A 57,671-nucleotide genomic window follows, 5' to 3' on the forward strand; every position below is an offset into this window, starting at 1 on the left:
GCACAGTTCGGTTTCAATGGCGCTTCAGAGCGTCAGGGTGTTTATATTAACAGTTACGAAAATACCAATATCACCTGGGAAACTTCTCAGCAGACGAATATCGCCTTAGAAGCAACACTATTCAAAAATTTAAGTTTAATCGCCGAAGTGTATAATAACTATAGATATGATATTTATATGCCAAGGAGAAATGTTCCATCTACATTAGGTTTGGAAGCAATTGATCCTAATACCAATCTGCCGGATATAGGAGCCAACATTGGAATTGCCCGTTCCAGAGGTATGGATTTATCTTTGGATTATAAATTCAATGCCAACGATTTCTCTTTTGCCGTACGTGGAAACATGACTTTTGCGAAAAATAAATATGTCAACTTTGAAGAGCCGCAATGGGCTGAAGCCTATCGCTATACCACCGGGCAGGCGATTAGCAGAAACTATGGGTATATCGCTGAAAGATTATTCGTAGATGATAAGGAAGTAGCAAACTCTCCATCTCAAATTTTTTCAACAGGTGGCAAAGCGCCAAGAGGTGGAGATATTAAATATAAAGATCTGAATAATGATGGTAAAATTGATGATGCAGATAAGGCGTATATCGGTTTCCCTCAATCTCCGGAATTGGTTTATGGTTTCGGCTTCAGTTCTTCGTATAAAGGCTTCGATCTATCGGCATTTGTTACAGGTCAGGGCCGAATGACCTTCTTTATCAAACCGGAAAAAATTAGTCCTTTCGTTCCTATTGATGAGAAAAGAAAAGTTAATCCTTTTGACGGTGGTGATGGTGACTTTTTTGGGAACACACAGTTATTACAGGATTTTGCCAATAATCACTGGTCGCCAGAAAACCAGGACTTATACGCCTTATATCCACGCTTATCGGTAACCAAAGAAGATTTAGAAAATAACCGCCAAACCAGTACCTGGTGGATGAGAAATGGTAGCCTGGTTAGGTTGAAGTCGGTAGAAATTGGCTATACGCTACCTCAGCGAATCTCTACTAAAATTAAACTCAGCTCAGCACGCTTGTATTTTAACGGTTTAAATCTATTAACATGGTCTCCATTCAAAATGTGGGATCCTGAACAGGGTGGTAATGGTTTTGCCTACCCGATCCAAAAAGTATTCAATGTTGGTTTAAACATAACATTATAATGAAAACACTAAAAAAATATTCAGTATATATCTGTACGGTGGTACTCTTATGTTCATTTTATTCTTGTAAAAAGTACCTTGATATCACCCCTGAAAATCTGGGTACACTGGATTATGCATTCAGAAACAGAAATGAGGCAGAAAACTATCTTTATGGTTGTTATGCTTACCTGCAACGATCAACTGATGTAGCAAGCAATCCTGGTTTTACAACCTCCGGAGAATTGATTTATTCTAATACTTTGGATAATTACCTGGGATTTAACCGCACTGGTTTTAACTTATTGCGTGGTACACAGAACACCGCAAATCCAGGCTTGAATGCCTGGGATGGTAATGAAGGGAGTTATAGTTTCTTCCGTTCGATAAGGCTTTGCAATATCATGCTCGAAAATATAGATAAACCTATAGACTTATCTGCGAGCGATAAAAAAAGGTGGATTGCCGAAACTAAATTCCTGAAGGCATACTATCATTATGTGCTCTTTAAAATGTACGGACCTATTCCATTAATCAAAGATAATCTGTCCATTTCTGCCAGTACAGACGAGGTTCGTATAAAAAGGTCCACAGTTGATGAATCAGTTGATTATATTGTTTCACTTCTGGATGAAGCTATTCCCGATCTTCCTGCAACAATCTCCAATCAAACGCTTGAGCTTGGCCGTGTTACCAGTTTAATCGCGCTTGCAGTAAAAGCAGAGGTTTTAGCCACTTCAGCGAGTCCTTTATTCAATGGTAATCCAGATTATATTAATTTCAAAGATAAAGACGGTCAGAGTCTGTTTCCGCAGAGTGTTAACGCCCAAAAATGGGTAAAGGCGGCTGATGCGGCAAAGGCTGCAATCACAGCTGCTGAAAGCAATGGAATCAGGCTTTATACCTTCGCGCCTCCTGCAAACATTGGAGCACTTTCTGATTCACTTAAGAAACAGTTAGATGTGCATAACGCGGTAACCGAAAAGTGGGAACTGAATCCTGAAGTTATATGGGCTTCCAACCCTGCTTTTAGTTATCAGGGTTTTGCTACACCCCGGTTAACCCCTAATTCAGCGGTTAACGCATTTTCGAACCCATCTACTTTTTCGGCACCTATAGCAACTCAGGAACTTTTTTATACCGTAAATGGCGTACCGATTACTGAAGATAAAACCTGGGACTATGCCGGCAGAAATACCATCAAGGCAGGAGATAATGCCAGTAGGTATTATATTAAGGAAGGTTATGAAACCATTAAGGGACATTTCGCACGCGAAACCAGATTTTATGCTGATATGGCTTTTGATGGAGGCATCTGGTTTGGAAATGGAAGGGTGGATCAAAATAGTGCACAGTTCCCGTTGTATCATGTTGCTGCCAGAGGATCGGGACTTGCTGCACCAAGTGATAATATTCGTCTGAATATTACCGGTTACTGGCCCAAAAAACTGGTGAGTTATGTTTCCGTTTATGATGATGGATTTCAACCTTCAGCCTTTCGCTTACCGATTATCAGGCTAGCCGATTTATATTTATTGTATGCAGAGGCAGTTAATGAAGTTAGCGGACCAACAACTGAAGTATTTACCTATCTCGATAAAGTTAGGCAACGAGCTGGCTTACAGGGTGTGCAGGTATCATGGACAAACTTTTCCAGAAACCCAAATAAGTTCAACACCAAAGATGGCTTAAGACAGATTATTCATCAGGAAAGAAGAATAGAATTGTGTTTTGAAGGCCATAGTGGTTGGGATTTAAGAAGATGGAAAGAATTGCAGTCGGTGCTCACGGTACCGGTGCAAGGTTGGAGCATAAACAATGCCGAAGCGGTTAATTATTATCGCCCGTCTACCCAATTCATTCCTGTTTTTGGAATCAAGGATTATTTATGGCCAATTAAAAGTAATGATTTGGTGATCAATCCTAACCTTGTTCAGAATCCTTTCTGGTAGTTAAACATTATTCATAATAAGTTTAAAAAAATGAAAAATATAAATAAATGGATATTGCTACTGCTCTTTGTGTGTATAGCTTTATATTCCTGCAAAAAAGAAGAATCTTATAATGAGCCGGCTTCTACCGACATGACCAAGCCAGATGTGGTGGGTAATGTTAAAGTTCAGAATTTTAACGGAGGAGCCAATATTACGTATTCGCTTCCTAATTCTAAAAATATACTGTATGTTCTGGCCCGGTATAAAATAAATGGGGTTACCACTCGTGAAACTAAGTCAAGCTATTACTCAGATACCATTATGGTAGAGGGGTTTGCAAAAAAGCAAGCTTACGACGTTACGCTTTTTACAGTAAGCAGGGCGAATGTAAAGTCAGACCCCCTTGTGGTAAAAGTTAATCCCGATACGCCACCTTATTTGTTGGTTAAACCAACCATAAACGCACAGGCAGATTTCGGGGGAATAAAAATTACAGGTACGAATCCGAGTAGTTCGAATTTAGGGATAATACTTTTGGGCTTTGAAGGGAATGTATCTGATGTAATCGACCAGAATTTCTCCAAATTGGCCACTATTGACTATTCTGTTAGAGGGTACCAGCCTGTAGAAAAAAAGATAGGTTATTATGTAATCGACAATTTTGGCAATATTTCCGATACCACATATAAGAGCATCACACCGCTTTTCGAGACGATTTTAGACAGATCTAAGTTTAGCACTTATCGTTTACCGTCTGACGGCGTCATTGCTTACGGATGGGATTTGCCTTATTTGTGGGATGGACGAACTGATGGAAGTTCAAACGGATGGCATACGGCTCCAGGTGGTGCCATGCCTGCAATTGCCACTTTCGGTCTAGGTGTAAGTGCAAAACTAAGCCGTTTCATCCTTTGGGAACGGCCTGATGGTGGAGATAAATTCGCGTATGGGCATGGAAATCCCAAGGTGTTTTCACTTTGGGGCTCAAACGTAAGCTCCCCCCGTGATGCGAACCTGCCAATGAGTGCTCCCGAAGGTACAGTAATTGGAGATTGGACCAATTTGGGCAATTACAATTATCCTCCACCGCCTTCGGGTGCTACGCCTGTTGCGCATACTACCGCCGATAATGATTTTGTAAAAGCCGGCGTAAGTTTTAATGTTCCTTTGATAAGTCCCAAAGTACGTTTTGTTCGACTAAGTGTGTCCACAACATGGTCTAACGGCACCTTTGCCCATGCGATGGAAATGGCATTTTATGGAGATGCCAGATAATCATTATTGAACCTAAACTTTAAACAAAATGAAATATATATATAAATTACCAGCAGTTGCACTGTTACTTACGATAATAGTAGTCAGCTGTTCTAAGGATGATCTGGCATTTAAAGAATTCCTTAAAGATGGAGAAACAGTTTACCCGGGCAAGGTTTCGAAAATTGTTGCTAAAGCCGGTAATTTGCGCACAGGTTTGTGGTTTAATCCAAGTCCTGACCCAAGTGTTACCAAGTATGTAATAAAATGGAATAATAATGCTGATTCGATAGCTGTTAATTCCTCCTCGCATAACCCACTGGATACTATAAAAGTGATTATCCCCAATTTAAGCGAGTATACGTACACATTTACCGTGTTTTCTTATGATGCTCAGGGACGTAAATCCATTCCTATTGAAGCCCCGAATGTTAGGGTATACGGTCCACTGTATCAGGGTGCACTTTTAAATCGTCCATTTAACGCCACTGAGCCCTATGTAGTTAACTCTAATGGATCACTTCAATTAAATTTCAATACCCCCGACACCATAAATGTGGGTACTACCATCAGGTATACCAATGCCAGTAATGTTCAGGTCGATAAGGTTCTGCCTGCAAGTGACATGTCCATCACATTGAATGATTATAAATCAGGAACAGATGTACTATATAAGTCTTCTTATATCCCATCCAAAGGATCACTTGATGTTTTCAATGTGAGCGAATTTTCAACTTTCCCGAAAATTTTTACACTGGTACAGTGCGATAAATCTCTTTTTAAAGAGGTTCGCCTACCTAACGATGTGGATACTTATGAGTCAGGAACAAGCATCAGCAAATTGTGGGATGGAAGTAATGGTCCACAAAGTTATCCAAATATTTTTCATAGCGACGGCAGTTATATCGCACATGTACTCACATTTGATCTCGGTAAAACATACAACAATTTAGCGCAGATTGAAGAAGTTGGCCGTGATTGCTGTAATAATCCGGATCGTTTCGAGGTTTGGGGAATTAATGATTTAACCAATGCAACCACTACATTAAGAGCTGATAACTCTGGCTGGAAAACGGAAGCGATTGCTAAAGGTTGGGTGTTGTTGAAAGAGGTTACCCGTACGGATGATGGTAAAAATGCCATGAAATTCGATTTAATTGCTAATCCACTGCCTGTTCGCTATATACGCATCCGTGTACTTCATACCGTTACAGGCTCTGGCTACAGTAACATGAGCGAACTTACTTTTTGGAACAAGCAATAAATTATGATTAAAAGTATTGAGATAAGAGATGCGAGGTACAGTTTGGGGAAAGGTGTGGGAAGCGATGCCATACATCGGGACCCCATCTATTCTTATGCGGTTGTAAACTTAGAAGATGATAGTGGTTTGATAGGGAGTGGTTTTGCTTTTACTTTGGGTGAGGGTAATGATCTCGTTTGTAAGGCGGCGCACTTTTATGCAAACCAGCTGAAGGGAAGCGATATTGAGGAGGTAATGGCGAACTTTGGTGTTACTTACAAAAGTTTTGCTAACGAGCAGCAATTTAGGTGGTTGGGCCCGCAAAAAGGTATTGTTCATTTGGCACTTGCTGCAGTTACCAATGCCTGCTGGGATTTATGGGCAAAGAAAAGAGGTGTTCCACTTTGGAAACTGATGATCGATCTCTCCGCTGAAGAATTAGTAAATACTATTGATCTTTCTTATCTTGAAGATGAATTGACCCGGGAACAGGCAATTGACCTGATTCTCACAAATAAGCGTAATCAGTCATCACGCACTTCAATTCTCGATGTGGGCTATCCAGGTTATGATACGTCTATCGGTTGGTTTAATTACCCTGATCACCAGGTAAGAGATAATGTAAAACGTGCCGTAGAAAGTGGTTTTACTGCAATAAAGCTAAAAGTTGGATCGAAAAATCCGGAAACTGATATCCGTCGATCCAACATGGTGCGTGAAGTTGCCGGTGATGGTGTTAAAATTATGCTTGATGCCAACCAGCAGTGGAATTTGCCTGAGGCCATAACTATTTGTAGGGAACTAAGTAAAATAAATCCCTATTGGATTGAGGAACCTACGCATCCTGATGATATTTTAGCTCATAAAGTGCTGTGCGAAAGTATTGCTCCAATCAAGCTTGCTTTAGGAGAACATGTTCCCAATGCCATTATCTTTAAAAACTACCTTCAGGTGAAATGTGCCGGGTTTATGCAGGTAGACGCGGTGAGAGTTGGGGGTGTGAGCGAATTTTTGGCAGTAAGTCTGCTATGCCGTAAATTCAACGTGCCGGTAGTACCGCATGTGGGTGATATGGGGCAATTGCATCAGCATTTGGTATTATTCAATCACATAACGTTAGGACACGAAGCATTATTTTTAGAACATATTCCTCATTTGAAGCAAAATTTTGTAAATCCCGTACAACTACAAAACGGCTATTATTTAACGCCGCAAGATATAGGAAGCAGTTGCGATCTTAAAATGTAATTTTAAATCCTACAATCAATTTAAGATGATCCAAACCGTTGATATCATTATTAGTACAAGCTATATTTGTCTCATACTTCTGATAGGATTATGGGTCGGCATCAGGCACCGCAACCGAAGTAAAAAAAATGAAGCAAGTAGTTATTTCTTAGCAGGGAAATCGCTTAAATGGCCTGCTATAGGATTGGCACTTTTTGCTACCAATATCTCTACAGTTCATTTGGTCAGTCTGGCACAAAGTGGTTTTGATACCGGTTTGCTTAGTGGAAATTTTGAATGGATGGCTGCTTTTACACTCATCTTACTCGCCTTATTTTTTGTTCCTTTTTACATTAAATCTGGTGTTTCTACCTTACCTGATTTTTTAGAAAAACGTTATGATCGCTCCTGTAGGGATTGGTTAACATTCGTTTCTATCATTTCAGCAATCATCATTCATATCGCCTTTTCAATGCTTGCTGGCGGAATAGTGCTAAAAACATTATTTGGTGTAAATATTTATCTGAGCGTAATTGTAATTTGTGCAGTAACTGCACTATATACCATCATTGGTGGCTTGAAGGCGGTAGTAGTTACCGAATCTATACAAACTGTAGTGTTGCTCATTGGTGCGGTGGTCATCTGCATGGCCTGCTATCAAAAAATGTCGGGCTGGGGTGCGATGGTTGATGCATTGCATAGCGAACAACAAAGCATAAAATTGTCTATGCTACGTCCTTCAAACGATGCATCGGGGATGCCTTGGTATGCCGTTTTTCTGGGATATCCTGTTTTGGGTATCTGGTATTGGTGTGCCGATCAAACAATTGTACAACGGGTTTTGGGTGCTAAAGATGAAAATCATGCCCGCGTAGGTACTTTGTTTTGTGGTTTTATAAAAATCCTGCCTGTATTTATTTTTATTATGCCCGGGCTTTTTGCCTATGCATTGGCACAAACGGGCAGGCTCGATCTTACCTCCATAACAACTATTGGCGCACAGGGACAAAAAGTGGTAGATAGCAAGGGTATCTACACCTTACTGATTACCCAACTGCTGCCCAGCGGATTAATTGGCGTGCTGGTAGCCGCCTTACTTTCCGGCTTGATGAGCCAGGTTTCAGGTGCTTTGAATTCGATATCCACGATGGTAAGTTATGATATTTACGCCAGATATAAACCAAATCTTGATGATAAAAAATTAGTGAATGTGGGTAAAATTGCTGCAGGTATTGCTCTTGTTTTCTCACTTCTTTTGCTGCCGCTTTTAAATAAATACGAAAGTATTTTTAATGGATTAAATGACATCATCGCTCACATTGCACCTCCAATTACCTGCGTGTTTTTGCTTGGCATATTTTGGAAAAAGGCCTCGGCAAAATCAGCTAAGCTTACGCTTTGGATAGGTTCGGCTTTGGGAGCTATTGTGTTTACAACCAATAAAATTTGGGTTGATAACTGGTTTGCTGCCATTCCATTTATGATGATGGCATTCTATCTGTTTTGTGTTTGTGTTTTCTTACAAATTACATTTTCTATCATTTATCCTGTAGAACATACAGCAGAAAGCGATGTGCTTTACTGGAAATCATGGCGTGCACCGTTAGCGGCCAAAGGCTGGTCAGGCATAGGGAATTATAAAACATTATCAGCCGTGTTATTCATCACCATGGCTATTTTATTCTATTTATTCAGATAATTTACTTTATACATACGAGATGCAATTATTAAAAGATAGGGTCATATTCTTAACAGGCGGGTCAAAAGGTATTGGCCTGGAGTGCGCTATAAAATATGCAGAGGAGGGTGCAAGGATTGCCATCATTTCTAATGATCAGGCTTCGATAAATTATGCCATTTCTATTTTGGGAAAGGAGCATCTTGGTTTGCTGGCTGATGTATCGAATCCAAAAGATATACAACGAGCCATAACTGATACTCAGTTAAGGTTTGGTAAAATCGACGTCATACATAACAATGCCGGCATTGCCCACCCGTCAAAGAACATACACGAAACGGAGGATTGGGAGTGGGATAACCTTTTCAATATTAATGTGAAAGGGATCTATTTCACTACAAAATTTGGTTTAAATGCATTAATCGAGACGAAGGGTTGCATTATTAACACGAGTAGCCTGGTTGGAGATATTGGTCAGGAAGACCATGCAGCATATTCTGCTACAAAAGGAGCTGTCAATGCGCTTACTAAATCAATGGCTTTAGATTATGCGAAATATAAAATAAGAGTTAATGCAGTGGCTCCTGCTGGTGTGTGGACACAAATGCTCGAAGACTGGGGAAAGGAACAAAACGATGTAGAAGGAATTAAAAACTACCTTGACGGAATACATGCACTTGGTTATTGCCCAAATGGTGATGTCGTGGCCGATGCTTGTGTATTCCTGGCATCAGATAAAGCCCGTTTCATTACCGGAATAATTATGCCCGTAAGTGGCGGAGCCGAATTAGGCTATAAAAGAATAAATCATTTAGAAACCATTTAGATATGCGAAATCAGTTCTTATTACTCTTATCCTTTTTTTCGTTCTTTATAGAAAATGCATTTGCACAGCAAAATTTGAAATTATGGTATAATAAACCTGCCAAACGTTGGGAAGAAACCATCCCACTTGGAAATGGCCGCTTAGGGATGATGCCTGATGGTGGTATTATGAAAGAAAATATCGTGCTCAATGATATTACGTTATGGTCGGGTGCGCCACAGGATGCCAATAACTATGAAGCGCATAAAAGCCTGTCAGAAATCAGAAAACTCATTCTAGAAGGCAAAAATGATTTGGCACAAGACTTAGTTAATAAAAATTTTATATGCAAAGGCGAAGGTTCGGGTGGCACAAATTATGGTTGTTTCCAGGTTCTTGGCAATTTATCTTTCAACTTTAGTTATCCCAAACAAACAGATGCCGACACCAAGGCAACAGCATATCATCGGGAACTGTCGCTGAATAACGCGTTGGCTAAAACCACTTTCGTACTCAATGGAGTGAAATACACCCGGGAATATTTAACTAGTTTTGATGATGACGTGGACGTAATTAAACTAACGGCATCTAAACCAGGGCAGCTAAATTTTGATATCGAAATTTCTCGTCCCGAGCGGGCAGAAATAACAGCAGCCAATGGTGAGTTAGTGATGAGCGGACAACTGGATAATGGCATTGATGGAAAAGGAATGAAATATTTAACCCGGGTGAATGCGTTATTAACAGGTGGAACGCAGGAACTCAAAAATAATAAAATCATTGTCAAGGGTGCAACCAGTGTAATTGTTTATTTGGCTGCGGGTACGGATTTTATGAACCCGGGATTTAAAGAAAAAATAAGTAGAGACTTAAAATCTGCTAAGAGCAAAACTTACGATACTCAATTGCGTAATCATGTGCGCAACTATCAGAAAAAGTTTAACCGTCTAAATTTACAGATTGGTAATCGTAATCAGGATAATATTCCAACGGATGAACGCCTGGTTAATTATAATAAAAATCCAAAAGCTGATGTAGGTTTCCCGGTACTCTTTTACCAGTTTGGCCGATATTTAAGTATCAGCAGTACCCGGGTTGGCTTATTGCCGCCAAATTTGCAAGGTCTGTGGGCCAACCAAATCCATACTCCATGGAATGGAGATTACCATTTGGATGTGAATATTCAAATGAACCAATGGCCTGTGGAAGTTAGTAATTTGTCAGAATTAAACTTGCCGCTGGCCGATTTAGTTGGCCGAATGGTTAAAAACGGCGAAAGAACTGCAAAAGCTTATTACAATTCCAAAGGCTGGATCGCGCATGTGATTACCAACGTGTGGGGCTTTACTGAGCCCGGCGAGAGCGCATCCTGGGGCGCTTCCAATGCAGGTTCAGGCTGGTTATGTAATAACCTTTGGGATCATTATGCATTTAGCACCGATAAGGATTATTTAAAAAAGATATATCCAATATTAAAAGGTTCTGCAGCGTTTTATGCTGATGCATTAATTAAAGATCCGGAAACGGGTTGGCTGGTTACGGCACCATCTGTTTCTCCGGAAAACAGTTTTTATCTTCCTAATGGAAAAACGGCCAGTATTTCTATGGGTCCCACAATTGACAATCAAATTGTTAGAGAATTATTTACCAATGTGATTGAGGCAGCTAAAACTTTAGGTATTGATCAGGCATTTAGCAATTTTTTGGCTGAAAAGCTTAAATCAGTTCCACCTGCGGGAAATATTAGCGCAGATGGAAGAGTGATGGAGTGGATTAGAGATTATAAAGAAACTGAACCCCAACACCGGCACATTTCGCATTTATATGGGCTTTACCCAGCCTCATTAATTACGCCAATTAAAACACCAGAATTGGCTGAAGCAGCGAAGAAAACTTTGGAGATTCGTGGCGATGATGGTCCGAGTTGGTCTATCGCTTATAAATTATTATTTTGGGCCAGGTTACATGATGGCGAACGATCTGGGAAATTGCTTCACGAGTTGATGAAGCCAACTGTTAAAACGGATATTAATTATGGTGCAGGTGGTGGCATTTATCCAAACTTATTATCGGCAGGTCCGCCTTTCCAAATTGATGGTAATTTTGGTGGTGCAGCAGGTATCGCCGAAATGCTTATCCAAAGTCACGATGGATTTATCGATCTATTACCATCGACACCTCAGGAGTGGAAAGTATCGGGGAAAATAAATGGTGTTAGAGCCCGCGGGAACCTCACTGTGGATTTTGAATGGAACGATGGAAAAGTGATTGCGTATAAAATATATAGCCCTACATCAAAAAAAATAAAGTTACGCGTTAATGGAAAAATTATTGAAGTAAGTAGCCAAAAACCTAAAACTACATGAAGTTTGTAAACCATATCATATCGACATCCATTTTTGTCGGAATGTTTCTTATTCATTCATCAATTTTTGCTCAAAAAATCAATTTTGGGAAGAAATCTTATATCAATTATAACGGTGCTAAAGGTACTTTCGATGTTTGTATCAATGGAGAGCAGGTGCTGCAAAATGCCTACTCTGAAGTTTTAGTTAACGAACGATTAATACGCTCTAACGAATTTAAGAATCGCAAGGTTACAAGCACTCATTTCAAAAATAAAATTGGAAGCGGCGAACACTATGTTTTTACTACTAAAGGTAAGGAAGGAATCAGTTTGGTTCAGAATATTTATACCTACAGTGGCAAAAATTTTTTCACCATTAATGTATCGGTGTCGGGTGCCAATTTAAAAACAAACCAAATGGCTCCTTTAAAAGGAGAATTGGTTGGTCAAAGTGATTTTACATCTTTCAGAAATTTATTTGTCCCATTCGATAATGATGCTTTCATCAGTTATGAAGCAAACCTTGTAGCACCAAAAAAGGAAAATGTAAGTTCAGAAATAACTGCAGTTTATGACAACATAAGCCGGAATGGGTTTGTTATCGGCACATTAAATCATGATGAATGGAAAACAGGCATTGAAACGAAACTTATTGACCAAAAAACTTTGGGTTTAGCTACAAGTTGTGGCTTCACCAGTTATGACATCACCCGGGATCAAATAAAACATGGCTATCTTTCAGGCAAATCAATCACTTCATCAAACATTTTTTTTGGCTATTATAACGATTGGCGCAATGGAATGGAGGGTTACGCTAAATCTGTTAAGGCTTCCGAACCCCCGATGATTGCCAGCTGGCATGGACCCACGCCGGTGGGCTGGAATAGCTGGGGTGTAATGCAGGAAAAATTATCCTACGAAAAGGCCGTCGAAGTTGTAGATTTTTTTGCTGAAAACCTTAAAAGCTTCCGGATGGGTAATGTTGCCTATATCGACCTGGATTCGTACTGGGATAACATGCTCCAAGGAAATGATTATTCGGTACTAAAAAAGTTCGCTGATTATTGCAAAAGCAAAGGTTTAAAGCCAGGCATCTATTGGGCTCCTTTTACCGATTGGGGTTACAAGGGGGGCGCTAAAAGAAAAGCTCCAGGCAGCGATTTTACCTTTGGAGAAATGTGGACACATGTAAATAATGGTTTCCATGATTTTGATGGAGCGCGAGCACTTGATCCCACTCATCCAGGTACGCAAAAAAGAATTCAATTTGTAATCTCGAATCTAAAATCTTGTGGGTTTGAAATGATTAAAATCGATTTTCTCGGTCATGCTGCAGTAGAATCTTCAAAGTTTTATGATTCAAAAATCACTACCGGAATGCAGGCATACCGGATCGGCATGGAATATTTGTTAAAATGTCTGGATAATAAGATGCTGGTTTATGCAGCAATATCGCCAAGTTTAGCATCTGCAAGATACGTACAGGTGAGGCGCATAGCCTGCGATGCTTTTAAAACTATTAAGGATACCGAATACACTTTAAACAGTGTTACGAATGGCTGGTGGCAAACCTATCTGTATAACTATATTGATGCTGATCATGTTGTTTTCGGTAGTGAAAATGAGGCCGCAAATGTATCCCGGACTTTATCTGCAATCGTAACAGGCACACTAATAGTAGGCGATGATTTTTCAGTTGATGGACTCTGGAAAGCCAGGGCCGAAACTGTTTTCCAAAACCAGGATTTACTGAAAATAATCGCCGATGGAAAAGCCTTTAAACCCGTTGATGGAGATAAAGGAAAAGGTGCTTCGGGTCAATTCATAAAAGAACAGGGGAACATCAGGTATCTGGCACTTTTTAATTATAAAAATAAAGACACTTCGGCAATAATAGATTTTTCGAGGCTGGGTATAAATGTTAATTCTATTGCCATGATAGAGGATATAATTGACCATCAAGTCGTTTTACCAAAAGATTACCAATTAAAAGAACTTCGTCCGGAACAGGCAACCATGCTTAAAATAACCTTGAAATAATTAAATTGTACCAAATGAAATTCAAACAGATACATAAGGTCAAAAGTCAGCTCCTGTTAGCCGGTTTATTAGGCATTTCTCAACTCGTTAAAGCCCAGGAAATTATTGCGATAGAAACTGCTCATCATGCTATGGTGCTTCAAGCTGTAAAAGGCAAAGATGTAAATACAATTTACTTCGGTCAGAAATTGCATTCGGCTGCCGAATATGCGCAGGTTAATGCTACATACAAACAAACCAGTGAATATACCGGTCAGCTTAATTCCGCGTACACGCCATCAGGTTCCCGTAACCTGGTTGAACCTGCTATTAGTGTAACCCATGCAGACGGGAATAAAAGCCTGAATTTAAATTTTGTTCAGCAACAGGTAGAAAACATCACTACCAATGTGCGTTTAACAACGATAACCCTGAGCGATCCGGTTTACAATTTTACGGTTAAGTTATTTTATAAAAGTTTTTATAATGAAGATGTCATTGAGCAATGGACAGAAATCAGCCATAAAGAAAAGAGCGCTGTTACATTAGAAAAGTTTGCTTCTGCGAATTTAATTTTAAAAGGTAAAAACTTCTATTTAAGGCAATACCATGGTGATTGGGCAAAGGAGATGCAGCCCGAAGAAAGCAGGATTACACATGGAATCAAAACATTGGATAGCAAATTAGGTACACGGGCAAATTTGTTTCAGCCCTCTGTTTTTATGGTCTCGCTTAATGCGCCAGCAACTGAAACGTGGGGTGAGGTATTGTATGGAGCAATGGAGTGGAGTGGCAATTTTCGTGTTGATTTAGAATTGGATTATCAGGATAACCTGCGCATTATTGCCGGTATAAATAATTATGCATCAAACTTTAAGCTTAAACCCAACGAACGTTTTACCACGCCGAAATTTTTGTACACGTTTTCTAATCAGGGTAAGGGTGATGCCAGTCGCAAACTACAAAACTGGGCCCGGACCTATCAACTCCTTGATGGTAAAGGCGATCGTTTGACGCTGCTGAATAACTGGGAAGCCACTTATTTTGATTTCAATGAGCAAAAACTCGCAGGGTTGTTAAAAGATACAAAGAAGCTGGGCGTAGATATGTTTTTGCTGGATGATGGTTGGTTCGCCAATAAATACCCACGTAATGACGACCATGCAGGTTTAGGTGACTGGCAGGAAAATAAACAGAAATTACCAAATGGAATTAGTTCACTTGTAAAAGAAGCGGATATAAATAATGTAAAATTTGGCATCTGGATAGAACCGGAAATGGTGAATCCAAAAAGCGAGCTATATGAAAAACATCCCGATTGGGTGGTGAAGCAGCCCAAAAGAGATGAATATTATTTCCGTAATCAACTGGTGTTGGATTTATCCAATCCAAAAGTGCAGGATTTTGTATTTAGTGTGGTTGATGATCTTTTCACTAAAAATCCATCCCTGGCCTATATTAAATGGGATTGTAATGCGGTAATTTATAACGCTTATTCTTCACATCTAAAAGATCAGGCAGCTTTTTACATCGAATACGTTCAGGGTTTATACAAGGTTTTAGAAAAAATCAGGGCAAAATATCCAAAAGTGCCGATGATGCTTTGCTCAGGTGGAGGCGGCAGGGTAGATTACGCCGCCCTTAAATATTTTACTGAGTTCTGGCCCAGCGATAATACGGATCCCCTCGAGCGTATTTTCATCCAATGGGAATACTCCTATTTTTATCCAGCCATTGCCAGTTCAAACCATGTAACCGACTGGGGTAAGCAACCCATTAAGTTCCGTACAGATGTGGCTATGATGGGAAAATTGGGTTTTGATATTGTGGTTAGTAAACTACCAGAAAATGATTTGAAGTTTTGCCAGCTCGCAATTAAAAATTATAATGAATTGAAGCAGGTGATTTGGAAGGGATCGCAATATCGCCTCGCAAATCCTTCAGAGGGTAGCGTAGCCTCTATGTTGTACGTAAGCGAGGACCAGTCTGCTGCGGTCAGTTTCAATTATCTGGTCAACAGCCGATACGACGAGGGCAGCAAATTGCCCATCAGGATGCAGGGGCTTAGCAGTGATAAAAAGTACCGTCTAACGGAAATTAATTTATATCCGGGAACAACATCGTCCATAGATTCTGCCGCCACCTACAGTGGTGATTTCCTAATGAAAGTGGGTTTTAATCCAAATGTCAAATCAGATCGCAGCAGTGTGGTAATCAAAATTGAAGAATTAAAGTAATGAAAAACAAGAACTTTATTTTAGCATTTTTGCTCATTTTCTGCTTCACTTACGCAGATGCAAAAATTACCTTACCTGCCTTTTTTAGCTCTAATATGTTGCTACAGCAAAATGCAGAAGTGATCATGGAAGGTAAGGCCAAACCACGTAATCAAATTATATTAGCCTGCTCGTGGAATAAAAACAATAAATATGCGGTGTGGACAGATGATGCCGGAAAATTCAAGATTAGGATAAAAACGCCTAAATATGGCGGACCCTATGTGATGGTAATATCAGGAGAGGGTACGGCAATAAAATTTGATAACATAATGGTTGGTGATGTGTGGCTTTGCTCTGGTCAGTCAAACATGGAAATGCCGTTGGCAGGCTGGGGTAAAATTAATAATTTTAAAACTGAAATAGAAGAGGCAAATTACCCCAATATCAGGTTGTTACAAGTCAATCATGCCACGAGTAATTTACCATCAGATGCAGTGAGCGTTCAGAATGGGGGATGGAACGTTTGTTCTCCGGCCAATATTCCCGAGTTTTCAGCAACAGCTTACTTTTTTGCCAGAGAAGTTTACAAAAAGACAGGCATTCCGATAGGCTTGATTCATAGTTCATGGGGCGGTACTGTAGCTGAAGCGTGGACGAGTGCGGAAACAATCTCAAAAATTTCTGATTTCAAAACTGCACTTGAACTCGTTCAACAATCTAATGACAAAGAGGCGTACGCAAAACAACTGTCGGTTTGGAAAAATGAATTGAATTTACAGGATAAAGGTCTCAAGTCCGGGGTAGCAGTTTGGGCAAATAAAAATCTTAATGATGCGAACTGGAAAGAAATGGATTTGCCCGGTTTTTTTGACTTAACCGAAAAGCCTAATTTTGATGGTATAATTTGGTTTAGAAAAAAAATAACAATTCCACAAGGATGGAGAGACAGAGATTTAATCCTGAACTTAGGGGCAATTGATGATAATGATATCACCTATTTTGATGGACAAGAAATTGGAGCGACGGAAGGATATGATCGCCAGCGTAAATACGTAGTGCCTAAAAAATATGTTTTGCCCGGCGACCATTTCATTACTGTACGTGTCTTTGATGGCGGCGGGGGCGGGGGAATTTATGGAAATCCGGCAAACTTTTTTTTGCAGTCTGCGGATCAGAAACAAAATCTTGCCGGTAAGTGGAAGTATACTATTGGTGTTGATTTGAAAGACTTTAAACCTATGCCCCAGGATAACTCGGGTCCAAACAGGCTAACAGTGTTATACAATGCGATGATTCATCCTTTCATATCCCTTCCCATTAAAGGTGTCATCTGGTATCAGGGAGAGGCCAATGCTGGTAGGGCCGAGCAATATAGGACACTTTTTCCTGCATTGATTCAGGACTGGAGAACTAAATTTAATAATCCAAAACTACCATTTTATTATGTTCAGTTAGCAAATTATGCCAGGGGAGAGGGCGATGCATTCTCATGGCCCTTGTTGCGTGAAGCCCAGTTGAAAACGTTAAAGCTGCCGTATACAGCCATGGCCGTTACAATTGATATTGGAGACGAATTGGATATCCATCCTAAAAATAAACAGGACGTTGGAAAAAGATTGGCATTGATCGCTTTGGCAAAAAACTACAATGATTCAGGTGAATATTCCGGACCAGTTTACGAATCCTTTTCCACAAAAAATGACTTAATCGAGTTACATTTTAAATTCAACAAAGGAATGAAACCAAAGGCTGGTAACCTCTCAGGTTTTTCGGTTGCTGGAGAAGATCGGGTATTTTACCCGACTGTAGCATTTACGAAAAATGGTTCAGTTTTTTTGAAGAGTAATTCGGTTCTTAAACCAGTGGCAGCAAGATATAACTGGGCAAATGATCCTAAAGGAAACTTGACAAATACAACTGAACTCCCGGCAAGTCCTTTCAGAACAGATAGCTGGTAGCTACAAATAGCACAAGCTCAGCATTCAAGGGTAGAATTGTAAATAAGAGAAGTTGCCGAACTTAGCATGGTAATATGATAAGCTGATATTTAATTTAAACTCAAAGCTTCGCTGTGAAGAAAAATTATTCAAGACCTTGAATAATTTTTCCTTCTTAAAGATAGAGCCAATAAAGGTGTTTTTTGGGTTCGAGCCCTTTAAGGGCACCCTGATGGTGTTCGTATAGTAAACTGTCGATTGTCTTCTATTTTTGATGTTTAATTAGTTGTCAATCTGATATATAATTTAGGGGGCTGGATATCTTATCGGTTCGATGTTTACCTATATTGTTATAGTCATTTTGCTAAACTAATTCGATCTTTATTTTAAATCATATTTTTAGTTGTGGTAACTAATTTTTTAGCTGATATTTGAAATTAAATAAAATAGGCTATGGATATCAAAGATTTAACCAGAGTTGAAAGCCAATTAATGCAGGTGCTCTGGGCATTGGAAAAAGCATTCGTAAAGGAAATTATATGTGAACTCCCAGATCCAAAACCTGCATACAGCACTGTTTCAACCATTATCAGGATTTTAGAGAGCAAGGGCGTAATTGGTTATGAAGCTTTCGGTAAAACCCATCGCTACTTTCCCTTAGTTAGCAAAGAAGAATATATGCGTCATGAGGCAGATAAGTTTTTAGGCAGCTATTTTTCTAATTCTGTACAAGATATGTTCTCTTTTTTTGTTAAGGAAAAGAAAATCGATATGAAAGACGCCGAAAAGTTACTTAAAATGATAGATCAAATAAAAGGTTAATCATGGTACTTGAATATTACTTTCTCTGGTCTAGCATTTCGTTGGTTTTATTTTATCTCTTTTATATCCTATTGCTTAAGAGAGAAACTTTTTTTGCTTTTAACAGGGTTTACCTGCTTGTTGCGCTTTGCTTATCAATGCTAATGCCCTTCCTGGATCTGTCCTGGTTAATCGTGTTGCCAAAGGTCGAAATTGTAACCAACACACTTGCGGTTGTTGGGGTAGCGAAATTAGGAAATGACATCGGGAAAGAATTTAACTGGGTAACCTTTGTGTATTGGGGTGGAGTTGTGCTTGGTGCAACACGATTATTCATCAAAATAGCGGGTGTAAAAAAACAGATAACGCTGCCCAAGGATGGCGATGCATTTTCTTTTTGGAAAACAAAGGTGATAGACCGAAAGCTTTCTGACCTGGCCGTGATTAATGCACATGAAAATATACACGTTAAACAGTTGCATACATTTGATATTCTGCTGGTTGAAATATTAAGTGTATTTTTTTGGTTCAATCCCGTTGTGTATGCCTGTCGTAAAAGCCTGAAGTTGATTCACGAATATTTGGCAGATGAATATGCGTGTAACTTTACAGCAAGCAAAAAGCAATATGCGATGTTGCTGTTTCTACAGAACCTGAATGCGGGGCCTGTATTGGCAAATCGTTTCTATAATACCTCCTTGCTCGAATCGAGAATAAAGATGTTGCAACGGAAAAAATCTAGCCGCTACAGGTTATGGAAGTATATTTTATGCTTGCCTTTAATTACGCTTTTGTGCGCCTTTAATGGCTCTGGTTTTACTGGTAATAATCATAGAGTGGATCAGGCAGCAAGTTTCCCTGGTGGATTTGATGCTTTCAGTAAATATTTGATAGGTACCGCAAGAAAAGTTTCCAATAAAAGTGGAAAGGTGATTGTGAGTTTTGTTGTGGAAACCAACGGGGAAATTAGCAATGAAAAAGTTGAAAAAAGTTTAGATCAGGCAAGTGATCAAGAAGCGTTAAGGGTTATTAAATCTAGCCAAAAATGGAAACCTGCATTGGAAAATGGAGAAAAAGCACGTTCAGCTTATCAAATTTCGATAAATTTTTAAGCTGATAATCAGATAGATATATTATAATTTAATTGTTTAGTTGTTATAGCTAATGTATTAGTTGTATTACTAATTTATTAGTTATACGTTTGGATTATTCAAATTAATCCAAACGTTATGCTTTTTATTTTACTTAAATCCACCCGCTCTAATTATGTTTTAGTTTTCATTTTATTTTTCAGCACCATGGCTGTTAATGCGCAACAAAAGTTGGGTAGGGTTACTGGTAAAGTGGTGGATGAAAAGCTTGCTGAACTCCCATTTGTACAAATCCTTTTAAAAAGGAGCGCAGACTCTAGCACTGTTAAAGCTATAATTGCTGATGACAAGGGAAATTTCAGTTTCGAAATTCCTGATGGCAAATATTTGATCGAGCTGAGAATGATGGGATACACCGCAGGTTATTCGAAAGTTTTCGATATTGCTCATGCACAGTCTGAATCGCTTGGCACCATCCAGCTTAAACCAGCTGCGAAACAACTGGCTGCCATAAACATATCAGCACCGCTTCCATTTGTCGAACGGAGGGCTGATAAGTTAATAGTGAATCTCAATGGGCTGGGCTCAGGGGCGCCGATAATGGAGGTAATGAACCAATTACCCGGCGTGAGCATTACGCCAGATGACCGGATCACTCTGAACGGTAAATCGGTTCAGATCTACATTGATGGTAAGGCCACTACACTTTCATCAGAGGCATTGGCTGGTATGTTGAAAGGGATTTCTTCGTCTGCTATCCAAAAGGTTGAACTCATTGCCCAGCCATCTGCAAAATATGACGCTGCCGGGAACGGTGCGATTATCAACATTATTCATAAACGTAATTATAAAGCCGGGCTGAATGGAAATGTTTATTTAGGAGGAGGGAAAGGTACATTTGGAAAAGCGAATGGGGGCCTTAACCTTAACTATAAAGGGAAAGTATATAACCTGCTGCTTAATTTGGATTATAATTACAACAAATATTTCTACGATAGTTACATTGCTTCCACTTTTTTCGATTCCAATGGAATAGCCTTAAGTCAATCAACTACTGATATCAAAAGCACCAGAACCAATGCGAATTACACGCCAAATTTAGGAATGGATTTTTATCTTTCGAAGCGCACTACACTGTCTGCTTCGGTTAAACCTGGATTTCAGACCTTTGGTCGCAATAACACTGCTAACATCGATAATGGTATTGCACAATCGCAGTTTATTAATCTGGTTAATATTCGTGCAACCAATTTCTCATCCGGACTTCGTCTACAGCATCAAATAGATAGCTTGGGAAGAGATTTGACGATTGATTTAGATTATTACCGTTATGGAAATTATAATGATCAGGATAACCGAACCATCAATTTAAATTCCTTCTCAGATTTTCCCAGTTTAGTAGCTCAAGATCGTTTGTTCAATGTTTATGCTTTCAAAATGGATTATACACATCCTTTGGGTAAAGGCCATCAACTGGAAATGGGTATGAAAACGAGTTATGTTAATGCTATAAATTCTAACTTTTATCAGGATTCCAATGCTCAGCAAACCAATTTATTTGATTACAAAGAAAGTATTTCAGCACTTTATTTAACTTATGCTCGCACTGGTGAGAAATTTTCCTATCAGTTAGGTATAAGGGGCGAATACACTAATGGACAAGGTGAACAGGAGTTTGGAAAAGAACGATTTACCAGGAGCTATTTCCAGCCATTTCCGTCTGTACATCTTGACTATAAGTTTACCAAAAATCATAGCCTTAGCTTAGAGATGAACAAAAGGGTAGAACGCCCTGGCTACGAAAGCCTAAATCCGCTGGTACGAATTATTAGTAGCAACAACCTGCAGCAGGGAAACCCTGCACTGAAACCTTTGGTTGCCTATAATGCCGATTTGTGGTATGGTTATAAAAATGCATTTTTCTTTGGATTAACTTATAGTCACAGCATAGATGATTTTACCAGTATCTCCGTTCCTTTGGCAGATGGCATAATATCAACACTCCCTGGAAATGCAGATTATGGGGATTACTTTACCCTTCAGGCAATGTATGGCAAACAGGTATTGCCATGGTGGTATACCAGTTCGAATGCCATTTTATCCAAACGTTCATTTAAAGGCGAATTTAACCGGGTTTTGCTAGAGAGCGACGGAATAGCCAGTCTTTCTGCAACTTCCTATAACAGTTTCTCGCTGAGCAAGAATTTCTCTGTGATGTTTCTTTTCAATTATCGTGGCAAAAGTGTAGATCGAACAATCACTAACCGGGCTTTTACTTATGTTACGGCAGGTATTCGCCAGCAGCTGTTAAATAAAAGAGCATCTATTCAGCTAAATGCAATGGACATTTTTAAATCATACCGTAATGAGTATAACCAGAATAGTGGTACCCTGCAGCAGTTGTGGCGAAACCAGTTTGAAACCAGGATGGTGAAGCTGAATTTTAGTTACAGCTTTGGAGGTATGGTGAAAAATACCAAGAAGAGCAATGGTACAGAAGAGGAACGAAAACGAAGTGCTTTGAGTGAGAACTAAGGAATAATAATCTCTATCAATCCTTTAAAAGCTAATTAAGTCATCAATCCAATTTTTAGAAAGCGGACAAACGGGTTAAGGTTCATTTGGGATTGTTCGATTATTTTGAGTTCTTCAAAATTTTAGAAAAACCGCCTGTTTCAATCAATTAGCCCATAAAAATGGTTCGAATTACGCACCGCCACTGACCTCAGCGTTGTGAAAGCAATCTGAAAACACTGCTTTTTATTTAAGTGTTTGTTTTAGGTTATCAATAGGAGCTTCTGTTTAAGATGATAGTGCGATTATAAGCTATTACCCATTTAATGCAAGTTGATTGGGAGAAACTCCGTATTTCTTTTTAAAAATGAAAGAAAAATGGGAAAGATCTTCAAAACCTACTTCAAGGTAGATCTCGGTTGGTTTTTTCTTTTTTTCTGCCAGGTAATAATAAGCTAGTTCCAGCCTTTTGTCCGTCAGCCACTTTTGGGGAGTGGTTTGGAACAGTTTTTTGAAGTCCCTGTTGAAGGTAGACAAGCTTCGTCCGGTCAGGTAGCCCAATTTTTCCAGTGACATATTGAACATAAAATTACGCTGCATAAAATCAATCAGGTCGATCTTGCCTGGAACATCAAAGTTAGCAAGGACACTATCCACGCTGGGGTCGATCAGCCTTAGGATGTTGATCGCTTCTTCAATTTTTAGCGTGGCCAGGCTTTCCGGAAATTCACTTTCCACATCAAAATAGGGGATTAGTGATGCCAGGCAGCTTTCCAGTAGCGGGTGGTTACTGAAGTGGTAAATTTTCTGCCGGGGCTGTGTTTTCTTTTTATGTTCGGTTTTTTCATAGAACTTCTTCAGCCTTTCAGTAGACAAGTGCATCACCACGGTTTTATGTGGCAATCCGTTTTTCGGATAGTTGATGATGGTGGCCAGTTCGTTCCTTGGGATCAGAAAAATATCCCCTGTTTTGAAGCTGAAGGTAGATTCTGCCTGTATGATTTTTGTCTCTCCGGAAATGAACCATACCAGCATGTGGTCCTCAAACATTAGGTCGGATTTGAACAGCTTATCTTCGTAGCTGGAAAGTTTGATGTCCTTGGTCAGGTATTTGGATATATGTTCCATTGTGATAAAGTTATTGGTTTTTGATCAGATTTCTATTAGATGCATTGGCCGCTTCCACCGCATCTTTTCTTCTGCCCGTGATAATCACCTGTGCACCGTTTTCTTTCAGCTGTTTGGCAGCGGCATAGCCGATGCCACTGTTACCGCCCGTAATCAGGGCGGTTTTTCCTTTTAAATTTTTCATGGCCTAGTTTACGTTAAATTCAATGCCTGTCATTTCCTCGGTCAAGTCCCACAGTTTTTTAGCACTGCTTTTGTCTAACGAATAATCCATTACGCCGCTTTGGTGCAGTTTAGTGCTGGTTTGAATAGCGGGATCTTCCGATAGCAGTTCAGCGATATCAGCATCTTCGCAGTAAACCCCGCCGATGTTGTTGAGCAAGGGACTGGTAGCGGCCCAAACGGATGTTGCCGCACCCTGTGGAATGTTTTTCAGGCTGGCCAGTATTTCAGGACGGATGTTCCCGCTTTCATCAAAAAAGCCCATCTGTTTGAACAGCTCCATATTGGCATCCCTGGCCAGTTCTGTTCCTGCTATTGATCCAGGGTGCAGGGAGTAGGCTCTTACCTGATGTGCTTTTGCACGGTTATCCAGTTCTAATGCAAAAAGATTACTGGCTGTTTTAGACTGCCCATAACCTAGCAGTGTCTGGTATTCCCTGTGCTCGAAGTTTGGATCGTCGAAATTGAAAGGAGCCATGTGATGTCCCAGTGAAGAAACATTGACTACACGTGCGCCATTAGCATTTTTTAATGCTGGCCATAATCTTGCCACCAGCTGGAACTGTCCAAAGTAATTGGTGGATAGCTGTGATTCGAAACCGCGGCTGTCCCTTTGCAAAGGCACCCACATGATCCCTGCATTGTTAATGAGTAAGTGCAGCGGTCTGCCTGATGACAGGAATTTTTCGGCGAACGCATCGATGGTTTCAGGCCTGGCAAGATCCATGGTTTCGAGTTCAACGTTTGGAATGGCCCCGAGGTTTTTCCTTGCTTTTTCGATGTCCCTTGCCGGTACGATCAAGGTTGCGCCCGCTGCGGCCAGTACTTTTGTAGTTTCCAAACCAATTCCGGCGTTACCACCAGTTACGATAGCGATCTTTCCTGTAAGATCTATTCCTTTAATAACTTCTGTTGCTGTTGAAGTAGCGCTAAAACCTGAACCCAGTGGGTGTTGTAATGCGCCTTGATAGTTGTTCTTTTCCATTTTGTTTTTGATTAAATGTTATAGGACAAATGTAGGCGGTTGAGCAAAGGCTGATTTTGTTTAGCGTGTCAATTTACTTTGTTTAAAAAGTCAATTTGTGAATAGGGTTACCCAAATGTCATTAAGTTAAAGGATAAATCTCAAGATGTCACCCTGAGGGGTAATTTTCATAAAATCAATATAAAAGACAGATCTTTTTGGCAAAATGGTAGGGCGCGAGATCGTCATTCCCAACTTGATTGGGAATCTAATGCAAGCGCTTTAATATTCCCGCCTGCGCCTATCGTGTGGACACATCTTGGTTAATTCCATCTTTGTTTTTTTAGTACACATTCATTAAGTCGGTCGTCATGCTGAATTTATTTTATTAGCAGTTTTGTTGTTTTAAAGGCCTAATAGCTACTTCGTGGTCAGCATCTTTCCTGCTATTAAGATCCTGAAATGAATCCGATAGCTATAGAGATCAGGTGATGATACCAATACTAAAATACCTAAAGAATAGCTCTAAAAGCCACATTATTAATCGAACTCAAATTAATACATAAACATTGTCTTTTCCGCTCTATGCCGCGGGGGCATGGTACTTTGGAGCGCCAAAGTACCCAAAGCGCTTTGTCAATCCAGCAATGGGCCTTTTGCACAGCCCTACACACATCAAAAAAACAGCGGCACTTCGTTTTGTGTTCAATATTTCTTTAAAATTAAATTAGCGTTTAAGAACACAAAACCACTGCGTTTAGGTTTGGCAGTACTATTAGTTCTTTCCTACAACTGTTTTTTTGATTTTTCTGGCCCTTGGGATTGACGGCGTCCTTCGGTAAAGACTGTGGTTTATTAAAGCCAGCTAGCATGATGCCCAAACCATTCATAAAAAAGATTTCTCCATTTCGCTGCGCTTCATCCGATAGCCATCGGATCGAAATGACGACAATTTTTTAAATCTGTAATTGATAGCGTAGTCGAAGGGCATTTATTCGCAATTTATCAATCTCAAGAAGTCTTCGGCTACGCTCAGACTGACCAAGCGCGGCGATGTTCAGGTTTGGGCAGGCCTCGCAAGCTTTTCAAATTGATTTTTTGCGATAAACAGGGCCTATTTAATTTCCTTTACTTCCAAATTGAGCATTTTGCCTAGTTTCACTATTTTGGACGCAATATCATTGGTGTTAAATTTATAACTGATCCCATTATTTAACTTTTAAAATGTATCCCAATCCATATACATTTTCTATACTTACCTGTTCAGAAACCTTAAAGAGCCTGCGTAGCCTTGAAATGAACACCTCCAGGCTTTTTCCATTAAAATAATCGTCATTTCCCCATAAAGCCAATAAGATATCTTTCTTTTTAACTACCTGATTAATATTGCCAGCCAAATGGTCTAATACTTCCGCTTCTCTAACTGTTAAGGAAACTTCTTTGCTGTCGGGCATCCGTAAAAAAAGCTGGTCCTTTTGATACCTGATGTCGCCGATGTTGATAAATCCTGAACTGGATGCGACCTGTACGTTTGGAGCGCTGGAAAACTTATTGATGATATTTCCTATTCTAAGTACCAGTTCCTCAATTTCGAATGGTTTTGAAATATAATCTATTGCACCAATCTTGAGTCCGCGAAGACGGTCCTGTTTTTCGTTATGTGCCGTTAGAAAGAAAAAAGGTTGGTTGGAGTTGATTTTTACCATCTCTGAGGCGAGGTCAAAGCCATTCATATCCGGAAGCTGTACATCCACAATAACCAATTTGTTATCAAGCTGGTTTGCGCTATAGTGCGCCAACGCTTCTGAAGCAGTTTGGAACCACAGGACACTAAATCCCCTCAATTTCAGGTATTCTGAAATTACATTGCCCAGGTCTGTTTCATCTTCAATTATTACGATATCATAACTCATAAATGATTTGTACTAATTATGGTCTGCTCCTTAGGGATCTGCACCAGAAATTCGGTGCCTTTTCCCAATTCTGTTCTCACGCTGATTGCCCAGCCATGAATATCAATACATTGTTTAACGTAATATAAGCCAAGCCCCAGGCCCGAAACCGTATTATCCTTGCCTGCACGGAAGAACTTATCGAATATTTTTTCTTTCATTGCTTCTTCAATTCCTTTCCCATTATCTTTAATGTGAAGGGTATAACCGTCTTTATTCGTGGTAATAAAAAGTACTGTCATCTTTATATCGCTATGGTTGTGCTTAAAGGAGTTGTCGAGGATATTCTGTAACATCGTGGTAAACACGAAAGGATCCATCATAATCAGTATTTCCGAACCATGAGGATCAAAAGTGATACTGTCTGGAGCCTGAACTTTTATTTTATAGTCGTTAACCAAAGTAAGAATTGCATAGTTAAGGTCTGTTTCTTCCAGATGGATGTTGTTGTTGATATCCGAAATTTCCAGCATCTGGTTAATGTGGGAGTGAAGTCGCCTGGCCTGTCTTTCTACAATATTTACAAGCGCACTTACGCGTGTCCTGTCATTGAGCACCTCGTCTTCATGCAGGCTTTTGCTTGCCACTAAAATAGTAGTAATTGGGGTGTTAAATTCATGTTTAATGCTGTTCAGGAAATCAGATTTAATATCTGTTTCCTTTTTCTGCCGCATCCAGCTGATATAAGTGTAATAATTAATACCTACGATTATAATGATGCAAAGTGCAACCAATAAAAACGTTGGTAACATTTGATAGGCTACTTTTAAGGTACGGCCCGGAGGATCGACAAAAAGATTAAAGGTAACTCTGTAATCATACACCAGTTTGCCACTAACAGAAAGGTTAGTTACCCTGTTCTGAACGTTCGGATCAGTTAATGTACCATCAATGATCACCCCGTAAGGTGTTTTTTGATCTGCCTTAAAATCGGTACGGGTATGGTTGTCGAATATGGTGATATTCCCGATTTTGGGATCGAAATTGATTTCTATCTGCTGAAAGGTAAGCAGGTACTGTAAATTGCTATCCAAGCCATTCTTTTTTACAATTGACAGGAAAACACTGTCCATAGTGCTTTCTTTTTGCAGGTCTTTTAACAGTGCATTACTCACGCTTTGCGAGCGTTTAACAAATTCTTTCTTGTTGTTTAAGTATGCTTGTTTGAGCGCAGGCATATTTCTGGAAAGGATCGAATCGATGATCTTTCCTCCGCCTTTAAAAACTTTATCTTCGGATATACTGCGCCCATATTCGTCGTTAATTAACGTTTTTTCTTTTAAACTATAATCCCTGTCTCTAAGAACATAAGAATTGTAGGTTAACCTGAGCTGTACCAGAAGCAAAATCAGAAAACTGACCAATACTACTGATTTATATATACGATCTTTCATTTATCCTTTAAAAATAGCCGTATTATTTCATAAATACCATGCCGTTAAGCTTTTGTTAGGTTTCTGTTACGTTTTCGTTCGACAAATTCTTTCAATGTCGGGTGTAGCTTTGGATTATGAAAAGCAGATCTCAGTGAAAACCAGATCAATGTTGATCGATTTGGATTAATAAGCATCTGTAATCCAGTAATGCTTCAAACAACTAACACCAATCACATAACAAAAAAAGAGAAATGACCTTTAAAAGGATTTTATCATTATTGCTTATCGTTTCGGGAACGATATCTGTTTATCCGGCAATGGCCCAACAAAAATCGGCCAATAAACCGTTACCTGAACTTCAACAGGATTTTGTTGACCTTGGGCTGGGCATGTTTATCCATTATGGGATGCCAACTTTTATGGATCAGGACTGGTCTGATCCTGATGCAGATCTTTCATTGTTCCAGTCGCCAAAGCTTGATGCCAACCAGTGGGCAAAAGCTGCAAAGTCGGCAAATATGACCTATGGCTGCCTGACCACTAAACACCATAGTGGTTTCCCGATCTGGAATACCAAAACTACTTCCTACAATGTGATGAACACGCCGTTAAAACGTGATGTGGTAAAGGAATATGCTGATGCTTTCCGCAAAAACGGACTAAAGGTAATGTTGTACTATTCTATATTGGATACCCATCATGGCATCCGTCCGAACCAGATTACACCAGCGAATGTTAAAATGATCAAAGATCAGATTACCGAACTGCTCACCAATTATGGCGAGATTACCGCCCTGATTATTGATGGTTGGGATGCGCCATGGTCGAGGATTTCTTATGATCAGGTACCTTTTGAAGATATCTATTACCTGATTAAATCATTACAGCCAAACTGTTTGGTAATGGATTTAAATGCAGCAAAATATCCTACACAGGCGCTATTTTATACCGATATCAAATCATACGAACAAGGTGCTGGTCAGTTTATTTCTAAAGAAAACAACAAACTTCCGGCCCTTGCCTGCCTGCCCTTGCAGGCCAACTGGTTCTGGAAAACCTCTTTCCCTACCACTCCTGTAAAAAATGTACCTGAACTGGTGAACAAGTTCATCATTCCTTATAATGGCGCATACTGCAATTTTATATTAAATGTGGCCCCGGGCAAAAATGGTCTGATCGATGATAACGCGTTAGCTGCGCTTGAGGAAATGGGCCAGATCTATAAAAAAACTGCAGATCTTCCACGTATTCCGGTATATGCTGCACCAATTATTTCGAGCAACATTGCCAAGCACGTAAAAAGTAACAGCAGCTGGAGTGATGATATGAACATTATGGATTTTGCCAATGATGATGATTTCGGTTCGAGCTGGTCATCCAATCACACCGTAAAATCGCCATGGTATGAACTGAATTTCGAAAAAGCTGTTCCCTGTAACATGGTGGTACTTACAGCGGGTAATAACAGAAAAGCTACCTACAGTTTACAGTACTATGCAAATGGTAAGTGGAATGATTTAGCTACAAAAAATGAGGGTGAGAAAAAGGTGAGTATTTTTAGGTTCGAGCGCATCTGGTGCGAAAAAATAAAGGTAAACGTTACCAATTTCGACAGTCCGCCTGCTATTGCTGAACTGGGCGTATTTAACGAAAGAAAATAAAATGTATTAGCTGGGTCATTTTTGGCCCGGCTAATCTATTAAAGCGCTTGTTTGGCAAATACCAATGGGAATTGACTACTCCAGGTAATACCGACAAACATTTTTTGAAATAATCTAAACATAAAAACCAACCAAACTTTATGAACCAAAATTTTACTATTAAGGTAGGGCATCTGCCTTACCTGGGGAACCTGTGGGTACTGTTCGCAGTATTTAGTGCCTGTTTATTGCTTTTGGGCAGTCCCACTTATGCGCAACAGGGCGCAACAATTAAAATTACCGGTACTGTTAAAGATTCACTTGGCCTGGGAATTCCGGGAGTAAGTCTGCAGGTTAAAGGCCAGAGCGGCATGGGTACCATCACTGATGGCGATGGTAAATTTTCCCTGAATGCTACGGCTAAATCAACTATAGTGGTCTCATCTGTAGGTTTCAGGCAAACTACTTTTATCGCTGATCCATTAAAGCTAAAGGTAGACCTGGTACTGCATTCGGATGATAACAATCTTTCGGATGTAGTGGTTACCGCCTTTGGAAAGAAGGAGCGGAGAGAAGCCATGGTAGGATCCGTTACCAGTATTACACCTGCCAGGCTAAAGATCCCATCCAGCAATTTAACCAATGCATTAGCCGGACAGATTGCCGGGGTAGTGGCCTACCAGCGGAGTGGCCAGCCCGGATTGGATAATTCTACTTTTTTTATCCGTGGGGTAACTACATTCGGTTACAAACAAGATCCATTGATCCTGGTAGATAACGTAGAGCTTACGCCAACCGATCTGGCGCGGCTACAGGTTGATGATATTGCGAGTTTCTCCATCTTAAAAGATGCCAGTGGCACGGCTTTGTATGGTGCCAGAGGAGCCAACGGTGTAATTTTGGTGACCACTAAAGAAGGTGTTGAAGGTAATGCGAAAGTAAATGTACGTTTCGAAAACTCCATTTCGCAGGCTACGCAAAACCTTGAAATTGCCGATCCCATCACTTTTATGAAGATGTACAATGAAGCCATCACTACACGGAACCCACTAGGTGTACCAAGGTTTAGCCAGAACGATATTTACAACCGTGAGCAGACTTTAAGTGGTGCGCCGGGCAGCAATAAGTATGTTTACCCTGCTGTAAATTGGATTGATGAATTGTTTAAAACCAGTACCAATAACCAGCGGCTGAACGGAAGTGTGAGCGGTGGCGGAAAAGTTGCAAGATATTATATCGGCACTTCTTATAACCGGGATAACGGAATATTGAAGGTGAGCCCTGTAAATAACTTCAACAATAACGTTAAACTCGAAAACTACCAGCTCCGTTCCAATGTCAACATTAATGTTACGCCTACCACAGAAGTGGTGCTGAGGTTATCGGGAACTTTTGATGAATATAACGGACCGATTACTGATGACGGTTCCTTTTCTTCCGATCTTTATAAAAAGGCACTTCATACCAGCCCGGTATTGTTTCCGGCATTTTATCCTGCAGATCCATCATCAGGCATCGATACGCATATTCTTTTTGGCAATAGCTCAACAGAGGGTACCGGAAATACAGTTGGTTATTCCAATCCTTATGCGGATATGATGAAGGGCTATAAGTCTTTTTCGAGGTCAAGGATGTCCGCACAGCTCGAACTAAATCAGGACCTTAATTTCCTGACCAAGGGGCTGTCTTTTAAAGGAATGTTTAACACCAATCGGTATTCTTATTTCGACCTGACCAGAAAATATTCACCTTTTTTTTACAATGTAGCCTCCTATGATAGGATCAGCAATCAATATAGCCTCAACTGGATCAATAACCAACCGGGCCAGGCCTCAGAGTACCTGAGCTTTGAGCCAGGGTTTAAGGATATCAATACATTTGTGTACATGCAAGCGGTTTTGGATTACTCGAGGCAGCTCGGCAGTAAACACAACATTAGCGGTACACTCATTGCAACAAGGCAACAACGTTTATACGCCAATGCAATAGATCCGGCAACCAAGTTATCCAGCCTTCAATATTCGCTTCCTTACCGCAATGTTGGCCTGTCAGGTAGATTGGGTTATGGGTACGATAGCCGTTATTTTGCCGAATTTAACTTTGGTTATAACGGATCGGAACGTTTTGCTGAAAAGAACAGGTTTGGTTTCTTTCCAACTATCGGCGGTTCATGGGTAATTTCCAATGAAGCTTTCTGGGATGGAGGGTTAAAACAAGCTGTGAGTAAGCTTAAACTACGCGCAAGCTATGGCCTTGTAGGTAACGATGCCATTGGCGCACAGCGTTTCTTCTATCTTTCTAACGTAAACCTGGATGGTGGTAACCCTGCTTATTTTGGTCAGGCCAACGGTGTGATCAGACCAGGGGTAAGCATTACCAATTATGCAAACGATGCCGTGACATGGGAAACCTCGAGACAAACGAATATTGGATTGGAAATTAGTCTTTTCAAAAGCCTGAATATCATTGCAGAAGTTTACAAACAGCACCGTTACAATATTTTAATGGAGCGGGCTTCAATTCCTTCTACCATGGGCTTAGAATCTGGCGTAAGTGCCAACCTGGGTACTGCAGACTCGAGAGGTATTGATTTTTCTGCCGATTATAGCAAAACCTTTAGAGGCGGATTTTGGATGTCGGGCAGGATGAACTTTACCTTTTCGCAGAATAAATATGGACAATATGAACAGCCGGCTTATAAAGAGCCATGGAGGATACTTTCCGGGCAGAAAATTGGCGTAAGATGGGGCTACATTGCCGAGCGACTTTTTGTTGATGATCAGGAAGCGGCAGCTTCTCCTTCGCAGCTTTTTGGCGCCGGAGCCTCCGCACCTAAGGGAGGAGATATCAAATATACCGATGTAAACAATGATGGCAAGATTACTGAAGCCGATCAGGTATTTATCGGCCTTCCTTCAACACCTGAAATTGTTTATGGTGCAGGCCTTTCGATGGGATTCAAGAAGATCGACCTTTCGCTTTTCTTTCAAGGTGTAGGCCGCACGAGTTTCTTTATTGATCCATCAGAGGTTAGTCCATTTCTATCTAACAGGCAGGTGCTTCAACCCTTTGCCGATAGCCACTGGACAGAAGAAAATCAGGATTTATATGCCAAATATCCACGTTTGGGAACCACCTCTTCCGAGATCAGCAATAACCTCCAAACCAGTTCTTGGTGGATGCGTGATGGTGCTTTTATCAGGCTTAAGTCGATAGAAATCGGTTATACTTTCCCTGATAAGTTATCAAAAAAGGCATTTCTGTCTAATTGCAGGATCTATTTCAATGCTTTAAATCCGCTCACCTGGAGCAGGTTCAAAGATTGGGATCCGGAACTGGCCTCAAATGGCTTCAGCTATCCGATCCAGAAGGTATATAATATCGGAATCAACGTAAACCTATAAGCACGCATGTAATGAAATTCAACATAAAACTTCTCATACTCATTGCAGTGATTTCGGGAATGACCCTTTCCTGCAAGAAATACCTGGATGTAACGCCAGACAATGTAGCCACAATCGATTATGCTTTCAGAAACAGAAATGAGGCCGAAAACTACCTTTTTACCTGTTACTCTACCCTGCAGAACATGGGCCCATCCAATAGCGATGCTGCTTTCACCACTTCCGGAGAGATTTATTTCCCCAATACCTTAACCGAGGCAACATTGGGTAGCAGGGATGCGGAGCAAGGTTTCCACCTGATCAGGGGCGTCCAGTCTACCGATAATCCCTCATTGAATTATTGGGATGGGGAACAGCTTGGCCAGCCCATTTTTAAAGCAATCAGGAGATGTAATATCTTTCTGGAGAATATCGACCGTCCGAAAGATCTGGCTCAATTTGAACGCAACCGCTGGATTGCAGAGGTAAAGTTTTTAAAGGCCTATTACCATTTTTATCTGTTAAGGATGTATGGCCCCATTCCTTTGATTAAACAGAACCTGCCGATAGATGCCGGCACGGATGAAGTAAGGATAAAACGTGCGCCCATTGACGAGGCATTTGCTTATATCGTATCGTTATTAGATGAGGCCACGCCCGATCTTCCACGCACCATACAGGATCCGGCAAGAAGTTTAGGCCGAATTACACAGAATATTGCCCTTTCGGTTAAAGCTGAGGTGCTTACTACACAGGCGAGCCCTTTTTTTAATGGCAATCCCGATTATACTGGTTTTAAGGATAAAGATGGTGTAAACCTTTTTCCTACAGCTTTCAGTGCAGAAAAATGGAATAAAGCCATGCTGGCCTGCCAGGCTGCAGTAAAATCCTGCGAAGAAAGCAACCTTTCCCTTTACCGTTTTACCTCTCCGGGCAATCTTCCAAATATACCTGCGCCATTGAAAACCGTAATGGACATCAGGCAGAGCATTACCGAGAACTGGGAAAAAAATCCCGAAGTAATCTGGGCACTGAATCCTGAATTTGGGCTACAATCAATGGCTATGCCCAGGCTTACCAATGCGATGGTGCAGAACATGGGTGGCACACCGGGCAATTTTGCCGTGCCTATAGGTATGGCTGAACTGTTTTATTCGAAAAATGGTGTGCCAATGGCTGAAGATACTGGTTACGATTACAGAGGCCGTTATGCTGTTGCTGCGGTAGGTACGGAAAATAAATACTATTTAAAAAGCGGTTACCAGACCATAAAAATGCACATGGATCGTGAACCTCGCTTTTATGCCGATTTATCTTTTGATGGTAGCTGTTTTTTTGGTAACGGGCAAACTGATCCGGAAAACATGCTCTATGTGCAGGCTCGTGGCGGAACTTCGCTGGCTGGCCCCAAAGATAATATCAGGGTTAACGTATCGGGCTACTGGCCAAGCAAACTGGTTAATTACCAATCTGTTTTTGGTACCGAAGTTACCCAGGCAGGTTTCCGGATGCCGCTAATCAGACTCGCAGGACTTTATCTGCTGTATGCAGAAACGCTTAACGAGGTTAACGGCCCTACGGCAGATGTTTATACTTATATCGATAAAGTGCGCTCACGTGCAGGTTTAAAGGGTGTTAAAGAATCCTGGTCTTCTTATTCAACTAACCCTGGTAAAGCTTCAAGCAAAGATGGCCTCCGGTCGATCATCCAGCAGGAACGCCGCATTGAACTTTGTTTTGAAGGAAGAATAGGGTGGGACTTAAGGCGCTGGAAAGTGATGCAGGATGTACTCAGTAAACCACTTCAGGGCTGGAATATTCAGGATACCACACCTGAAGGTTATTACCGTCAGCGTAATCTCGTAATTCCTGTATTTGGCCTGAAAGACTATTTGTGGCCACTTAAATACAACGACCTGATCGTTAACCCAAACCTGGTTCAAAATCCTTATTGGTAATTAAATAGAAGATGATGAAAATTAGTTCAAAAATATATAACAGACCTTTCGCATTGCAATTTATTGCCTTGTTACTTGTGGCCTGCTCGTTTTATTCCTGTAAAGAAAGCGAAGGTTTTAATGAGGTTGTATCTACAGATATGACAAAACCCGGAGTACTCACCGGCGTAAAAGTAGAAAACCTGGCTGGAGCTGCAGTAATTTCCTATAAGCTGCCTAATTCCCAGAATCTCTTGTATGTACAGGCAGAATACAGGATCAATTCGCGAACCGTAAGGCAGAGTAAATCTTCTTATTATAGCGATACAATCAAGGTAGAGGGCTTTGAAAAAAGCGGCGACTACGATGTTACACTTTATGCGGTATCACGTGCGAATGTGAAAAGTGATCCTGTACAGATACGTGTACACCCTGCAACCCCATCTTACCTGTCCGTTTATCCAACAGTTCAGCTTCAGGCCGATTTTGGTGGAGTAAATATAATCGCTAATAATCCGACTAAGAAACCTATTGGAGTAATTGTGATTTCCAATGATAAAACGACAGGAAAAATGCTTCCCGTAGAACAGTTCTATACCGAAGCGGAAAATATCAATTTTAGTGTAAGGGGATTTGATACCCTAAAAAGAGATTTTGGCGTATATGTAACCGATAGATGGGGAAATATATCCGATACTTTATATAAATCAATTAGTCCAATATTTGAGATGATGATACCGAAAGCGCAGTTCAGCGAATATCGGCTACCATCAGATTCTCCACTGGGTGCAACAGGCCTTGGATGGAATACTTCGAGGTTATGGGATAACAATACTTCCGATCCCGGCTGGCATACAGAGGCCGGTTATAGTAAGCCTCTTCAGCTCTGCACATTTGATATGGGCGTACTTGCCAAGCTCAGTCGCTATAAATTGTGGGAAAGAGGAGAAGCCTATGGCAATGATTATTCTTATAATCATGGTAATCCCAAGACCTGGACACTCTGGGGATCAGCCAAAGCTGCACCGGCAAATATTGAGTTACCCGTAACTTCGGCAAAAGGAACTGTTGTGGGCGATTGGATTAACCTGGGGAATTTTACCTGTCCGCCGCCTCCATCTGGTAATGCACCCGGACAAACCACTCCTGTAGATCTTGCCGCAGTAAAAGCTGGCTTCGAATTTAACATTGCACTTGATATTCCCAAAGTGAGGTTTATCAGGCTGGCCGTTAATTCAACCTGGGGAAATGCAGATTTTGCCCACGTGATGGAATTGTCTTTTTGGGGAAATACCAATTAAAAATTAAAGCAGATGACAACTAAACATATCAACAGTATTTTAATGGTTTTTATGGCCATTGTGGTTCTTTGCGGCTGTAGCAAGGATGCGCTGGATTATAGAAAATATCTTAATGAAAAAGAACACATATATCCGGGCTTTGCCGGCGAAGCTGGCGCCGCGCCAGGCAATTACAGGATAAAACTGAACTGGAAGGCGAGTCCCGACCCGAGTGTAACCCATTACCGCATATTCTGGAACAATTCAGCAGATTCATTGGAAATGAAAGCACCAGACCGAAGCGTTACTGATGTATCGGTAATTATTCCCAAACTGGTAGAGTATAATTATTCCTTTACCATTTATTCTTACGATAAGGCTGGGAATAAATCTGTGCCAGTTCAGATTAGCAACATAAAGGTTTATGGCGATAGCTACAAATCGAGTCTAACCAACAGGTTTCTGGTTTCAGCAAATCCTTATCAGCTGGATGACGACGGCATTACACTCAATTTTGAAAAACCAGATACCATCAATATTACAACAGAAATACGCTATACCTATAAAGATGGTACCATTCATAAAAGTGCGTTAAGTCCTGATGAAAATTCGATCAGGCTTGCCGACTACAAAACCGGAACAAAGATTTATTTCAGGTCGGCCTATGTGCCGGTAAAATCGGCTATTGATACCTTTTATACCGTAGATTACGATTCTTTGAGCAATATTATGATACCGGTAGATAAATCACTGTTCCGTCCGCTAAAGCTAGCCAATGATGTTGGGACCTATTCGAGTGAAACCTCTTTATCGCAACTTTGGAATGGCAATAAAACACCAACTGCATATCCGGATATCTTCCATAGTGATGACAATACACCGCTTCCGCATCACTTCACTTTTGACATGGGTAAGGCGATAGTTAATCTTACACAGTTCGAAATCATTGGGCGCGATGGTTATAATAACCCTACCAAATTTGAGATCTGGGGAATTGCAGATCTGACGGGAGCGGAAACGCAGTCGCCAGGCAATTCAGCAGGGTGGACAGCAGAATCAAAAGGAAGAGGATGGACGCTGCTTAAAACGGTAGAACGCTCAGATGATGGATCGGCACCATTTAAAGTTGCCCTGCCTGATGGTCTGCCTCCAATTCGATACATCCGGATCCGGGTAATAAAAGTGGCCAGTGGCGATGCCTATTACAGCAATATTAGTGAAGTATCTTTCTGGAATAAATAAGGCTCTCTTCTCTATAATGGAGAATAATAAAATTATGAATAATACCAAAGCAATCATTTATGTACTAGTCCCGGTTTTTTTATTGGGACTGGTTTCAAAATCCAAGGCTCAGAATCAGTCTGACAAAATGATAACCACTCCTGATTCTGTCTGGAAGGAGCACTGGTTTGAGCACAAGGAAGAACTAAAACTAATAGGAAGCAATGCTCATGTAGCTGTTTTTTATGATAAAAACATGCCGGCCAATGTCAAATGGCCTATCGCAGCAATGGCAGATTGCTGGGCCTATGTTAAACGCAATTACGGAGATTTTGGACCAGATCCAAAACTCTATGTGATTCTGCATCGCGCGATGGGTAAGGATTATGGAGGAGGACATCCATCACCCTTTTTTGATGCGAGCCATGATTACCGGAACGTGATTGATTGTGGTTTGGCGCAATGGGACAATCCGAACGGGGAACAGATTGGCATGCCGATACACGAGATGGGACATATCGTAACCAGTGCCAGTCATGGTACAAAAGGCTCGCCGTCTGATGTATTGTGGGGAGATAGTAAGTTTATGGAGATTTTCAATTATGATGTGCTCAAAAACATAGGAATGGCCGATGAGGCCAATAAAGTATTTACGCAAATGCAGACTCAGTATGACGACTTTCCAAGACAGGGAACGCAGTGGTTTAAAAACTGGTTTTTCCCTATTTACAGTAAGTATGGTGAAGGAAAGGTACTCAACAGGTATTTTGAACTCCTGGCTTTAAACTTTCCAAAAAGTAAAAGCGGACGTTACAAAAGAGATCTGAATTTTGGAGAATTTATTCATTTCTGGAGTGGTGCATCTGGTGTAAACCTGCAGGATGTTGCAGAAAAAGCTTTTGGTTGGCCGGCAGAATATGATATTCAGTTTAAACAGGCCCAGAAGGATTTTCCGAAATTAAACTATGAGACTAAAGGTAGCAGCAGATAAGGTGTATAATATCATTTAAAAATCTCTTCAGAAGTTTTGTTAAGTCAGACTTCAATACAAATCCCAGATGTATAAGATATCCGGTGAGGACCGGTCATAATTTCAGTTGTAATAAGATTTGATCTTTTTATATGCTGATTTTAGTTTGGTGAAAACATAGGTTGTGGTGGATACCCAACCTATGTTTTATTTAAAGACCAATCTGGTTCAAATGGCCGGTAGCGAGGAATCATTGCGTGGAGGAAAGACAAAGCAATCTTCGCCCGTTATTCGCGATAGCAGGATTGATCCGTGCATCGCAAATTCCAGGTAAAATCATGTTATATCGTTAATTTTTTTATTGAAACAACAATGCTGTAAAGCTTAAGTGTTTGGTTATTTGTTGATTACGTTCGTGGCTTATTCTTTGTAAGAGAGAAAGCGATGCATTACACTCTTCTTCAGTTTCTTATTTTACTTTCAGAAGCTGTGCTGTTAATCATACTGGCGCAGAAGGTGAAAATTTCCTGTTCCATATTTTTAGTGCTGGCCGGTTTGGGAATAGGCTATAATCCGGGTATTCCTGCTTTGTCGATTAATCCTGAAGTGATCTTCCAGATTTTTCTATCAGCTTTGCTTTACGAGGCTACCTGGTATACCTTAAGTAACGATTTTCGGCGCTGGCAAAGGCCAATTAGCTTGCTGCGCTTTCGGACTGGTGATCATCACCTCATTGGCTGTCGCTTTTTAAGTTCCTCCACGATCCCTGGTTTTACACTGGGCATGGGCTTGCTGCTGGGCCGGCTTGGCCATTGCGCACGTATTGTATCTTATCCACGGGTTTTAATCATGTAAAACTACTATCAGAATGAAAGATAAAAAGAAAATAATAATTGCAAATGAGTTCCGGCTAGAGGATCAAAACGGTCAACTACGTGCATTACTTTCCGGAACAGAAAAAGGAACGTTTTTTAGCTTGATGGATGGCGGAGAAAAAGAAGTCGTTAAGCTTTCGGTCGAAGATACCGGACTTTCATCATTAACATTTTTTGATTCTTCTGCAAAAGAGAAAATACAGCTAAGTCTTGATGAGAAGGGCATGCATATTCATTTGGCTGGAGAAGGAAAACAGGAAAGCTATATTTTTTTGAAAAGCAATGCCGCCTCTGGTTTCGTGTTAACCGATGTAGATGGAAACCGAAGATTTCAGGCTACCATGGGGCCGGACAGTAACCCACACGTAACTATATTCCCTCCCGGAGCAGACCCGCGTGATTTGTAATGATTTACCTATTTATGTCGCTATCAAATACTTAAATAAATTTCGCATATGATGAAAAAACAAATAACTGAAACCGGACTGAATCCCTTGGTTAACGAGAATATTAAATATAATATTCTTGTTGAAAGCCCCTCTCAAACCATAACTCCACTACAAATGGTGTGCTTTTTTGATTTCAGTGAAAATCAAAATTATCAGGGCGGTACCGCTGCGGTAAATCAGCATTTTAACGGTGAAATAGATAACCTCCGGAAGGCTGGGATATTTAAAGGAAACTTTTTGGAAACATTATTAATTACTCCTAAACAGGCACAGATTCCCGCTGAAAAATTGCTGCTTTTCGGTTTGGGCAATCCTTCTGCGCTATCATTTGAACTTCTTGAGCAGGTTGGGTATTACGCAGCGCTCGAAGCCCTGAAACTTGGCGTTGAATCATTCTGTTTTGCCCCCAGCCTTAAAGATGCAGGTATTTTAATGCAACCTGGTCTTGAAGTATCAACAGCTTTGCCCCGGGGTATGGCCAAAGCAATATCGGTAGCCAGAACGCTGGCAGATAAAAAACTTGGTGATAAGGTAAGTCTCAAAGAGATTTTTTTGCTTGCCGGTGAAGCTCAGGCAGCATACGCATATCAGGGTCTTATCAAAGCATTTGAAGTTAAATAAACACAATTAAGCAACCACTAAATCTAATATATGGCCATCAACAATTTCCACGACGTTCAAACTTTTATTACAAGGATAATGGAAGAAAACAAAAAAAAGGATGTCCCGCCTCCGAAGTCTCCCCATAAAGCTTTTTGGATGACCATGAGCTATGATGAATTTACAAACGGCAACGTTCCTGGTGTTTTGGATCCGGTAAGCAATGAAGGTATTCCGATTCTTGATAAAGGTAATTCCGTCAACAGTAATATTATTCTTGCGTTAAAAGGAGAGGGGCCGCTTTTTAACCCGAATAGCGGAGCGTTTGGCAGAATGCCTGCCGGGGATCAAACACCGTTCTCTGATGAGGAAATTATGGAACTTGCAGAATGGATTGATAGGGGATGTCCGGAGTTCTAAGTACTCCGGAATCTATAAGGAGAGAAAACTTTGGCAATCAATCAACTCTTCTTATAGATTTTACAGAGAATTAAATTGTTATAAATTCGTATAGTATTAGAGAAATTACCTTAAACTGGTTAGCTTAACTGCGGCAAGCTTATCTATTTTATTTCTATTCGGTAATTTTAAGGCTGGCATGATTGCAAATGCAATTATGACCGCAGAAATAAGAAACCCATCCTGCAATGCAAAATGCTCTGCAATTTCTGTTGTTCTGCCAAGTTGTAAATAGTACTTACTGATATAGGTATGCAGTATACCACTAATGGCTATCCCCACGGAACCTCCAACTTGCTGTAAAAGACTATTTATTGATGTCGCTGTAGCTGTTTGGCCGGCACTTATAAGCATTTAGCAGTGATGTTGAAACAGGTGAAACCAGCAGACTCATGCCGAATCCACGTATCGCCATTGCCAGTATAATAAACCAAATGTGGCTTTCTGAATTCATAAAAGCAAATTCGGCCATCGAAATTGCGATCATTACGATGCCTACTACCGACGGATTTCTGATCACACCTCTGTCAGCAAGTTTACCAGCATATGGTCTCAATAATAGCATCATCAATGCGTTAGGTAACAACAACAGGCCTGTCTCAATCTCAGAATAGCCCATCAGCCCCTGTAAAAGAAATGGAAGAAAAAACAATCCGCCATAGAGTGCAAGGGAGCGGATCAGGATAATTATTGAACAGTTTATGAATGTTGCAGACTTGAAAACGGTGAGGTCAATCAGAGGATTATCTTTCTTGGACGAACGGATAAAAAATACTAAAAATACGAGCGAAACAGCCAGGCCTACTCCATATTGCCAGGGTTGTATATTGGGATCAGATATCATTGTCAGGCTTAGCTGTAACAATATGATAAATATACCGAAATATACATAGCCGCCAAGGTCAAATGAAGGCTTGAGTTTGGGTTGCTTTTTCAGAAAGCCTAAAAAAAGTATGCTCATTACTATAGTAATAATTCCGATTGGAATATTAATGTAGAATATCGACGGCCATTCGAAGTAATAGGTAAGTACACCACCCAGCGTTGGCCCAATTGCCGGCCCCATAACATTTCCTATACCCCACCAGCCAATTGCAGAACCCCGCTGTTCTTTTGGAAAACTATCGGTTAGAATGGCCAATGATGTTGGCGTGATTGCCCCACCTCCAATTGCCTGAAATATCCTGGCGGCAATTAAAAAAGATAAGTTGCCGGATAAACTACAAAGCAATGAACCGGTAGTGAAAATTATAACGCTTGCAATAAAAAGATTATAATATCCGATTCTGTTTTTCAACCAGTTGGTTAAAGGAATAAATAGACAAAACGATATCATATAACCCAGGATAACCCATTCTATGCCATTAATACTTGCTCCAAATTGTTTCTGGATTACAGGCAGCGACACGTTGACAATGCTACTATCAAGTGCAGCCATAGCTGTTCCAAGCATGAGGGTGATTAATACGGCTATCCGGTTTTTCATGTATATTAATTATCAATTTTTGATGATACGGGGCTTGTTTAATTCTTATCAAAATATGAAATCATACCGCTACCATGATTCAAATCCTAAATTTCCGAAAGATATGGCCGTTCTGTTTAGAAAGATCGTCGAACAGACCGATCGAATCGTCGGAAAGTGAATATACTTCGATAAAGCGCACTTAAGGATTCCCTCTTCATATAGATTTCCAGATAAATAACTTCAAAATTAAGGGATTTGTTTAGCGCTCGTAAATACACGTCATTTCGTCAACAAGGAAAAGTTTTATTTTTATAAAATACTGATATATAAATGGTTGTTGTTTGGTTCGGTTTAGGATAGGCATTGGTAGCTTAAGTATAAATTAAATGGAAAATACGATAAAAATTACCAGGGATATTGTTTATAAGGATGACTTAGCCCTTGATCTTTATAGCGGAACGAATTTAAAAGGGGCAATTATTGATATTCACGGAGGGGGTTGGTTTCATGGCGATAAAGCTAAGGATGAAGATCTGGCTACCCGACTGGCTCAGGAAGGCTATCTGGTTATCGTTCCCAATTACCGTTTGACTCCAGCTGGTGTGTACCCGGCCGGGAAAGAAGACATTCTTTTTGCTCTTGAGTGGCTTCGTCAATCTGATTATAACTTCGACCGTACAAAAATAGCTGCCTGGGGTAGTTCAGCCGGAGGTAATATTTCCGTAGAGGTTGCTCTGGTCGCCGGAATCCCGGCAATAAGCTGGTCGGGAATAATTGATTTGGAAGGGTTTATATTGGAAACAGAGGGCAATGCAGCGGAGAAGAAAGATGATTTGGATTTTGGAAGTATTCCAAGTGCTAATATAAACCAGGGTGGAAGAAATGATGCATTTCTACGGTGGTGTATTTATGAGTTGATTGGTAATGACAGAACTTTATTGAAAGAGGCAACTCCGCTAAACAGGGTAAGTTCGAAAAGCGGACCCATTTATATGGCAAATTCCATGGATGAGTTTGTTCCGGCGGAAGGTGCATTAAAACTCCAGAAAATGTTACTTGATTCGGGAATACCAACTACTGTTCAGCTTGTTTCCGGAACATTACATGCCAAAGGCTATATGCCAGATGCTATTGAACCTTCTTTAAGCTTTTTAGAAACTTTTTTAAGGAACAGCTAAAGAATTTTTATAATGGATATTTCGATTTTTTTCATGTTATACTAAATTGTGGGTTAACTTAATTGATTGTTTGATCAATTCTCATCCTCAACTGTAAAACGGTCAATCAATTTTTTAATCTGCGGGTTTAATATGAACCCTGTAGGGATTGATATTAAGCAACCCGAGATAAAATCCGGTCTCCAAAGCGTGAAAAATTCTCTGTCTATCTTGTGATGTGTACAAAGAATTCCGAAACTTAATATGGCAGTTGTTCCTATAGAGACTAATACTACAAATAATACATTTGCCCTTTTTTTTGAAATCTTCATAGTTCTGATTCAGTAATTTTTTAATGCTGATGGCTGCAACTTCTCAGCTACTGCTATTTGTTTGCCAAATATTAACTGTTTGATATACAGTATTATTGGGGTGTTTTAAGTCTGTCTAACTGGCCGTATTTCGTTTATTTACGATGATCATGGTAAATCATATCATATCCTTAACTGCATTTTCGGTTATTATCGCTTTCGCTTAATTCTGCCAGAAGATTGGTTACCCAACGGATAAGGATCTCTAACAATTGCTTACATTAATTCCCATTTCCTAAGAGATGGCTCATAAATTAACTTTATTTCGTTAGATAATTATTTATTAAATTCCTTAAGTGTCTGTAAATCAAATTTTTGTGTTTTGGATAGCTTTTTGAATATGCTAGTTGTCAATGATATCATCAACGTATAACCGATGAGAGATTGCTTTTAACCTTAAAAAAACAATTAAATCAATTATTATGAAAAATCCAGAAGAAGAGCAGAATATTGATGACAGAGAAATTTCTGAGGCAGACGATCAGGAAAGCCAAAAAGATATTCACTCAAATGGTTATGAGCCGGTACAAGAGAATGACGTTCAGGCAGATAAAGACATATTGGAGCAATCCTACCGTGCTTCTGAATCTGCTCACACCCTTAATCCGGACTAACATTGCATACCCAGGCAAGTTTATTCTTGCCTGGAATCAATATCGAACAATTTGCAATAATTTATATCATCTATCGAATCAATTCTTTCCGGCGCATAAGCTACAATACCTACAGGGTATTTACCTGCCATGCCCGGATGGTTTTAAATGAAATTTTATCCATATGACAGCTTTGATAACTGACGACAATACAATGGCTAATGCACTCATCAGCAGGCTGACAAGTGAAGTCAGCGATTTGCAGATCATCTGTAAACACTGTAGTCCATACGAAGCATACAATCATATTGAACAGGATATTGGTTCCTCAATAAGTATAAATACAACTCTGTTAAATCAGGCAGAGCGGGGCCAACATGTTAATCGGGTTGATAAAGTCTTTGTTTTTATAACTTCTCAACAAATGGTGAGCACTATTAAAAAATATCCACAAGGCTTACAAGTGCCTGCCTCCTCCCAATATTATGGACACTCACCCCACAACAAATATTTAGAAGCATCAAACACTGCTTTGCCACATCCATCAAATAACGACTGTATTTTTATACGGGACAACAGCATCATCAGGAGACTAGATACAGCTGATATATTGTATTTAGAGGCAATGGGTGATTACGTTAAATTTCATACTGACAAAAAGATTTATACCATTCATTGTACGTTGAAGTCTGCTGAGCATCGCTTGCCTGCACTTAAATTTTTACGTGTACACCGCTCTTTCATTATAGCCCTTAATAAGCTTGATAGTGTTCAGGACGGCGGGCTTATAATAGGGGAGCGTTTCATCCCGGTTGCTGATAATTACCGGAAAATTCTCCATCAGAGAATGAATGTGCTCTAAAATTGATCGTTTTTTGAACAGCATTATTATAGCTATTTAATTTCTGCATTGACCTTTAATCACGGTATTCCGGGATTAAAGGTTGTGTTATGTATATGTTTTACTATTCCGAATCCTGCTTTGATGAATCATTTTCTTCTGCTTGCCGTTCAACATCATACCATCTTTTTAGGATCTGCAATCCTGTCAAAATTATCCTCATCTATATAGCCACTTGCAAGGGCTGCTTCCTTAAGTGTAAGATTTTTATCCAGCGCAGCGTGTGCAATTGCAGAAGCTTTATCATAGCCAATCTCCGGACTAAGTGCAGTAACCAACATGAGTGACCTATTTAGAAATTCTTCAATTCTAGGCAAGTTCAGTTCTGTTCCTTCGACGGAAAACATCCGGAATTTTTCAGCTCCGTCTGCAAGTATGCCGGCAGCATGCAAGAAATTATTGATGACGATGGGTCTCATCGCATTGAGTTCGAAGTTGCCCTGGCTACCTGCGAAGGCAACCGCATTATCTTCTCCTATAACCTGAATGCATATCATAACCATTGCCTCACATTGAGTAGGATTTATTTTTCCGGGCATGATACTCGACCCGGGCTCGTTCGGGGGGAGAATAAGTTCTCCGATGCCGCACCGTGGGCCTGAGGCCAGCCACCTCATATCGTTAGCTATCTTCATCAATGCCACCGCTAAACCCCTTAGTCCTGACATTGCGGCTACCATCGCATCCAGAGATCCCTGGGCAGCAAATTTATTCGGAGCCGTTATAAATGGCTTTCCTGTAAGCATTGCAATTTGGCTGGCTATTTTTTTTGCAAATCCTGCCGGAGCATTAAGTCCTGTACCAACAGCCGTTCCGCCTGCCGCAATTTCGAAAAGCTTTATTCTGCTTTCTTTAACACGTTCGAGAGCATCATCAAGTTGAGTAGCGTATCCAGACCATTCCTGGCCAACTGTAAGTGGTACCGCATCCTGCAAATGTGTGCGGCCAATTTTAACAACATCCTTCCATAGCTTTGATTTGGCAACTATGGCCTCTTTGAGTTTCTCTATTGCCGGAACCAATTTATCGTCTATATACAATATGGCCGCGATGTGCATTGCAGTTGGAAAACTGTCGTTTGAAGATTGACCCATGTTCACATGATCATTGGGGTGAACTGGTTTTTTACTGCCTAGTTCCCCGCCCAGTAATTGAATGGCCCTATTGGAAATGACTTCATTCACATTCATATTTGATTGGGTACCTGAACCAGTCTGCCATACATATAGGGGGAATTCCGAATCCAGTTTTTTATTGATAACCTCATCTGCTACGGCGGCTATAGTATTGGCAATTTCGGAAGGTAATCTGCCATCGCTTTGATTGACCAAAGCTGCGGCCTTCTTAACATAGCCGTAAGCATGGTAAACCTCTTTTGGCATTTTATCATTTCCAATAGAAAAATGTATAAGACTGCGCTGGGTTTGTGCGCCCCAGTAATGCTCTGCAGGAACCTCGATTGTTCCCATTGAATCGCTTTCATCTCGGTTGCCGGTTTGGCCGGTTCCGATTGGTTGTGAAATATTATCTTCCATGATTTCAATCCAGATTATTGGTACTCATCGGCAATAAAGTGCGTATCTTCATTCTCTTTATAGATTACATATACGCGTTTCCAGGGTTGATCATTTAATAATTTCCATTTATGTCCGCTTCCGGTGTGATCAATTGCCAGTAAAATATCCCCAGGTTCAATAATAAATGTTTCCCCAGTCTTTGTGCTAAATTCCAGGATACCCGTCAGGGTGATTACATATTGCGGAATCGGGTCGTTATGCCAGTCAAAAGAAGAGTTGGCAGCAGTTTCTTTAAAGAGCGTGTGGTCTGCCTGGACCAATGCACCCTCACTGATGCGACCACGTTTGAAATGTGAGTGCCCGTCGGCACCTGTATAGAGAAGGTATGCTCTGATCATGAGGTTACATTTTTAATGTTTAGAACTTCTGCAGTTTTTTTTCTGATATCAAGACATAATGATGGGTTATCTACGAGGGATTGTCCATAGGATGGAATCATTTCTTTAAGTTTATCCGTCCAGATACCATTTTTTACTTTGTCATCAAAACATTTTTCAAGTACATCGACCATGATCGCTACTGCAGTAGATGCGCCCGGAGATGCGCCAAGCATAGCGATTATGCTTTTATCTGATGCACCCACTAACTCAGTACCAAATTGTAGAATCCCCCCGTGTACCGGGTCTTTTTTAATGATCTGTACGCGCTGTCCGGCAACTTCAAGTCTCCAGTCTTCTTCGTTTACCTCTGGAAAAAATTCCCTTAAGGCAGCAAATTTCTCTTCGCTGGATTCCAACACCTGACCAATCAGATACTTTGTAAGTGCCATGTTATCCCTGCCTACCGCCAGTAAAGGAAGTATATTGTCAACATCTATCGAACCGAAAAGATCGAGGTAAGAACCATGCTTTAAAAATTTTGTTGAAAACCCGGCGTAAGGTCCGAATAGCAGGGAGACTTTTCCGTCGATATGGCGCTGATCTAAATGCGGAACAGACATTGGAGGTGATCCCACTGAGGCTTTGCCATAAACCTTGGCATTATGGCGACTGGCTAAATCCTCTCTGTCGCAACGCAACCAAACTCCGCTAACTGGAAAACCTGCATAGCCATGAACTTCTGGTATCCCAGATTTCTGTAACAATGGGAGAGACCCACCGCCTGCACCGATAAATACAAATTTTGAATTAACGAAATGATGCTCGCCCGTACTTTCGTCCCTAATCTTAGCTTCCCAATTATTGCCTTCACGCTGCAGATCCTGAACGCGATGATTATAATGAATAACTACGTTCTCTTTTCCATGCAGCGAATCCAGGAGTATCCTGGTCAAAGAACCATAATCAACATCTGTACCGGTTTGCATTCTGGTAGCCGCTACCAGCTCACCCTCATCCCGTCCCTCCATAACCAGTGGAATCCATCCCTGTATGATTTTTTTATCATCTGTAAACTCCATTCCATGATAACAATGACTGGCTGTTAATGCTTCGAAACGTTTTTTAAGAAAAGCAACATTTTCCGCACCTCTCACAAAACTCATATGCGGAACTGAATTAATAAAATCCTGAGGATTTTTTATAATTCCATTTTTGACCAGATAAGCCCATAATTGTCTGGAAAGATCAAATTCAGTATTTACCTGCAAAGCTTTGGAAATATCTATAGTACCGTCTTCAAGTTCAGGGGTGTAGTTTAATTCGCAGAGGGCGGCATGGCCGGTTCCTGCATTATTCCATGCATTTGAGCTTTCTTGTGCCGGCTTATCGAGAACTTCATAAATCCTTATTTTAAGATTTGGGTCTAATTGATTTAAAATTACGGCTAGGGTGGCTGACATAATTCCTGCTCCGATGAGCACTGCATCCTGATGATGGCCTGAAGTTGATTCTTTCATAGTTTCGTGTCTTAAATGAGTAAATGTGTTTTTAAGATAAGTTTGAGCTGATAAAGCTGTGCAATGCAAGTAATACCTATGGGGGTAGCTTTTATCTTAAACTCATAAGCTATTCTTTGACCTAAAACTATCCATCAGGATTGCTTTTTTGATTTTCTAATCGTTCAACAGGCTAAAACTGTCGGTGAAACAGGTTAGTTATGTTTATTGATATCTAAAGACGTTTTATGACGACAATTACGGTTCTAAGAGAAAGTTAATTATTGGTGATGAGTGCCCCGGACTCCCTCATAATTATGGTACTTACAAATGTAAGTCTATTGTGTTAGTCTATATAGGCAACAAGCCAGCACCTTGAAGGGCGAATTTGCATTAAATTTAAGGCAGGCTAAGTGTTAGCATCAATTTTAATTAAAACGGCTCCCGGATTAAAACAGGCAAGATAATTTCATTTCGAAATTTAGATTTTGTCCTTTATAAGTCCGGTTTGATGAGCTATAAATTCCCAGTTATCTTCGTTTTTTTGGTATACACCCACATATACAGAGTCCATTATTCTATGCTTTCCGTTAAGAGTCACATCGATCTCTACATTTCCCATTATAATCAATAAGGTATTTCCGGAAAGCGTGGCAGAAAGTACTTTTGTTTCAATATTGTGGTAAACATATGCGCCATTAGAAATTTTATCCAGCATTTCTGTTTTGTTATCAATCAATCCACTGGAATGCCCGTATGATAAGTCCCCGGAAAAAATCTTATTTAATACTTCGAGGTTCCCTGAAATCATTGCTTTCGATCGATTCATTTCGAGCTGTTTCGCTAAAGAAAGTTGACTATCCATTTATTATTTGTTTACCAGTTTACAGTTGAAAAAAATCTGAATAACAGCAATTCAAAATATAAGATTTATTAAGAGTAAGCCGTTAAGGGAGTTGGTGTACTCAGCGTATACCTTATTTCAGCACGAATTAATAATTTAATTGCATAAAACTATTTCACAAACTCGAATTTTATTCCGAGTTTTTTGATTTTTGAATTTAGTGTTGTTGACGGCATATTGAGTACTTCTGCAGCACCTCCCGGACCGAATATTTTACCTTTACACATATTCAATATTCTCAATATATGTTCCCTTTCCATCTCTTCCATCGTTTTGATTTTGGAATGCTCATCGCCAGCAAATCCCGTTGTGTTCAGCGGTCCAGGAAGATCAATTTTGGTTATTGTTTCCCCTTCAGTTAACAACATCGTTCTTTCAATCAAATGTTCCAATTCTCTGATATTTCCAGGCCAGTCGTATTGCTGTAATTCATTTAGTGCTTCTGCCGAAATTCCGTTTACGGCAGACGAACCTTTTCTGCCATATTTAGAAATAAAATGTGCTGCCAGAAGAGGAATATCTTCGTTACGTTGTCTTAACGCCGGTAATTCAATAGGGAAAACATTTAACCGATAGTACAAATCCAGGCGGAACCTGCCTTCAGATACTTCTTTTTCAAGATTCCGGTTGGTAGCGGTGATGATCCTGACATTTATTTTTTTGGTATGGTTACCGCCCAGCCGCTCAATTTCTTTTTCCTGAAGCACCCTTAGTAATTTCACCTGAGCCTCCAGGGGGAGTTCGCCTATCTCATCTAAAAAAATAGTACCACCGTCAGCTTGCTCAAATTTGCCGATCCGCTTATCGTTTGCTCCTGTAAACGAGCCTTTTTCATGACCGAAAAGTTCCGATTCTATCAATGTTAAGGGTAAAACTGCACAGTTGACCGTAATCAGTGGTTTGTTTTTTCTGGGAGACAGTTTATGAATTGTTTGCGCAATTTTTTCTTTACCGGTACCACTTTCGCCTAAAATGAGTACCGAAGTATCATCTGGCGCAACCAGTTCTAGTTTTTTGAAGGCAGCATGTAGCAAGGCACTATTGCCTATAATGCCGTTAAAATCTTTCGAAATCTTAATATTTTCTTTTATAGTGATCGGTTCTTCAGCTGTAGGTAAAACAGGCACAGGGATTTCCGGCGCGATATCCTTCCCATAAATAACCTGATCTAAAATCAGTTCCAGGCTTTTCTTAAGCTGATTAACAATTCCTGTATGAACTTTAGAATATAAATCAGAAAGATGATTAAAGAAAACAAACTGGAATTCCTCACCATTTCTTTCAATTTCGGTAACCAGGGCAGATTCAAATTTGTAATGATCCGAAAGTGCCTGTATCCATGGGCTTTCCATCCTCAGTTTTCTAAAATCATATCCGTTAAAGAACGGTTTTCCATTATAAGCAATAGCGGTGGAATTCCATGCTTTAAAATCACGATTTGAAACATTTATTTCTTTCAGTAAGTTTTCATTATTCAGCGTGCTGAATCTGCCATCTGCCGTGCGGACTACATAGGTATCTTTTGTACTTGTCCGTGGATTTGATTTGGTAATCCAAAGGAAATCAAAAGGAACAACAGGATACAGTACGGCACTGATCTGTTTCAGCCGTTCTGCAATCAACTCCTTCTTTCCGGCAATATGCTCAATCTGTTTGTGTATTGATGGTTCTGTATGTTGATTGTATTTTAAATTCTGCTCGTGCCTGTAGCGCGCAATATCAAGCATTACCATGAGGTCTCTTTCCCGGAAAGGCTTAACTAAAAAACCATAAGGTAAAGTTGCTTTTGCGGCTTCTAAAATGCCCTGATTGGTATTTGCGGATATATAAATAAATGGAATCCCCATTTCTGTAAGCTGACTGGCTAAATCAATCCCTGTTTTATCGCCACGTAAAAAAATATCCAGCAATATCCAGTTAGGTTCTTTAGTCTCAATTAACTCCAGGGCCTTAACCACTGACGGTGCAATTCCGCATACTTTATAGCCTGCTTTTTCAAGCATAATCCGAAGATCGTTGGCTACAATAAATTCATCTTCTACAATTAAGATCTTTTGTTTCATCTTCTATTCAGGCGAGCGTAATATAAAAAACCGACAAAAACAATAATCAATACGGTTTGAGCAGATTATACGCTCTTTTATTCAAGAAAAATACCATTAGTTAAGGTTTTGTTAATCAGTATATTAATAATTGTAATTCTTTTTATATTGATGATATATCGTCGATTTACTAAATGTCACTAACGTTCTATTCCCAGCTTTTTAATTTTAGAATTCAACGTTGTTGCTGGAATACCTAATAATTCAGCTGCGCCACCGCTGCCGGCGACCTTGCCTTTGCAAAGTTCTAAAACACGGATGATATGGTCTCTTTCGTTGTCAATAATCGTTTTTATTCCATTTTGAGTAAGGGGATCTTCTTTTTTCATTCCAAGTTCCAGATGATCCGGATTAAGCATGCCATTCGATGAAAGCAGTATGCTCCTCAGCATTACATGTTCCAATTCCCTGATATTGCCAGGCCAGTCATATAACATCAGCCGATCCATAAAATCAGTAGGAATTTCAGAAATATTCTTGCCTACTGCCTTTGCATGTTTCTGAAGAAAATATTCAGCCAAGAGCGGGATGTCAGTTTTTCGCAGGCAAAGTTTAGGAACGTGTATTGGAAAAACATTAAGACGATAGAAAAGATCGAGCCTGAACCTGCCTTTTGCAATCTCCTTTTCCAGATTGAGGTTTGTTGCAGCAATTATTCTTAAATCTACTTTGACAGGTTGTTTACCACCAATCCTTTCAATTTCTTTCTCCTGTAAAACCCGGAGGAGCTTTGCCTGAAGGTCGAAAGGCATTTCGCCAATTTCATCAAGGAATATGGTGCCGCCATCAGCCTCCTCAAATTTCCCGATCCGGGTATTAATCGCGCCTGTAAACGCACCTTTTTCGTGACCAAATAAAATGGATTCAATTAAATCCGCTGGCAAGGCAGCACAATTTACAGCTACAATCGGTTTTTTGTTTCGATGCGATAGTCGGTGAATGCTTTTAGCGATTTCCTCTTTTCCTGTTCCGCTTTCTCCGGTAATCAATACTGATGTATCAGTTGGTGCAACAATTTTTATCTTATCTAAAACACTAAGCAAGGCCGTGCTTTTGCCGATAATATTTTCAAAATCTTTTTTAGCTAAAGGAAAGTCACTTTCCTGATGTAAAACTGATTTGGTTCCGGCTTTTTCAAGTTCAATAATGTACGCCAATTTTTTCTCTAAGGTACCTGATAGAAAATTAAGCAGTTCCATATGGGCAGGCTGGTAAATGTTTTCGGTTCTGCTGTAAAATGAGAAGCTGATTTGATCGCCATTTTCGAGGTAGAACGTTTTAACCAGGTTGGAACAAAGATGGTAAGTGGTTGCGATTAAGTTTTTCATTGGAGCAGCCTTTTTTACTCCTTCGAAATCATTACCGATATAAATTGCGTCAGCTGTTGTTTCAGGTACCAGTTGATTGATGGTATCATATTCTGCCCTGCTTAAACCCGTGTATTTTAAGAACTCATTTGCTGTAAATAAGTCATATTGGTCAAAGTTTTTTCTGGTAATTCCAATTTCGCTATATCGTTTTCCATTTTTTGCAATACCAGAAAGTGCAATAAAATCAAAAGGAATATATGGTTGAAAGGCAGCTGCAATGGCTAAAATTTTTTTTTGCCAGGTTAAGGATTTCATCGAGATATCTACAATAAAATCCTGCATAAAACGCTCGCTGCTCATTTTCATGTTATTGCTGTTTTCCTTTCGGTACCTTGCAATGTCAATGCTTAATAAAATATCGCGATCGCGGTACGGCTTAACAATAAAACCATACGGACAGGTGGACTTTGCAGCCTCAAGTACTTTCTCATTCGAATTGGCCGAGATATAAATAAAAGGAATCTCACTTTTCATCAGGTCCTGCGCCAGGTCAATGCCGGTTAGCCTGCCTTTAAGGTAAATGTCTAAAAGAACCAGGTCTACCTGGTGTTTTTCCAATAGGGTCTGTGCATTTTTAACAGAATCGGCGATGCCAACAACCTGATAGCCGGCACGCTGCAAAATCATCTGCAGGTCGTGCGCAACTATAAATTCATCTTCAACAATTAGAATTTTTTCAATCTTCATCTCTAGTTAATCAGTCAGCAGCAATAAGTCTTCATTTTTATTCATAAAAGTCAAGTGTAAGGAAACACCGTCTTTACTTTCCATCGTAAAAACACCATCAATTTGGGCACTTAGTCCTTTCATTAAAATAATGCCCAATGTGTTACTCTGTTCATAATCAAAGTCGGCGGGTAATCCGATGCCATTATCCTTGATAAACAGTTGATAATGATCTTCCTGGCATTCTTTTAGGGTAATGATTACTTTTCCGCCATGGATATCGGGAAAAGCGTATTTAAAAATATTGGTAATTGCCTCGTTAATAATTAGGCCAAGCGGAACAGCTTTCGAAATATCGAGTTCGAGATTCAATATATTCAATTCAAAGCTGATCATTTTATCATCGTTAAGGCTTTCCTTTAAATATTCAACCAGTTCAATGATATAAGGCTTAATGTTGATGGTAGCAAGATTTTCTGTCTGATAAAGCTTTTGATGAATCAATGCGATACTCTTCAGACGGTGCTGACTTTCTTTTATGGCCTCAATTGCAGATAAATCCTCCAGGTAATAACTCTGGCTGTTTAAAAGGCTCATGGTTAGCTGCAGGTTATTTTTGACCCGATGGTGCACTTCCTTAATCAGGCCTTCTTTTTCTTCGATTAACTTGTTTTTTTGTTGAATATTAACTTCAAGTTCAGCATAAGCGAGGTCTATTTCTGCTTTTTTCCTGACCAAAATATCATGAAGTTTCTTTTTCAACCGAAACCGTCCATAGATTAAAACAAGTACAATGGTTAGAAAAGCCAACCCGGCGATAGTGGCATTTTTGATCCATTGAATGCGGTTAAGTTCCTGACTTTGTAATTGTGATTTCTTCCTGAGGATTTCATTTTCGTTCTCCTTTTGTGAAGCCTGGAATTCAATCTTCAATCGCTCAATGGTATTTAAATTCTCCTGGCTCAGCATAGAATCTCTAAGCATATGAAAGGTTTGCAGGTGAACAATGGCCTCAGCCGGGCGATGGGTTGACAGATCTATTCTATAAAGAATTTCATTTAACCGGATCTGCCTTGGTAAGGTCATGCTGATCTGGTTTTCTCTGGCTTTTTCGGCGAATTGTGAAGCGAGCTCATATTTGTTTTGGGCGAAGTAAAACTCGCTTACAGAGAAGAAAACTGAAGTTTGGAAAGGGTTAGAGTATATGTTTAATGTATTGTCTTCCAGTAGTTTGTCGAAATATTTTTTAGCCAGATCGTACTTTTTTAACGCAGCATAACACTCACCAAATGCCAGAAACATAAAATATCGGTGTCCGCTTGATGAATTGCCAACTTCGCTCCATGTTTTTTGGAGAATGGGTAGTGCTTTTTTAGCTTCGCCCAGTTTAATCATTTGGCTCGTAATGGCGTAAGCCGTAATGAAGCGGAAAGGGGTTTTTTTGTCTCGACCGTTAAGGGTTTTACTATACCATGTAATGCTCTCTTTAGCTTTACCCATAGCCTCGTAAGCAGAACCTACTCTGTTTAAATAAGTGTCGAGCACTTCCTCATTACTGCTTTGCGCTGTTTTTACACTCAGCAGTGCATAATTCAGTGCCTTACTGAGTTCTCCTTTTCTTTCATAAACAGCCGAAAGCAAATCGTAAGCCTTAGGAAGATCGGGAAGTTTAAATTTTTTATCCAGCGCAATAACCTCAAACAATTCTTTTATCGATAAATCAAATTTTTCTTCTTCTAAATGGAAATCTGCCATCGTTTTCAGGAGCGTTGCCTCCCTGTATTTTTCATCGAAGGAGGTGCCGATTTCTTTATATAAAGCGTGTGCAGTGGCTGCCCGATCATAAAATGTCCTGTTCTCATAGTCTGAAACGGTATCCGGGACATTTATAAAATAGGAATCCCATGCGCTGGCCTCAAGATGTTTATTGCCGATTCTTTTTGCAATAGCAATCGCTTTTTCATACGTATTTGCCTGTTGCACTCTTAAATTTTTCTTATTCAAAAAATGGGCATATGCGATTAGCGTGTGGAATTCCCAGTTTAAAGATTTAAGTTGCTTGCTCAATGCGTGTGCTTTTTCCAGGTAAGGCCCCGCCTTTGCCAAATTTGCCTGCTGATTGATGAAATGATTGGCGATGCTTATCATGTATTTAACCCGGTTCGTATCGGGTTTTGATTCAGAAAGAAGTGTATTTAGCTTTTGGAGTGAATCTTTAGGATTTAAGTTCTCTACCTGATTTCTGGCTGAACTGCTATAGCACCTAAAAAGAATTAAAATGAAAGCAATAAGTACAACAATGAAAACCAGCATTTTATTAATGTAGCTTACTGTTGCAGGTTTTTTGAGCAATCTGTTTAATTCAATCATTTAATTTTACTTATTCAGGATGTGTTCCCGTTTAATTTTAAATTTTTTAATTTTTGAATTGAGGGTCGTAGCTGGGATGTTTAAAACTTCAGCAGCTCCACCAATACCAGAAATTTTGCCTTTACAGCGTTTTAATATTGACAGGATATGGTCGCGCTCGTTCTCGTGGATACTTTTTATTTTTTGCTCCTCTGAATTGTTTATAGCTTCATTTCTATCTATTTTAGGTAAGTGAATCTCTTTTAATATGTTGCCCGATGTTAATAATATGCTCCGCTCAATCAGGTGCTCCAATTCCCTCACATTTCCCGGCCAGGGGTAGAGCATCAGTTTGTTCAATGCGCTTTTGGAAATGGCATTTACCTGTCGCCCGGTTTTCTTAGAAATGCGTTCAATGAAAAATGTTGTTAGATGGGGGATGTCATCCAGTCTATCCCTCAAAGGCGGCATTGAAATCGGAAATACGTTTAACCGGTAATAGAGATCACTCCTGAAATTCCCTTTTTCTACCTCTTTTAATAAATTTCGGTTAGTGGCGGCTATAATCCTAACATTTGTTTTAATTACACCTTTACCTCCAATGCGCTCAATTTCTTTTTCCTGTAGCGCCCTTAGCAACTTCACCTGAAGGTCGATCGAGAGTTCCCCAATTTCATCTAAGAAAAGCGTGCCGTTATGGGCCAGTTCGAATTTCCCAATCCGCCGCTCTGTTGCGCCCGTAAAACTGCCTTTTTCATGACCAAAAAGTTCACTTTCGGCCAGGCTAGCGGGAATCGCGGCGCAATTAACTTTAACCATCAATTGATTGCTGTGAAGTGAAGAATTGTGTAATGCCCTCGCTATGAGTTCCTTTCCTGTTCCGGTTTCTCCAATAATCAATACTGTGCTATCAGTGGCGGCCACAGCGTCTATCAGGTGAAAAATACTTTCTAACGACTCGCTTTGTCCAATAATCTCAGTATGGTTGTATTTATGTTGGATCTCCTCCTGCAGGTAACTTTTCTCATCTTCTAGTTTTTGTTTGTATTCGTTGATTTCAGTAAGTTGCTGTTCAATTTTTTCATTTGCCAGGATGTTCGAGATCGCTATTGAAATTTGCAGCGAAATGCCCTGAAGTAAATCAAAATAAATGTTCGATAAGGAATTTGTATTTTTAGTATATAGGTAAAAGAAACCGATACAGCCCGATCTGCCGACCATTTTCAGGCCGATCATTTCTTTAATGCCCTTATTGTGCCAAAATTCCAGCCATGCTGGTGCATCATGCCACGTTAAGACTTCTTCAACATTGAAAACAATTGGTTTTTCCGATGAGATCATCGCCCTGCACATGCCGTCATCGAGTGTATATTTCTTAGAAGATTGTGGCGCTACACCTGCGGTTTTAAGGAAATCTTCTTTTTGGTTGTAGATGAAAGCACTATGTGTTTCCTGATCATCATTGATTAAACAGATGACGAAATTATCAAAATCAAATAGTTTTTTCAGCTTTTGATCGATGACATCGAAGAGATCAGGTTTGTTGCGTATAGAGGCGATTGAGTTACTTAAAGATAACAGTACCGCGGTTTCTATTTCTTTTTGTTTAAGCTTTTCAAGCAGTAAAACATGCTGGTTTTCAAGATCGGAGATCGCATCAGTTTTTAGGTGAGTATTTGCCATGTTTCTAACTACAGACAGATTACCCTTGTTTTCCATGTAGCTAAGATAGGGTTTG

Annotated in this window: 43 protein-coding genes (1 of these 43 cut by a window edge); 27 read left to right on the forward strand and 16 right to left on the reverse strand. The window is 40.1% G+C overall.

Annotated elements, in window-relative coordinates:
• The 14 genes from KYH19_RS05250 to KYH19_RS05315 all read left to right on the forward strand — a co-directional run.
• On the forward strand, positions 1–1,155 hold the end of the coding sequence (locus KYH19_RS05250) for a TonB-dependent receptor (protein ID WP_219077846.1). The gene continues 2,139 nt to the left of window position 1, outside the view; 1,155 of the gene's 3,294 nt are visible here — the last part of the coding sequence; its start codon lies beyond the left edge, outside the window; the stop codon is at positions 1,153–1,155.
• A complete protein-coding gene (locus KYH19_RS05255) occupies positions 1,155–3,086 on the forward strand; it encodes a RagB/SusD family nutrient uptake outer membrane protein (protein ID WP_219077847.1) in 1,932 nt (643 codons plus the stop codon). Before KYH19_RS05250 ends, KYH19_RS05255 begins: the two co-directional genes overlap by 1 nt.
• Positions 3,087–3,116: 30 nt before the next feature.
• Positions 3,117–4,343 carry a DUF5000 domain-containing lipoprotein gene (locus tag KYH19_RS05260; RefSeq protein ID WP_219077848.1) on the forward strand — a complete coding sequence of 409 codons (1,227 nt, stop codon included), beginning with the start codon at positions 3,117–3,119 and terminating at the stop codon, positions 4,341–4,343.
• 28 nt (positions 4,344–4,371) lie between these two features.
• Positions 4,372–5,586, forward strand: coding sequence for a DUF4998 domain-containing protein (locus KYH19_RS05265; RefSeq protein ID WP_219077849.1), 1,215 nt, complete (start codon positions 4,372–4,374; stop codon positions 5,584–5,586).
• A gap of 3 nt (positions 5,587–5,589) precedes the next feature.
• Positions 5,590–6,813 (forward strand): enolase C-terminal domain-like protein, encoded by a 1,224-nt coding sequence (locus KYH19_RS05270; RefSeq protein ID WP_219077850.1) that lies wholly within the window; start codon positions 5,590–5,592, stop codon positions 6,811–6,813.
• Positions 6,814–6,838: 25 nt separating this feature from the next.
• Positions 6,839–8,491 carry a sodium:solute symporter gene (locus tag KYH19_RS05275; RefSeq protein ID WP_219077851.1) on the forward strand — a complete coding sequence of 551 codons (1,653 nt, stop codon included), beginning with the start codon at positions 6,839–6,841 and terminating at the stop codon, positions 8,489–8,491.
• A 19-nt stretch (positions 8,492–8,510) separates the two neighbouring features.
• Positions 8,511–9,296, forward strand: coding sequence for an SDR family NAD(P)-dependent oxidoreductase (locus KYH19_RS05280; RefSeq protein ID WP_219077852.1), 786 nt, complete (start codon positions 8,511–8,513; stop codon positions 9,294–9,296).
• A 2-nt stretch (positions 9,297–9,298) separates the two neighbouring features.
• Complete coding sequence (locus KYH19_RS05285) at positions 9,299–11,641, forward strand: glycoside hydrolase N-terminal domain-containing protein (protein WP_219077853.1); 2,343 nt, start codon at positions 9,299–9,301, stop codon at positions 11,639–11,641.
• Complete coding sequence (locus KYH19_RS05290; RefSeq protein WP_219077854.1) at positions 11,638–13,662, forward strand: alpha-galactosidase; 2,025 nt, start codon at positions 11,638–11,640, stop codon at positions 13,660–13,662. Before KYH19_RS05285 ends, KYH19_RS05290 begins: the two co-directional genes overlap by 4 nt.
• A gap of 14 nt (positions 13,663–13,676) precedes the next feature.
• Positions 13,677–15,878, forward strand: a complete 2,202-nt coding sequence (locus KYH19_RS05295) for an alpha-galactosidase (protein WP_219077855.1) — start codon at positions 13,677–13,679, stop codon at positions 15,876–15,878.
• On the forward strand, positions 15,878–17,818 hold the full coding sequence (locus KYH19_RS05300; protein ID WP_219077856.1) for a sialate O-acetylesterase: 1,941 nt from the start codon (positions 15,878–15,880) through the stop codon (positions 17,816–17,818). The genes KYH19_RS05295 and KYH19_RS05300 overlap by 1 nt, the downstream gene beginning before the upstream one ends.
• A gap of 432 nt (positions 17,819–18,250) precedes the next feature.
• Positions 18,251–18,619 (forward strand): BlaI/MecI/CopY family transcriptional regulator, encoded by a 369-nt coding sequence (locus KYH19_RS05305; RefSeq protein ID WP_219077857.1) that lies wholly within the window; start codon positions 18,251–18,253, stop codon positions 18,617–18,619.
• Between the two features lie 2 nt (positions 18,620–18,621).
• On the forward strand, positions 18,622–19,710 hold the full coding sequence (locus KYH19_RS05310; protein ID WP_219077858.1) for a M56 family metallopeptidase: 1,089 nt from the start codon (positions 18,622–18,624) through the stop codon (positions 19,708–19,710).
• 117 nt (positions 19,711–19,827) lie between these two features.
• Positions 19,828–22,224 carry an outer membrane beta-barrel family protein gene (locus tag KYH19_RS05315; RefSeq protein ID WP_219077859.1) on the forward strand — a complete coding sequence of 799 codons (2,397 nt, stop codon included), beginning with the start codon at positions 19,828–19,830 and terminating at the stop codon, positions 22,222–22,224.
• Between the two features lie 294 nt (positions 22,225–22,518).
• Here KYH19_RS05315 and KYH19_RS05320 read toward each other — a convergent pair whose 3' ends face one another.
• From KYH19_RS05320 to KYH19_RS05340, 5 genes are all read right to left on the reverse strand, one after another.
• Positions 22,519–23,331 (reverse strand): AraC family transcriptional regulator, encoded by an 813-nt coding sequence (locus tag KYH19_RS05320; RefSeq protein WP_219077860.1) that lies wholly within the window; start codon positions 23,329–23,331, stop codon positions 22,519–22,521.
• A gap of 10 nt (positions 23,332–23,341) precedes the next feature.
• The gene (locus KYH19_RS05325) at positions 23,342–23,515 is read right to left on the reverse strand and encodes an SDR family NAD(P)-dependent oxidoreductase (RefSeq protein WP_219077861.1); all 174 of its coding nucleotides are present in this window, start codon (positions 23,513–23,515) and stop codon (positions 23,342–23,344) included.
• Positions 23,516–23,518: 3 nt separating this feature from the next.
• Positions 23,519–24,538 carry an SDR family NAD(P)-dependent oxidoreductase gene (locus tag KYH19_RS05330; protein WP_219077862.1) on the reverse strand — a complete coding sequence of 340 codons (1,020 nt, stop codon included), beginning with the start codon at positions 24,536–24,538 and terminating at the stop codon, positions 23,519–23,521.
• A gap of 1,187 nt (positions 24,539–25,725) precedes the next feature.
• Positions 25,726–26,430: a response regulator transcription factor gene (locus tag KYH19_RS05335; RefSeq protein WP_193423449.1), complete on the reverse strand. Its 705-nt coding sequence runs from the start codon at positions 26,428–26,430 to the stop codon at positions 25,726–25,728.
• Positions 26,427–27,863 carry a sensor histidine kinase KdpD gene (locus KYH19_RS05340; protein WP_219077863.1) on the reverse strand — a complete coding sequence of 479 codons (1,437 nt, stop codon included), beginning with the start codon at positions 27,861–27,863 and terminating at the stop codon, positions 26,427–26,429. The genes KYH19_RS05335 and KYH19_RS05340 overlap by 4 nt, the downstream gene beginning before the upstream one ends.
• A 233-nt stretch (positions 27,864–28,096) precedes the next feature.
• On the opposite strand from KYH19_RS05340, the gene KYH19_RS05345 reads away from it, so the two are divergent.
• The 10 genes from KYH19_RS05345 (at position 28,097) to KYH19_RS05390 (ending at position 40,620) form a co-directional block, all read left to right on the forward strand.
• On the forward strand, positions 28,097–29,506 hold the full coding sequence (locus KYH19_RS05345) for an alpha-L-fucosidase (RefSeq protein WP_219077864.1): 1,410 nt from the start codon (positions 28,097–28,099) through the stop codon (positions 29,504–29,506).
• A gap of 140 nt (positions 29,507–29,646) precedes the next feature.
• A complete protein-coding gene (locus KYH19_RS05350; protein WP_219077865.1) occupies positions 29,647–32,889 on the forward strand; it encodes a TonB-dependent receptor in 3,243 nt (1,080 codons plus the stop codon).
• 11 nt (positions 32,890–32,900) lie between these two features.
• The gene (locus tag KYH19_RS05355) at positions 32,901–34,826 is read left to right on the forward strand and encodes a RagB/SusD family nutrient uptake outer membrane protein (RefSeq protein ID WP_132396419.1); all 1,926 of its coding nucleotides are present in this window, start codon (positions 32,901–32,903) and stop codon (positions 34,824–34,826) included.
• 14 nt (positions 34,827–34,840) lie between these two features.
• The gene (locus tag KYH19_RS05360) at positions 34,841–36,106 is read left to right on the forward strand and encodes a DUF5000 domain-containing lipoprotein (protein WP_219077866.1); all 1,266 of its coding nucleotides are present in this window, start codon (positions 34,841–34,843) and stop codon (positions 36,104–36,106) included.
• Positions 36,107–36,118: 12 nt separating this feature from the next.
• Positions 36,119–37,327, forward strand: a complete 1,209-nt coding sequence (locus KYH19_RS05365; RefSeq protein WP_219077867.1) for a DUF4998 domain-containing protein — start codon at positions 36,119–36,121, stop codon at positions 37,325–37,327.
• 34 nt (positions 37,328–37,361) lie between these two features.
• Positions 37,362–38,297 (forward strand): hypothetical protein, encoded by a 936-nt coding sequence (locus KYH19_RS05370; protein WP_219077868.1) that lies wholly within the window; start codon positions 37,362–37,364, stop codon positions 38,295–38,297.
• Between the two features lie 423 nt (positions 38,298–38,720).
• The gene (locus KYH19_RS05375; RefSeq protein ID WP_219077869.1) at positions 38,721–39,131 is read left to right on the forward strand and encodes a hypothetical protein; all 411 of its coding nucleotides are present in this window, start codon (positions 38,721–38,723) and stop codon (positions 39,129–39,131) included.
• Positions 39,132–39,144: 13 nt separating this feature from the next.
• A complete protein-coding gene (locus KYH19_RS05380; protein ID WP_219077870.1) occupies positions 39,145–39,558 on the forward strand; it encodes a hypothetical protein in 414 nt (137 codons plus the stop codon).
• Between the two features lie 51 nt (positions 39,559–39,609).
• On the forward strand, positions 39,610–40,221 hold the full coding sequence (locus KYH19_RS05385; protein ID WP_219077871.1) for a M17 family peptidase N-terminal domain-containing protein: 612 nt from the start codon (positions 39,610–39,612) through the stop codon (positions 40,219–40,221).
• A 30-nt stretch (positions 40,222–40,251) separates the two neighbouring features.
• Positions 40,252–40,620 carry a hypothetical protein gene (locus KYH19_RS05390; RefSeq protein ID WP_219077872.1) on the forward strand — a complete coding sequence of 123 codons (369 nt, stop codon included), beginning with the start codon at positions 40,252–40,254 and terminating at the stop codon, positions 40,618–40,620.
• A gap of 105 nt (positions 40,621–40,725) precedes the next feature.
• Here the strand turns inward: KYH19_RS05390 and KYH19_RS05395 are convergent, their stop codons facing one another.
• The gene (locus KYH19_RS05395; protein ID WP_219078997.1) at positions 40,726–41,013 is read right to left on the reverse strand and encodes a hypothetical protein; all 288 of its coding nucleotides are present in this window, start codon (positions 41,011–41,013) and stop codon (positions 40,726–40,728) included.
• Entirely contained in the window at positions 40,967–42,145 is a 1,179-nt protein-coding gene (locus KYH19_RS05400) for a DHA2 family efflux MFS transporter permease subunit (RefSeq protein ID WP_219077873.1), read from the reverse strand. Before KYH19_RS05400 ends, KYH19_RS05395 begins: the two co-directional genes overlap by 47 nt.
• A 368-nt stretch (positions 42,146–42,513) precedes the next feature.
• Between KYH19_RS05400 and KYH19_RS05405 the strand changes: the two genes are divergently transcribed.
• On the forward strand, positions 42,514–43,305 hold the full coding sequence (locus KYH19_RS05405; protein WP_219077874.1) for an alpha/beta hydrolase: 792 nt from the start codon (positions 42,514–42,516) through the stop codon (positions 43,303–43,305).
• Between the two features lie 74 nt (positions 43,306–43,379).
• Here the strand turns inward: KYH19_RS05405 and KYH19_RS24345 are convergent, their stop codons facing one another.
• Entirely contained in the window at positions 43,380–43,616 is a 237-nt protein-coding gene (locus KYH19_RS24345) for a DUF2798 domain-containing protein (protein WP_219077875.1), read from the reverse strand.
• A 461-nt stretch (positions 43,617–44,077) separates the two neighbouring features.
• Between KYH19_RS24345 and KYH19_RS05415 the strand changes: the two genes are divergently transcribed.
• Positions 44,078–44,269: a hypothetical protein gene (locus KYH19_RS05415; protein ID WP_219077876.1), complete on the forward strand. Its 192-nt coding sequence runs from the start codon at positions 44,078–44,080 to the stop codon at positions 44,267–44,269.
• 163 nt (positions 44,270–44,432) lie between these two features.
• On the forward strand, positions 44,433–45,110 hold the full coding sequence (locus KYH19_RS05420) for a LytTR family DNA-binding domain-containing protein (RefSeq protein WP_219077877.1): 678 nt from the start codon (positions 44,433–44,435) through the stop codon (positions 45,108–45,110).
• Positions 45,111–45,265: 155 nt separating this feature from the next.
• On the opposite strand, the gene fumC is transcribed toward KYH19_RS05420, so the two are convergent.
• From fumC to KYH19_RS05465, 8 genes are all read right to left on the reverse strand, one after another.
• Positions 45,266–46,684: a class II fumarate hydratase gene (fumC, locus tag KYH19_RS05425; protein WP_219077878.1), complete on the reverse strand. Its 1,419-nt coding sequence runs from the start codon at positions 46,682–46,684 to the stop codon at positions 45,266–45,268.
• Between the two features lie 14 nt (positions 46,685–46,698).
• Positions 46,699–47,064: a hypothetical protein gene (locus KYH19_RS05430; protein ID WP_219077879.1), complete on the reverse strand. Its 366-nt coding sequence runs from the start codon at positions 47,062–47,064 to the stop codon at positions 46,699–46,701.
• On the reverse strand, positions 47,061–48,632 hold the full coding sequence (mqo, locus tag KYH19_RS05435) for a malate dehydrogenase (quinone) (RefSeq protein ID WP_255562558.1): 1,572 nt from the start codon (positions 48,630–48,632) through the stop codon (positions 47,061–47,063). Before mqo ends, KYH19_RS05430 begins: the two co-directional genes overlap by 4 nt.
• 391 nt (positions 48,633–49,023) lie before the next feature.
• Complete coding sequence (locus tag KYH19_RS05440; RefSeq protein ID WP_219077881.1) at positions 49,024–49,407, reverse strand: nuclear transport factor 2 family protein; 384 nt, start codon at positions 49,405–49,407, stop codon at positions 49,024–49,026.
• A gap of 149 nt (positions 49,408–49,556) precedes the next feature.
• Positions 49,557–51,509, reverse strand: a complete 1,953-nt coding sequence (locus KYH19_RS05445) for a sigma 54-interacting response regulator (RefSeq protein WP_219077882.1) — start codon at positions 51,507–51,509, stop codon at positions 49,557–49,559.
• A gap of 179 nt (positions 51,510–51,688) precedes the next feature.
• Positions 51,689–53,605, reverse strand: coding sequence for a sigma 54-interacting transcriptional regulator (locus KYH19_RS24145; protein WP_255562559.1), 1,917 nt, complete (start codon positions 53,603–53,605; stop codon positions 51,689–51,691).
• A 6-nt stretch (positions 53,606–53,611) separates the two neighbouring features.
• Positions 53,612–55,954 carry a histidine kinase dimerization/phosphoacceptor domain -containing protein gene (locus KYH19_RS05460; RefSeq protein WP_219077883.1) on the reverse strand — a complete coding sequence of 781 codons (2,343 nt, stop codon included), beginning with the start codon at positions 55,952–55,954 and terminating at the stop codon, positions 53,612–53,614.
• A gap of 6 nt (positions 55,955–55,960) precedes the next feature.
• Positions 55,961–57,652, reverse strand: a complete 1,692-nt coding sequence (locus tag KYH19_RS05465; protein ID WP_255562560.1) for a sigma-54-dependent Fis family transcriptional regulator — start codon at positions 57,650–57,652, stop codon at positions 55,961–55,963.
• Between the last annotated feature and the right edge of the window lie 19 nt (positions 57,653–57,671).

It is taken from the genome of Pedobacter sp. D749 (assembly GCF_019317285.1).
Lineage (GTDB): Bacteria > Bacteroidota > Bacteroidia > Sphingobacteriales > Sphingobacteriaceae > Pedobacter.

Bases quoted from the DNA above. Each gene is read 5' to 3' on its own strand.
- KYH19_RS05255 (WP_219077847.1), top strand. From the start codon at position 1,155: ATGAAAACACTAAAAAAATATTCAGTATATATCTGTACGGTGGTACTC.
- KYH19_RS05260 (WP_219077848.1), top strand. From the start codon at position 3,117: ATGAAAAATATAAATAAATGGATATTGCTACTGCTCTTTGTGTGTATA.
- KYH19_RS05265 (WP_219077849.1), top strand. From the start codon at position 4,372: ATGAAATATATATATAAATTACCAGCAGTTGCACTGTTACTTACGATA.
- KYH19_RS05270 (WP_219077850.1), top strand. From the start codon at position 5,590: ATGATTAAAAGTATTGAGATAAGAGATGCGAGGTACAGTTTGGGGAAA.
- KYH19_RS05275 (WP_219077851.1), top strand. From the start codon at position 6,839: ATGATCCAAACCGTTGATATCATTATTAGTACAAGCTATATTTGTCTC.
- KYH19_RS05280 (WP_219077852.1), top strand. From the start codon at position 8,511: ATGCAATTATTAAAAGATAGGGTCATATTCTTAACAGGCGGGTCAAAA.
- KYH19_RS05285 (WP_219077853.1), top strand. From the start codon at position 9,299: ATGCGAAATCAGTTCTTATTACTCTTATCCTTTTTTTCGTTCTTTATA.
- KYH19_RS05290 (WP_219077854.1), top strand. From the start codon at position 11,638: ATGAAGTTTGTAAACCATATCATATCGACATCCATTTTTGTCGGAATG.
- KYH19_RS05295 (WP_219077855.1), top strand. From the start codon at position 13,677: ATGAAATTCAAACAGATACATAAGGTCAAAAGTCAGCTCCTGTTAGCC.
- KYH19_RS05300 (WP_219077856.1), top strand. From the start codon at position 15,878: ATGAAAAACAAGAACTTTATTTTAGCATTTTTGCTCATTTTCTGCTTC.
- KYH19_RS05305 (WP_219077857.1), top strand. From the start codon at position 18,251: ATGGATATCAAAGATTTAACCAGAGTTGAAAGCCAATTAATGCAGGTG.
- KYH19_RS05310 (WP_219077858.1), top strand. From the start codon at position 18,622: ATGGTACTTGAATATTACTTTCTCTGGTCTAGCATTTCGTTGGTTTTA.
- KYH19_RS05315 (WP_219077859.1), top strand. From the start codon at position 19,828: ATGCTTTTTATTTTACTTAAATCCACCCGCTCTAATTATGTTTTAGTT.
- KYH19_RS05320 (WP_219077860.1), bottom strand. From the start codon at position 23,331: ATGGAACATATATCCAAATACCTGACCAAGGACATCAAACTTTCCAGC.
- KYH19_RS05325 (WP_219077861.1), bottom strand. From the start codon at position 23,515: ATGAAAAATTTAAAAGGAAAAACCGCCCTGATTACGGGCGGTAACAGT.
- KYH19_RS05330 (WP_219077862.1), bottom strand. From the start codon at position 24,538: ATGGAAAAGAACAACTATCAAGGCGCATTACAACACCCACTGGGTTCA.
- KYH19_RS05335 (WP_193423449.1), bottom strand. From the start codon at position 26,430: ATGAGTTATGATATCGTAATAATTGAAGATGAAACAGACCTGGGCAAT.
- KYH19_RS05340 (WP_219077863.1), bottom strand. From the start codon at position 27,863: ATGAAAGATCGTATATATAAATCAGTAGTATTGGTCAGTTTTCTGATT.
- KYH19_RS05345 (WP_219077864.1), top strand. From the start codon at position 28,097: ATGACCTTTAAAAGGATTTTATCATTATTGCTTATCGTTTCGGGAACG.
- KYH19_RS05350 (WP_219077865.1), top strand. From the start codon at position 29,647: ATGAACCAAAATTTTACTATTAAGGTAGGGCATCTGCCTTACCTGGGG.
- KYH19_RS05355 (WP_132396419.1), top strand. From the start codon at position 32,901: ATGAAATTCAACATAAAACTTCTCATACTCATTGCAGTGATTTCGGGA.
- KYH19_RS05360 (WP_219077866.1), top strand. From the start codon at position 34,841: ATGAAAATTAGTTCAAAAATATATAACAGACCTTTCGCATTGCAATTT.
- KYH19_RS05365 (WP_219077867.1), top strand. From the start codon at position 36,119: ATGACAACTAAACATATCAACAGTATTTTAATGGTTTTTATGGCCATT.
- KYH19_RS05370 (WP_219077868.1), top strand. From the start codon at position 37,362: ATGAATAATACCAAAGCAATCATTTATGTACTAGTCCCGGTTTTTTTA.
- KYH19_RS05375 (WP_219077869.1), top strand. From the start codon at position 38,721: ATGCATTACACTCTTCTTCAGTTTCTTATTTTACTTTCAGAAGCTGTG.
- KYH19_RS05380 (WP_219077870.1), top strand. From the start codon at position 39,145: ATGAAAGATAAAAAGAAAATAATAATTGCAAATGAGTTCCGGCTAGAG.
- KYH19_RS05385 (WP_219077871.1), top strand. From the start codon at position 39,610: ATGAAAAAACAAATAACTGAAACCGGACTGAATCCCTTGGTTAACGAG.
- KYH19_RS05390 (WP_219077872.1), top strand. From the start codon at position 40,252: ATGGCCATCAACAATTTCCACGACGTTCAAACTTTTATTACAAGGATA.
- KYH19_RS05395 (WP_219078997.1), bottom strand. From the start codon at position 41,013: ATGCTTATAAGTGCCGGCCAAACAGCTACAGCGACATCAATAAATAGT.
- KYH19_RS05400 (WP_219077873.1), bottom strand. From the start codon at position 42,145: ATGAAAAACCGGATAGCCGTATTAATCACCCTCATGCTTGGAACAGCT.
- KYH19_RS05405 (WP_219077874.1), top strand. From the start codon at position 42,514: ATGGAAAATACGATAAAAATTACCAGGGATATTGTTTATAAGGATGAC.
- KYH19_RS24345 (WP_219077875.1), bottom strand. From the start codon at position 43,616: ATGAAGATTTCAAAAAAAAGGGCAAATGTATTATTTGTAGTATTAGTC.
- KYH19_RS05415 (WP_219077876.1), top strand. From the start codon at position 44,078: ATGAAAAATCCAGAAGAAGAGCAGAATATTGATGACAGAGAAATTTCT.
- KYH19_RS05420 (WP_219077877.1), top strand. From the start codon at position 44,433: ATGACAGCTTTGATAACTGACGACAATACAATGGCTAATGCACTCATC.
- fumC (WP_219077878.1), bottom strand. From the start codon at position 46,684: ATGGAAGATAATATTTCACAACCAATCGGAACCGGCCAAACCGGCAAC.
- KYH19_RS05430 (WP_219077879.1), bottom strand. From the start codon at position 47,064: ATGATCAGAGCATACCTTCTCTATACAGGTGCCGACGGGCACTCACAT.
- KYH19_RS05440 (WP_219077881.1), bottom strand. From the start codon at position 49,407: ATGGATAGTCAACTTTCTTTAGCGAAACAGCTCGAAATGAATCGATCG.
- KYH19_RS05445 (WP_219077882.1), bottom strand. From the start codon at position 51,509: ATGAAACAAAAGATCTTAATTGTAGAAGATGAATTTATTGTAGCCAAC.
- KYH19_RS24145 (WP_255562559.1), bottom strand. From the start codon at position 53,605: ATGAAGATTGAAAAAATTCTAATTGTTGAAGATGAATTTATAGTTGCG.
- KYH19_RS05460 (WP_219077883.1), bottom strand. From the start codon at position 55,954: ATGATTGAATTAAACAGATTGCTCAAAAAACCTGCAACAGTAAGCTAC.
- KYH19_RS05465 (WP_255562560.1), bottom strand. From the start codon at position 57,652: ATGGAAAACAAGGGTAATCTGTCTGTAGTTAGAAACATGGCAAATACT.